Source organism: Streptomyces sp. NC-S4, from assembly GCF_054353315.1.
Window position 1 is genome coordinate 4,234,138 of the sequence record NZ_CM135937.1, and the last position, 54,287, is coordinate 4,288,424.

Annotated in this window: 67 protein-coding genes and 3 tRNA genes (2 of these 70 only partly in view); 51 read left to right on the forward strand and 19 right to left on the reverse strand. The window is 72.0% G+C overall.

Going from position 1 to position 54,287, the window contains the following annotated elements; genetic code table 11:
* A protein-coding gene (locus ACXNSR_RS18730) for a LytR C-terminal domain-containing protein (RefSeq protein ID WP_458643109.1) crosses the window boundary here: on the forward strand, window positions 1–584 show its 3' portion. The gene continues 88 nt to the left of window position 1, outside the view; only the last 584 of its 672 coding nucleotides appear in the window; the start codon falls outside the window, past its left edge; it ends in the stop codon at window positions 582–584.
* A 57-nt stretch (window positions 585–641) separates the two neighbouring features.
* Here the strand turns inward: ACXNSR_RS18730 and upp are convergent, their stop codons facing one another.
* A complete protein-coding gene (gene upp / locus ACXNSR_RS18735) occupies window positions 642–1,277 on the reverse strand; it encodes a uracil phosphoribosyltransferase (protein WP_266594857.1) in 636 nt (211 codons plus the stop codon).
* A 164-nt stretch (window positions 1,278–1,441) separates the two neighbouring features.
* Here upp and ACXNSR_RS18740 point away from each other — a divergent pair, with 164 nt between their 5' ends.
* From ACXNSR_RS18740 to ACXNSR_RS18785, 10 genes are all read left to right on the forward strand, one after another.
* Complete coding sequence (locus ACXNSR_RS18740; RefSeq protein WP_458643110.1) at window positions 1,442–2,416, forward strand: universal stress protein; 975 nt, start codon at window positions 1,442–1,444, stop codon at window positions 2,414–2,416.
* An 81-nt stretch (window positions 2,417–2,497) separates the two neighbouring features.
* Complete coding sequence (locus tag ACXNSR_RS18745; protein ID WP_030010606.1) at window positions 2,498–2,677, forward strand: hypothetical protein; 180 nt, start codon at window positions 2,498–2,500, stop codon at window positions 2,675–2,677.
* Between the two features lie 274 nt (window positions 2,678–2,951).
* Window positions 2,952–3,500: a tRNA adenosine deaminase-associated protein gene (locus ACXNSR_RS18750; RefSeq protein WP_458643111.1), complete on the forward strand. Its 549-nt coding sequence runs from the start codon at window positions 2,952–2,954 to the stop codon at window positions 3,498–3,500.
* 56 nt (window positions 3,501–3,556) lie between these two features.
* Window positions 3,557–3,985, forward strand: a complete 429-nt coding sequence (gene tadA, locus ACXNSR_RS18755; protein WP_458643340.1) for a tRNA adenosine(34) deaminase TadA — start codon at window positions 3,557–3,559, stop codon at window positions 3,983–3,985.
* 96 nt (window positions 3,986–4,081) lie between these two features.
* Window positions 4,082–4,166 (forward strand) — tRNA-Ser (locus tag ACXNSR_RS18760).
* Between the two features lie 153 nt (window positions 4,167–4,319).
* Window positions 4,320–4,610 (forward strand): hypothetical protein, encoded by a 291-nt coding sequence (locus tag ACXNSR_RS18765; RefSeq protein WP_458643112.1) that lies wholly within the window; start codon window positions 4,320–4,322, stop codon window positions 4,608–4,610.
* 467 nt (window positions 4,611–5,077) lie between these two features.
* On the forward strand, window positions 5,078–5,239 hold the full coding sequence (locus tag ACXNSR_RS18770) for a hypothetical protein (RefSeq protein WP_167745563.1): 162 nt from the start codon (window positions 5,078–5,080) through the stop codon (window positions 5,237–5,239).
* Window positions 5,240–5,467: 228 nt separating this feature from the next.
* Window positions 5,468–6,358 (forward strand): RNA polymerase sigma factor SigF, encoded by an 891-nt coding sequence (locus ACXNSR_RS18775; protein WP_458643113.1) that lies wholly within the window; start codon window positions 5,468–5,470, stop codon window positions 6,356–6,358.
* A 230-nt stretch (window positions 6,359–6,588) separates the two neighbouring features.
* Window positions 6,589–7,440 carry an RNA polymerase sigma factor SigF gene (locus ACXNSR_RS18780; protein WP_458643114.1) on the forward strand — a complete coding sequence of 284 codons (852 nt, stop codon included), beginning with the start codon at window positions 6,589–6,591 and terminating at the stop codon, window positions 7,438–7,440.
* Window positions 7,441–7,490: 50 nt separating this feature from the next.
* The gene (locus ACXNSR_RS18785) at window positions 7,491–8,297 is read left to right on the forward strand and encodes a hypothetical protein (protein ID WP_458643115.1); all 807 of its coding nucleotides are present in this window, start codon (window positions 7,491–7,493) and stop codon (window positions 8,295–8,297) included.
* Between the two features lie 39 nt (window positions 8,298–8,336).
* Here the strand turns inward: ACXNSR_RS18785 and ACXNSR_RS18790 are convergent, their stop codons facing one another.
* Window positions 8,337–8,573 (reverse strand): hypothetical protein, encoded by a 237-nt coding sequence (locus ACXNSR_RS18790; RefSeq protein WP_458643116.1) that lies wholly within the window; start codon window positions 8,571–8,573, stop codon window positions 8,337–8,339.
* Between the two features lie 218 nt (window positions 8,574–8,791).
* Here ACXNSR_RS18790 and ACXNSR_RS18795 point away from each other — a divergent pair, with 218 nt between their 5' ends.
* Together ACXNSR_RS18795 and ACXNSR_RS18800 are read left to right on the forward strand one after the other, a co-directional pair.
* Window positions 8,792–9,184: a MarR family winged helix-turn-helix transcriptional regulator gene (locus tag ACXNSR_RS18795; protein ID WP_458643341.1), complete on the forward strand. Its 393-nt coding sequence runs from the start codon at window positions 8,792–8,794 to the stop codon at window positions 9,182–9,184.
* Window positions 9,185–9,258: 74 nt separating this feature from the next.
* Entirely contained in the window at window positions 9,259–10,824 is a 1,566-nt protein-coding gene (locus tag ACXNSR_RS18800) for an MDR family MFS transporter (RefSeq protein WP_458643342.1), read from the forward strand.
* Here the strand turns inward: ACXNSR_RS18800 and ACXNSR_RS18805 are convergent.
* From ACXNSR_RS18805 to ACXNSR_RS18845, 9 genes are all read right to left on the reverse strand, one after another.
* On the reverse strand, window positions 10,814–11,494 hold the full coding sequence (locus tag ACXNSR_RS18805) for a TetR/AcrR family transcriptional regulator (protein ID WP_458643117.1): 681 nt from the start codon (window positions 11,492–11,494) through the stop codon (window positions 10,814–10,816). The genes ACXNSR_RS18800 and ACXNSR_RS18805 overlap by 11 nt on opposite strands.
* 89 nt (window positions 11,495–11,583) lie before the next feature.
* The gene (locus tag ACXNSR_RS18810; RefSeq protein ID WP_458643118.1) at window positions 11,584–13,776 is read right to left on the reverse strand and encodes an ArnT family glycosyltransferase; all 2,193 of its coding nucleotides are present in this window, start codon (window positions 13,774–13,776) and stop codon (window positions 11,584–11,586) included.
* Window positions 13,773–15,041: a glycosyltransferase gene (locus tag ACXNSR_RS18815; protein ID WP_458643119.1), complete on the reverse strand. Its 1,269-nt coding sequence runs from the start codon at window positions 15,039–15,041 to the stop codon at window positions 13,773–13,775. The genes ACXNSR_RS18810 and ACXNSR_RS18815 overlap by 4 nt, the downstream gene beginning before the upstream one ends.
* Window positions 15,042–15,066: 25 nt before the next feature.
* Window positions 15,067–16,605: a sensor histidine kinase gene (locus tag ACXNSR_RS18820; protein ID WP_458643120.1), complete on the reverse strand. Its 1,539-nt coding sequence runs from the start codon at window positions 16,603–16,605 to the stop codon at window positions 15,067–15,069.
* Window positions 16,605–17,372, reverse strand: a complete 768-nt coding sequence (locus tag ACXNSR_RS18825) for a response regulator transcription factor (protein ID WP_458643121.1) — start codon at window positions 17,370–17,372, stop codon at window positions 16,605–16,607. Before ACXNSR_RS18825 ends, ACXNSR_RS18820 begins: the two co-directional genes overlap by 1 nt.
* 148 nt (window positions 17,373–17,520) lie before the next feature.
* The gene (locus tag ACXNSR_RS18830; protein ID WP_458643122.1) at window positions 17,521–18,402 is read right to left on the reverse strand and encodes an amidohydrolase family protein; all 882 of its coding nucleotides are present in this window, start codon (window positions 18,400–18,402) and stop codon (window positions 17,521–17,523) included.
* Entirely contained in the window at window positions 18,386–18,724 is a 339-nt protein-coding gene (locus ACXNSR_RS18835) for an antibiotic biosynthesis monooxygenase family protein (protein ID WP_458643123.1), read from the reverse strand. The genes ACXNSR_RS18830 and ACXNSR_RS18835 overlap by 17 nt, the downstream gene beginning before the upstream one ends.
* A 138-nt stretch (window positions 18,725–18,862) precedes the next feature.
* Entirely contained in the window at window positions 18,863–19,756 is an 894-nt protein-coding gene (locus ACXNSR_RS18840) for a DUF2797 domain-containing protein (protein WP_458643124.1), read from the reverse strand.
* Window positions 19,753–20,187 carry an Lrp/AsnC family transcriptional regulator gene (locus ACXNSR_RS18845; protein WP_458643125.1) on the reverse strand — a complete coding sequence of 145 codons (435 nt, stop codon included), beginning with the start codon at window positions 20,185–20,187 and terminating at the stop codon, window positions 19,753–19,755. The genes ACXNSR_RS18840 and ACXNSR_RS18845 overlap by 4 nt, the downstream gene beginning before the upstream one ends.
* A gap of 107 nt (window positions 20,188–20,294) precedes the next feature.
* On the opposite strand from ACXNSR_RS18845, the gene ACXNSR_RS18850 reads away from it, so the two are divergent.
* Window positions 20,295–21,206, forward strand: a complete 912-nt coding sequence (locus ACXNSR_RS18850) for an SMP-30/gluconolactonase/LRE family protein (protein WP_458643126.1) — start codon at window positions 20,295–20,297, stop codon at window positions 21,204–21,206.
* A gap of 12 nt (window positions 21,207–21,218) precedes the next feature.
* Here ACXNSR_RS18850 and ACXNSR_RS18855 read toward each other — a convergent pair whose 3' ends face one another.
* From ACXNSR_RS18855 to ACXNSR_RS18865, 3 genes are all read right to left on the reverse strand, one after another.
* The gene (locus tag ACXNSR_RS18855) at window positions 21,219–21,584 is read right to left on the reverse strand and encodes a PH domain-containing protein (protein WP_458643127.1); all 366 of its coding nucleotides are present in this window, start codon (window positions 21,582–21,584) and stop codon (window positions 21,219–21,221) included.
* Between the two features lie 212 nt (window positions 21,585–21,796).
* A tRNA-Arg gene (locus ACXNSR_RS18860) sits at window positions 21,797–21,869 on the reverse strand.
* Between the two features lie 230 nt (window positions 21,870–22,099).
* Window positions 22,100–22,190 (reverse strand) — tRNA-Ser (locus tag ACXNSR_RS18865).
* Window positions 22,191–22,378: 188 nt separating this feature from the next.
* Here ACXNSR_RS18865 and ACXNSR_RS18870 point away from each other — a divergent pair.
* The 3 genes from ACXNSR_RS18870 (at window position 22,379) to ACXNSR_RS18880 (ending at window position 26,855) form a co-directional block, all read left to right on the forward strand.
* Window positions 22,379–22,804, forward strand: coding sequence for an SSI family serine proteinase inhibitor (locus ACXNSR_RS18870; protein WP_458643128.1), 426 nt, complete (start codon window positions 22,379–22,381; stop codon window positions 22,802–22,804).
* Between the two features lie 120 nt (window positions 22,805–22,924).
* Entirely contained in the window at window positions 22,925–26,266 is a 3,342-nt protein-coding gene (locus ACXNSR_RS18875) for a response regulator (RefSeq protein WP_458643129.1), read from the forward strand.
* A gap of 13 nt (window positions 26,267–26,279) precedes the next feature.
* Window positions 26,280–26,855, forward strand: a complete 576-nt coding sequence (locus tag ACXNSR_RS18880; protein ID WP_458643130.1) for an antibiotic biosynthesis monooxygenase — start codon at window positions 26,280–26,282, stop codon at window positions 26,853–26,855.
* Window positions 26,856–26,865: 10 nt separating this feature from the next.
* Here ACXNSR_RS18880 and ACXNSR_RS18885 read toward each other — a convergent pair whose 3' ends face one another.
* From ACXNSR_RS18885 to ACXNSR_RS18900, 4 genes are all read right to left on the reverse strand, one after another.
* A complete protein-coding gene (locus ACXNSR_RS18885) occupies window positions 26,866–28,515 on the reverse strand; it encodes a long-chain fatty acid--CoA ligase (protein WP_458643131.1) in 1,650 nt (549 codons plus the stop codon).
* Window positions 28,516–28,592: 77 nt separating this feature from the next.
* The gene (locus ACXNSR_RS18890; protein WP_458643132.1) at window positions 28,593–30,218 is read right to left on the reverse strand and encodes a recombinase family protein; all 1,626 of its coding nucleotides are present in this window, start codon (window positions 30,216–30,218) and stop codon (window positions 28,593–28,595) included.
* A complete protein-coding gene (locus tag ACXNSR_RS18895) occupies window positions 30,215–30,595 on the reverse strand; it encodes a hypothetical protein (protein WP_458643133.1) in 381 nt (126 codons plus the stop codon). Before ACXNSR_RS18895 ends, ACXNSR_RS18890 begins: the two co-directional genes overlap by 4 nt.
* A gap of 24 nt (window positions 30,596–30,619) precedes the next feature.
* Window positions 30,620–31,066, reverse strand: a complete 447-nt coding sequence (locus ACXNSR_RS18900) for a helix-turn-helix domain-containing protein (protein WP_458643134.1) — start codon at window positions 31,064–31,066, stop codon at window positions 30,620–30,622.
* Between the two features lie 342 nt (window positions 31,067–31,408).
* Here ACXNSR_RS18900 and ACXNSR_RS18905 point away from each other — a divergent pair, with 342 nt between their 5' ends.
* From ACXNSR_RS18905 to ACXNSR_RS19020, 24 genes are all read left to right on the forward strand, one after another.
* Entirely contained in the window at window positions 31,409–31,621 is a 213-nt protein-coding gene (locus ACXNSR_RS18905; RefSeq protein WP_458643135.1) for a hypothetical protein, read from the forward strand.
* On the forward strand, window positions 31,618–31,833 hold the full coding sequence (locus tag ACXNSR_RS18910; protein ID WP_385572710.1) for a hypothetical protein: 216 nt from the start codon (window positions 31,618–31,620) through the stop codon (window positions 31,831–31,833). Before ACXNSR_RS18905 ends, ACXNSR_RS18910 begins: the two co-directional genes overlap by 4 nt.
* A 67-nt stretch (window positions 31,834–31,900) precedes the next feature.
* Window positions 31,901–32,302 (forward strand): hypothetical protein, encoded by a 402-nt coding sequence (locus ACXNSR_RS18915; RefSeq protein ID WP_458643136.1) that lies wholly within the window; start codon window positions 31,901–31,903, stop codon window positions 32,300–32,302.
* Entirely contained in the window at window positions 32,299–33,495 is a 1,197-nt protein-coding gene (locus ACXNSR_RS18920; protein WP_458643137.1) for a recombinase RecT, read from the forward strand. Before ACXNSR_RS18915 ends, ACXNSR_RS18920 begins: the two co-directional genes overlap by 4 nt.
* On the forward strand, window positions 33,495–34,082 hold the full coding sequence (locus ACXNSR_RS18925; protein WP_458643138.1) for a hypothetical protein: 588 nt from the start codon (window positions 33,495–33,497) through the stop codon (window positions 34,080–34,082). The genes ACXNSR_RS18920 and ACXNSR_RS18925 overlap by 1 nt, the downstream gene beginning before the upstream one ends.
* Window positions 34,079–34,615, forward strand: coding sequence for a hypothetical protein (locus ACXNSR_RS18930; protein ID WP_458643139.1), 537 nt, complete (start codon window positions 34,079–34,081; stop codon window positions 34,613–34,615). Before ACXNSR_RS18925 ends, ACXNSR_RS18930 begins: the two co-directional genes overlap by 4 nt.
* Before the next feature lie 76 nt (window positions 34,616–34,691).
* On the forward strand, window positions 34,692–35,579 hold the full coding sequence (locus ACXNSR_RS18935) for a hypothetical protein (protein ID WP_458643140.1): 888 nt from the start codon (window positions 34,692–34,694) through the stop codon (window positions 35,577–35,579).
* Window positions 35,576–36,277 (forward strand): zinc finger domain-containing protein, encoded by a 702-nt coding sequence (locus tag ACXNSR_RS18940; RefSeq protein ID WP_385572716.1) that lies wholly within the window; start codon window positions 35,576–35,578, stop codon window positions 36,275–36,277. The genes ACXNSR_RS18935 and ACXNSR_RS18940 overlap by 4 nt, the downstream gene beginning before the upstream one ends.
* Window positions 36,278–36,534: 257 nt before the next feature.
* Window positions 36,535–37,008, forward strand: a complete 474-nt coding sequence (locus tag ACXNSR_RS18945) for a single-stranded DNA-binding protein (protein WP_458643141.1) — start codon at window positions 36,535–36,537, stop codon at window positions 37,006–37,008.
* Between the two features lie 89 nt (window positions 37,009–37,097).
* On the forward strand, window positions 37,098–37,565 hold the full coding sequence (locus ACXNSR_RS18950) for a hypothetical protein (RefSeq protein ID WP_458643142.1): 468 nt from the start codon (window positions 37,098–37,100) through the stop codon (window positions 37,563–37,565).
* A complete protein-coding gene (locus ACXNSR_RS18955; protein ID WP_458643143.1) occupies window positions 37,562–37,795 on the forward strand; it encodes a hypothetical protein in 234 nt (77 codons plus the stop codon). Before ACXNSR_RS18950 ends, ACXNSR_RS18955 begins: the two co-directional genes overlap by 4 nt.
* Window positions 37,792–38,115, forward strand: coding sequence for a hypothetical protein (locus ACXNSR_RS18960; RefSeq protein ID WP_458643144.1), 324 nt, complete (start codon window positions 37,792–37,794; stop codon window positions 38,113–38,115). The genes ACXNSR_RS18955 and ACXNSR_RS18960 overlap by 4 nt, the downstream gene beginning before the upstream one ends.
* A complete protein-coding gene (locus ACXNSR_RS18965; protein ID WP_458643145.1) occupies window positions 38,112–38,345 on the forward strand; it encodes a hypothetical protein in 234 nt (77 codons plus the stop codon). Before ACXNSR_RS18960 ends, ACXNSR_RS18965 begins: the two co-directional genes overlap by 4 nt.
* 15 nt (window positions 38,346–38,360) lie before the next feature.
* A complete protein-coding gene (locus ACXNSR_RS18970; RefSeq protein WP_458643146.1) occupies window positions 38,361–39,230 on the forward strand; it encodes a hypothetical protein in 870 nt (289 codons plus the stop codon).
* A 132-nt stretch (window positions 39,231–39,362) separates the two neighbouring features.
* A complete protein-coding gene (locus ACXNSR_RS18975) occupies window positions 39,363–40,817 on the forward strand; it encodes a hypothetical protein (protein ID WP_458643147.1) in 1,455 nt (484 codons plus the stop codon).
* A gap of 68 nt (window positions 40,818–40,885) precedes the next feature.
* The gene (locus tag ACXNSR_RS18980; protein ID WP_458643148.1) at window positions 40,886–41,779 is read left to right on the forward strand and encodes a hypothetical protein; all 894 of its coding nucleotides are present in this window, start codon (window positions 40,886–40,888) and stop codon (window positions 41,777–41,779) included.
* A gap of 56 nt (window positions 41,780–41,835) precedes the next feature.
* Window positions 41,836–42,015, forward strand: coding sequence for a hypothetical protein (locus ACXNSR_RS18985; protein ID WP_458643149.1), 180 nt, complete (start codon window positions 41,836–41,838; stop codon window positions 42,013–42,015).
* A gap of 66 nt (window positions 42,016–42,081) precedes the next feature.
* A complete protein-coding gene (locus tag ACXNSR_RS18990) occupies window positions 42,082–42,435 on the forward strand; it encodes a hypothetical protein (protein ID WP_458643150.1) in 354 nt (117 codons plus the stop codon).
* A gap of 232 nt (window positions 42,436–42,667) precedes the next feature.
* Window positions 42,668–43,192 carry a helix-turn-helix domain-containing protein gene (locus ACXNSR_RS18995; RefSeq protein WP_458643151.1) on the forward strand — a complete coding sequence of 175 codons (525 nt, stop codon included), beginning with the start codon at window positions 42,668–42,670 and terminating at the stop codon, window positions 43,190–43,192.
* A complete protein-coding gene (locus ACXNSR_RS19000; RefSeq protein WP_458643152.1) occupies window positions 43,182–44,414 on the forward strand; it encodes a PBSX family phage terminase large subunit in 1,233 nt (410 codons plus the stop codon). Before ACXNSR_RS18995 ends, ACXNSR_RS19000 begins: the two co-directional genes overlap by 11 nt.
* A 12-nt stretch (window positions 44,415–44,426) precedes the next feature.
* Complete coding sequence (locus tag ACXNSR_RS19005; protein ID WP_458643153.1) at window positions 44,427–44,669, forward strand: hypothetical protein; 243 nt, start codon at window positions 44,427–44,429, stop codon at window positions 44,667–44,669.
* Window positions 44,656–46,137 (forward strand): phage capsid protein, encoded by a 1,482-nt coding sequence (locus ACXNSR_RS19010; protein ID WP_458643154.1) that lies wholly within the window; start codon window positions 44,656–44,658, stop codon window positions 46,135–46,137. Before ACXNSR_RS19005 ends, ACXNSR_RS19010 begins: the two co-directional genes overlap by 14 nt.
* An 18-nt stretch (window positions 46,138–46,155) precedes the next feature.
* Window positions 46,156–48,378: a phage minor capsid protein gene (locus ACXNSR_RS19015; protein WP_458643155.1), complete on the forward strand. Its 2,223-nt coding sequence runs from the start codon at window positions 46,156–46,158 to the stop codon at window positions 48,376–48,378.
* 3 nt (window positions 48,379–48,381) lie between these two features.
* Window positions 48,382–48,552 (forward strand): Rmf/CrpP fold protein, encoded by a 171-nt coding sequence (locus tag ACXNSR_RS19020; protein ID WP_458643156.1) that lies wholly within the window; start codon window positions 48,382–48,384, stop codon window positions 48,550–48,552.
* Here ACXNSR_RS19020 and ACXNSR_RS19025 read toward each other — a convergent pair.
* Window positions 48,500–48,898 (reverse strand): STAS domain-containing protein, encoded by a 399-nt coding sequence (locus ACXNSR_RS19025; RefSeq protein ID WP_458643157.1) that lies wholly within the window; start codon window positions 48,896–48,898, stop codon window positions 48,500–48,502. The genes ACXNSR_RS19020 and ACXNSR_RS19025 overlap by 53 nt on opposite strands.
* A 128-nt stretch (window positions 48,899–49,026) precedes the next feature.
* On the opposite strand from ACXNSR_RS19025, the gene ACXNSR_RS19030 reads away from it, so the two are divergent.
* The 10 genes from ACXNSR_RS19030 to ACXNSR_RS19075 form a co-directional block, all read left to right on the forward strand.
* Window positions 49,027–49,701, forward strand: a complete 675-nt coding sequence (locus ACXNSR_RS19030; RefSeq protein WP_458643158.1) for a hypothetical protein — start codon at window positions 49,027–49,029, stop codon at window positions 49,699–49,701.
* A gap of 64 nt (window positions 49,702–49,765) precedes the next feature.
* A complete protein-coding gene (locus ACXNSR_RS19035; RefSeq protein ID WP_458643159.1) occupies window positions 49,766–50,623 on the forward strand; it encodes a phage major capsid protein in 858 nt (285 codons plus the stop codon).
* A gap of 152 nt (window positions 50,624–50,775) precedes the next feature.
* Entirely contained in the window at window positions 50,776–51,156 is a 381-nt protein-coding gene (locus ACXNSR_RS19040) for a hypothetical protein (RefSeq protein ID WP_458643160.1), read from the forward strand.
* Window positions 51,157–51,167: 11 nt separating this feature from the next.
* Entirely contained in the window at window positions 51,168–51,473 is a 306-nt protein-coding gene (locus ACXNSR_RS19045) for a hypothetical protein (protein ID WP_458643161.1), read from the forward strand.
* On the forward strand, window positions 51,470–51,826 hold the full coding sequence (locus ACXNSR_RS19050; protein WP_458643162.1) for a hypothetical protein: 357 nt from the start codon (window positions 51,470–51,472) through the stop codon (window positions 51,824–51,826). Before ACXNSR_RS19045 ends, ACXNSR_RS19050 begins: the two co-directional genes overlap by 4 nt.
* Complete coding sequence (locus ACXNSR_RS19055) at window positions 51,819–52,232, forward strand: minor capsid protein (RefSeq protein WP_458643163.1); 414 nt, start codon at window positions 51,819–51,821, stop codon at window positions 52,230–52,232. Before ACXNSR_RS19050 ends, ACXNSR_RS19055 begins: the two co-directional genes overlap by 8 nt.
* A 12-nt stretch (window positions 52,233–52,244) precedes the next feature.
* The gene (locus ACXNSR_RS19060; protein WP_458643164.1) at window positions 52,245–52,712 is read left to right on the forward strand and encodes a phage tail tube protein; all 468 of its coding nucleotides are present in this window, start codon (window positions 52,245–52,247) and stop codon (window positions 52,710–52,712) included.
* The gene (locus tag ACXNSR_RS19065; protein WP_458643165.1) at window positions 52,709–53,176 is read left to right on the forward strand and encodes a hypothetical protein; all 468 of its coding nucleotides are present in this window, start codon (window positions 52,709–52,711) and stop codon (window positions 53,174–53,176) included. Before ACXNSR_RS19060 ends, ACXNSR_RS19065 begins: the two co-directional genes overlap by 4 nt.
* A gap of 68 nt (window positions 53,177–53,244) precedes the next feature.
* Complete coding sequence (locus ACXNSR_RS19070; protein ID WP_385572740.1) at window positions 53,245–53,379, forward strand: hypothetical protein; 135 nt, start codon at window positions 53,245–53,247, stop codon at window positions 53,377–53,379.
* 47 nt (window positions 53,380–53,426) lie between these two features.
* Window positions 53,427–54,287 carry the 5' portion of a phage tail protein gene (locus ACXNSR_RS19075; protein WP_458643166.1) on the forward strand. It continues 1,380 nt past the right edge of the window, so 861 of the gene's 2,241 nt are visible here — the first part of the coding sequence; it begins with the start codon at window positions 53,427–53,429; the stop codon falls past the right edge of the window.

Genomic DNA, 54,287 nt, shown 5'->3' on the forward strand with positions numbered 1-54,287 from the left:
CCCGGATCGTCCTCGCCGTGCTCGGCTCGATCCTTGCGCTGGCCCTGGTCGGCTACGGGGCCCTGCAGCTCATCGACGTGTTCCGGGGCGACAGCCCCAAGCGGAACACGGCTGCGGGTGCCAAGGACTGCCCGACGACGCCTCCCGGCGCCGCCGCCAAGGGCGGCCCCGGCGCCGCCTCCACCGCCCCGGCCGCCGCGAAACCGGCGGTCGTGCTCCCCCCGCCCGGGGAGATCACGGTCAACGTCTACAACGCGACCCCGCGCGCGGGCCTGGCCAAGGCCGTCGGTGACGAGCTGGCCAAACGCGGCTTCGTCATCGGCAAGGTGGGCAACGCCCCCGCCGACTTCGACAAGAAGGTCCCCGGCACGGGGATACTGCTGGGCTCCCCCACGACCGACAAGGCGGTCTTCGCCGTACTCGGCACACAGCTCGCCGGCACCACCCAGCAGAACGACACCCGCGAGACCGCGGACGTCGACCTGATCCTGGGCGACGCCTTCAAGGAGCTGAGCACGAAGGAGGACGCGGACAAGGCGCTGGCCCTGCTGGCCAACCCCGCGCCCGCGCCCAAGAACTGCTGACGCGCCGGCGGTCCGGTGCGCCGGACCGCTTCCGGCGCACCGGACCGCCGCGCGGTCCTACTCCGCCGAGCCGTACATCCGGTCGCCGGCGTCACCCAGGCCCGGCACGATGTAGCCGTGCTCGTTGAGCCGCTCGTCCACCGCGGCCGTCACCACGGTCACCGGCGTGCCCGCCAGCTCGCGCTCCATGATCTCGACGCCCTCGGGCGCGGCCAGCAGCACCACGGCCGTGACATCGTCGGCGCCGCGCTTGATCAGCTCCTGGATCGCCGCGACCAGCGTGCCGCCGGTGGCGAGCATCGGGTCGACGACGTAGACCTGGCGTCCCGAGAGGTCCTCCGGCATGCGCGTCGCGTACGTGGAGGCCTCCAGGGTCTCCTCGTTGCGGACCATGCCCATGAAGCCCACCTCGGCGGTCGGCAGCAGACGCACCATGCCGTCCAGCATGCCGAGGCCCGCCCGCAGGATCGGGACGATCAGCGGCCGGGGGGCCGAGAGCTTCACGCCCGTGGTCGGGGCGACCGGGGTCTCGATGTCGGCCTGCTCCGTGCGCACGTCCCGGGTGGCCTCGTAGGCGAGCAGGGTCACCAGCTCGTCGGCGAGCCGCCGGAAAGTGGCGGAGTCGGTGCGCTTGTCGCGCAGGGTGGTGAGTTTGTGCGCCACCAAGGGGTGATCGACGACCTGCAAACGCACAACATCCTCCAAAACTCAGCCTGCGACCTGCAAAAACGGCCGCCCGACGCGACCTGCACCCAAAAGGCTACGCGCTGACGCGGCCCCTTCGCGTCCGAAGCGGCGGCCGGGCCCGCCGCTTCCCTGCGGATGCGACCCGCGCGGGCGCCCAGCAGGCTGGACGGATGAGCAACGCACCGGTGATCGCGGCCGTCGACGGGTCGGAACACAGCCTGCGGGCCCTGGAGTGGGCACGGAAGGAAGCCGTCCGGCACGACTGCGGGCTGCTGGTCGCCCATGTACTGCCCGACCATGCCCAGTTGTACGCCGGGCGCCGGGCCTCGCTGCACGACGCCTCCGGGCCGAAGGAGATCCCCGACCCCGTACGCGACTGGGTCCGGTCCCTGCTGGGCGCCGACGGCCCCGGGCTGCCCGAGGGGGTCGCGTACGAGGCCCTGGAGGGCTCCGTGCCCGAGGCGCTGCGGGTGATCGGCTCGCGGGCCCGGATGCTGGTGATGGGCTCCCGGGGCCGCGGCGGCTTCGCCAGCCTGCTGCTCGGCTCCATCAGCCGGGCGGTGGCGAGCAGCGCCGCCTGCCCGGTGGTCGTGGTCCCGCACGCGGAACGCGGCGCCGCCGCCGACTCCGCCGACTCCGCCGACGACTCCGATACCGGCGCCGAGCAGTCGGCCGGGCGGGTGGTGGTCGGGCTGCACGCCGCCGAGACGCCCGACGACGTACTGACCTTCGCGTTCACCGAGGCCGCCGTGCGGGGGACCACCGTCCAGGTGGTCTCCGCGTACGCCATCCCGCCCACACCGAACCTGGTGATCGACACCCCCTTCGCGGTGATCCCGCCGGAGGGACTGGCCGACGAGGGGGACGGCGTACCGGCCGAACGGGAGATGCTGCGGTCCCAGACGGAGCGGCTGGCGCCGCTGCGCGAACGGTTCGCGGACGTCCCGGTCGAGCAGGCCGCGGTGCCCGGGGACCCGGCGGGCCGGCTGGTCATCGCCTCCCGGGCGGCGGCGCTGGTCGTGGTGGGCCGCCACCACCCGCGGCGCACCGCCATGTCACTGGCGATCGGCTCGGTGGCCCACGCGGTGCTCCACCACGCGCACGGACCGGTGGCGGTGGTCCCGACCCTCAAGGACAACGTCTGACCTGCGGCGGGGTGGCATCAAACGCGCCGTCCGGGGGAAGGTGGGTGCAGGGGGGACGACCGACCAGCCAGGTGGTGGCCGATGCCCGACAGGCAGCCGAAGGACGACGTGCCGGAGACCGCGGCACAGCGCCGAGCACGCCGCGCGCAGTTCCTGCGCGACCTGATGGAAGCGCGCGAGCTGCGCGATCGCGTCCAGCCCCGCCGCGCCCGGGCGGCCCGTATGCGCCAGCAGATGCGCATGCGCACCTTCCGCTGGTGATCCGGGCCCCGGCACGCCGCGACACGTCCGGGCCGCACCACCGGCCCCACACCCCTCCCCGCGACCCCGCCGCCCCCGCGCCGCAGCCCCGTACAGCCCCTGCCGGTGCACGGCGCGGCACGACGCAAGCGCGGAAGACCTCTCGCAAAGCCGCCGTTTCTGCCACGATGCCGATTGGGCGGGGTACGGACGGCGAGCAGCACGGCCGCTGTGCCCCAACCTCCGGCCGGGGGGACCTCCAACCGGCACGCCTAAGACCAGTGGGAGAGTCACGGTGTATTTCGCCGCACTGCTCGCGCGCACCGAAGACGGGTGGGAAGCGAGCGACATGGAACTCGACGACGTCGAGTCCCTCAGTGATCTGATCGATCTCGCCCGGTCCGCCGCTGTCGACGACGACACGGTGGTCGCCCTCATCGAGCAGGAGGACGCCTGGTTCGGCGTCGTCCGCGTGGACGGCGAGGAGGACCCGCGGTACTTCGTGTCGAACGCCTCCGCGGCCGCCCGCAGCTCCTACGGCTCGATGCTGACCAAAGAGCTGCTGGGCAGCGACGAGGAGGACGACGAACTCGACGACCTGGACCTGGACGGCACCGAGGACGGCGAGGAGGATGCCGTCACCGCGTTCGCGGACGATGACGCCGACGAGGACGAGGCGGGCGGGACCGGTGCGGAGCCGGTACCGGCCGGTCCGCTCGGCGACCCCCGGCTGCTGGACGACCTCGGGGTGACCAACAAACAACTGATGACCCTGGACGGGGACGCCCTCTCGGAGATCGCCGACTCCCTCGGCGCCACCGAGGTCCTGGAGGCCGTCCGCTAGTGCTCCCTGCGAACGACGACGGTCCCGATCCCGTACGGGACCCGTGGCGGGACTCCATGCGCCTGGCGCTCCAGGAGGCCGCCCGGGCGGTGCCGGCCGGCGATGTGCCGGTCGGCGCCGTCGTGCTGGGCCCGGACGGGCGGATCCTCGCCACCGGGTACAACGAGCGCGAGGCGACCGGCGACCCCACCGCGCACGCCGAGGTCGTGGCACTGCGCCGGGCGGCCGCCGAGCTCGGGGAATGGCGCCTTCCGGGGTGCACCCTCGTGGTGACCCTGGAGCCGTGCGTCATGTGCGCGGGCGCGCTCGTCCAGTCGCGCGTCGCCCGGGTCGTCTACGGCGCGGACGACGAGAAGGCGGGCGCCGCCGGGTCCCTGTGGGACCTCGTGCGCGACCGCAGGCTCAACCACCGTCCCGAGGTGGTCCGCGGGGTCCTGGGCGACGAGTGCGCGCGGCAGCTGACGGACTTCTTCCGCGACCTCTGAGCCGACGGGTCCGCAAAAGGCCTGCGTACGGCCGTCGCGACGCCCCCGGACATACCGATTTCAGTGGATGGGGTTCCTTAGGCTAGGATCCATCTCGGTAGTGTGTCCGAGTGGCCGAAGGAGCTCGCCTCGAAAGCGAGTATGGGGCAACCCATCGGGGGTTCAAATCCCTCCACTACCGCTTCGATCGAGAGCCCCGCCCCGCAAGGGTCGGGGCTCTCGGCGTTTTCCGATCGCTCCTCGATCGCTCCTCGATCGCGCCCCCATCGCCCCTCCGGTCGCCTCTCCGGAGGACACCCGCGTGACCGCCCGCCCCTTCGGCCGTTGTCACGGCATGACCAAGACCCAGCGCATGCTCGCCGCCCTCGCCCTCGCGGGGGCCGCCGCGGGCCTCGCCGCACCCGCCGCCTCGGCCGCCCCGGTCTCGCCCCTCACCCTCCCGGACCTGCCCGCGGCCGCCCCGGGAATGCCGGCCGGGGCCCAGCCCACGTCGGTCCAGGAGATCGGGTCGCAGCTCAGCGCCGGGGCGAACCAGCTGAACGCGCTGATGGAACTGCCCGACCACCTCGCCCCCGTCATCGCGCCCGTACAGCCCCTCACGGACCTGGCCGGCGGCCTGGAGTAGCCACGGGGGCCGGTCCCGCCTCCCCGCGCCTCCCGCGCGCCCCCTGTGCGCCCCCGGGCGCGCCAGAGCCCCCGTACGCCCCGCGGCGACCTCGCAGGCCCGTGCGGGCGCCACGGGGGCAACGCGAAGAAGGCCCCGACCGGAGTCGGGACCTTCGACGCGGGGCGCGGAGGAAGCGGCGTCGGGGGACAAGCCGCTTCCCCCGACGAGGACGGACCTGCCGGTCCGGGCCGCACTCAGGGGGAAGCCCGCGGCCCTGACCCCGCAGTGAGGCCCTGTCCCTCACCCACCGGTTTCCTGCCAGAACCGGTGGGCTCACCCCCATCCTGCGCCCGCCGCGACCGCACGCTCCACGGCAAAGGACCCGGAGTACCGGGCCATTGGTCCTTAAAGGACAGGTGAGTGTCCAATCTTGACCGGTTAGACTCACCCGACTTGCTCGGACCGGTTGGGGAGGCCGCCCGCACGTGGACACCAAGAAGCTCATCACGGGTGCCCTCACCGTGTTCGCCCTCTTCGTGATCATCACCCAGCCGAAGCGAGCGGCCGAGATCGTGGAAATAGGCTTCCAGGGGATATCGGATGCCGCCTCCGGCATCGGCGAGTTCATGACCGAACTGGTGCGCTGACCCGTACGCTGAAGCGGTTCCCGGACTTCCGGCCCCCCACTCCGACGGGTGGGGGGCTTTTGTATACCCACCACTGGGCGTATTGCCCTGATATGCCCAACTTGCCGTCAACACGGCGATATACGGTGCTTGCACACAGTGCACATCTCTTGTGATGCTATGACCGCTTTTAATGGATGAGATGACTGAAGGGGTGGCGTGACCGTGCCGGCCAGTACTGCGCCTCAAGTGCCGCCCCAGCAGGACCCCCAGGTACCGCCCCAGCCGGAGCCCCCGCGGGAGCAGCGCCGGGAACACCGCCAGGAGCCCCACCAGGAGCCCCCCGAAGAGCCCCCGGTCGCGCCGAGACCGCCCAGCAGGGGCGCGGACACCCGGGCGCTCACCCAGGTCCTCTTCGGCCAGCTGAAGGGCCTGCAGCCGGGCACCAGCGAGCACAGCCGGGTGCGCGGGGCCCTCATCGAGGCCAACCTCCCGCTCGTCCGGTACGCGGCCGCCCGCTTCCGCAGCCGCAACGAGCCGATGGAGGACGTGGTCCAGGTCGGCACCATCGGCCTGATCAACGCCATCGACCGGTTCGATCCGGACCGGGGCGTGCAGTTCCCGACCTTCGCGATGCCGACCGTCGTGGGCGAGATCAAACGGTACTTCCGCGACAACGTCCGCACCGTCCACGTGCCGCGCCGCCTCCACGAGCTCTGGGTCCAGGTCAACGCCGCCACCGAGGACCTCACGACCCTCCACGGCCGCACCCCGACCACCGCCGAGATCGCCGAGCGGCTGCGCATCACCGAGGACGAGGTGCTGTCCTGCATCGAGGCCGGGCGCAGCTACCACGCGACCTCCCTGGAGGCCGCCCAGGAGGGCGACGGCATGCCCGGGCTGCTCGACCGCCTCGGCTACGAGGACCCCGAGCTGGCCGGGGTCGAGCACCGCGACCTCGTCCGCCACCTCCTCGTGCAGCTGCCCGAACGCGAGCAACGGATCCTGCTCCTGCGGTACTACAACAATCTGACGCAGTCACAGATCAGCATGGAGCTCGGCGTCTCCCAGATGCACGTCTCCCGACTCCTCGCCCGGAGCTTCGCCCGATTGAGATCCGCAAACAGGATCGAGGCGTAACCGGAACGAGTGTAGATCATTCACATGTTTCCCGACAGATAGGGCTAATCGCCCTCCGACCTCCTCTGTCGCTGGAGATATATGTCGACATGGCGCTACAGCGCGTTGCCGACATGTGACATTCTGCGTGAACCGCGTTTGCCGCAGCCCCGCCTCCGGTATTCAGGTGGAGGCTGCGTTCCTCCGACGGGCGCGCAGTACGCGTCCGACCGCGACCTCAAGGGGGTGGCATGTCCGTAGACCAGGGCAGCTCCAAGGTGCTCACGCTCGTCAAGAGCGCGCCGGCGCCCGCAGCACCTGCAGCGTCCGACCGCTCGGAAGCCATCGACACCCGGACCCTCTCCCGCTCCCTCTTCCTGCGGCTCGCCGCCCTGGATGCGGACAGTCCCGAACGGGTGTACGTCCGCGACACCCTGATCGAGCTGAACCTGCCGCTCGTGCGCTACGCGGCCGCCCGGTTCCGCAGCCGCAACGAGCCGATGGAAGACATCGTCCAGGTCGGAACGATCGGTCTGATCAAGGCGATCGACCGCTTCGACTGCGAACGCGGCGTCGAATTCCCGACGTTCGCGATGCCGACCGTCGTGGGCGAGATCAAGCGGTTCTTCCGGGACACCTCCTGGTCCGTCCGCGTCCCGCGCCGGCTCCAGGAACTGCGCCTGGCGCTGACCAAGGCCAGCGACGAGCTCGCCCAGAAGCTGGACCGCTCGCCGACCGTTCCGGAACTCGCCGCCGTGCTCGGGGTCTCGGAGGAGGACGTCGTCGACGGCCTCGCCGTCGGCAACGCCTACACCGCCTCCTCGCTCGACTCGCCCTCCCCCGAGGACGAGGGCGGCGAGGGCTCCCTCGCGGACCGCCTCGGCTACGAGGACACCGCGCTGGAGGGCGTCGAGTACCGCGAGTCCCTGAAGCCGCTGCTGGCCAAACTCCCGCCCCGGGAACGGCAGATCATCATGCTGCGCTTCTTCGCGAACATGACGCAGTCGCAGATCGGCGAGGAGGTCGGCATCTCCCAGATGCACGTCTCCCGACTGCTGACCCGCACGCTCGCGCAACTGCGCGTAGGCCTCATCGGGGAGTGACCCGGCGCCTCGCGCTTCCCAATTGACGATCCGTCAGGAAAACTGGCGCGATGCGAAAGGGATCGCGAGCGACCTCCGCCACCGCCCTGCTCGCCCTGTGCTGCACGGCCGCCGCCGGCCTCACCGGCTGCGGCGGCCCGGCACGGGACGGCTACGCCGCCGTGGGCGCCGCGGCCCCGGGCCCCGAACGGGGTGCGGGGGAGAACGTGGCACCGCGGGGCCAGGTGGAGTTCCAGCAGCTCGCCGGCCCGGACGCGGCGGGCGGAGCGGGGCAGTCCGCCACGGCCCCCGGTACGTCGACCGGCGCCGCGGGATCCGGGACCTCTGGCGGCTCCGCCCCGGGCGGAGCCACGACCACCGGACCCGGCGGCTCCGCAGGCGTCCCCGGCACCTCCGCGGGGCCGGGCAGGACCCCACCGCCGCCCGGCACACCCGGCACGCCGACGACACCCACGGCGCCCACCGCGCCGACCTCACCGACCTCGCCGGGCACCCCGCCGAGCCCGCCCGGCCGGCCCGGGACGACATCGCCGGCCCCGCCCGCGTCCACGCCGGCCCGGCTGACGCTGTCCGCACCGGTCAGGGCGGCCGCGGCCGACCGCTGGTGCGAGCGGGTCACCGTGACCTTCACCAACACCGGGACCACCCCGGCCCGCTCGGGCACGGTCGGCTTCGCGACGCACATCGTCGGCGCCCTCGGCATCGACTGGGCCACGATCACCACGAGCCAGGCCCTGCCGGTACCGCTGGCGGGCGGAGCCTCGAAGACGCAGACCTACACGGTGTGCGTGGAGGCCTGGCGGGTGCCGCTGGGCATGCACGTGGACACCCGCGAGGTCACCGCGACCTGGAGCTGATGACGGAACCCCGGCCCGCGACGGCCCCGCCGGGCACCGTCAGTGCAGGACCACCCAGGCGGCCGCGCCGATCACGAGGACGAGAGCGATGATCAGTGCGATCTTCGCGGTCGGGTTCGAGGACCCGGCCTGCTGCTCGGCGCGCCGCTGCTGACGGGCGCCCGGACCCGGCTGGCGGGCGGGTGCGGCCTCCTCCACGAAGGCCTTGAACATCTGCGTGCTGCCCGCGGGGTCGTAGTTGCCCTCGGGGACCTGTGAGTTGCGGTTGTCAGCCATGGAGCAGGACCCTAGCCGGTTTTCCGATTCCTTTACCGCCCCACCCCCCGGATTCATTTGCCTGTAGCAACCATGCGCTTCTATGGTTGCCTGAAGCAACAAGATGGGGGACCCCGGTGACCGTGCAGACCGCTCCGACCCAGCAGAACACCCCGACCGCTCCACCCGCCCCGCCCGCCCCACTTGCTCCGCCCGCTCCGCCCGCTCCCTACGCGGAGCTGGCCCGTCAGCTGACCGGAATCGGCGCGGTCAAGCGCGAGCTCGCCCGCAGCCTGCCCCCGGACTGCCCGCCCGGCGCCGCCGCCGTCCTGACCCTGCTCGACCGGCACGGGGAGATGCGGCTGAGCCGGCTGACGGAGTTCATGGGGGTCGACATCTCGGTGACCAGCCGGCACGTCACGCACATCGCCGAGCGCGGCTGGATCGAGCGCGAGACCGACCCGGGCGACGCGCGCTGCCGGATCCTGCGGCTCACCCCGGCCGGCCGGACGCTGCTCGCCGAGCTCGGCGCCCGCTGCACGGCCTCACTGGAAAGAGCCCTCCACGACTGGTCCCCCCAGGACATCGACGTACTCAACACCCTGCTGGCCCGACTCCGATCGAGCTTCTAGAGGTAAGGAAAGACATGGCCCAGTCGGAGACGACAACAGGCACCCCACCCGCGGCCACGGACACCTCCGTGACCATGACCCACCCGCAGATCATGAAGGCGCTGTCCGGGCTGATGCTCGGCATGTTCGTGGCGATCCTGTCGTCCACGATCGTCTCCAACGCCCTCCCCCAGATCATCAGCGACCTCGGCGGCACCCAGTCCTCGTACACCTGGGTGGTCACCGCCGCCCTGCTGTCGATGACGGCGGCCACCCCGCTGTGGGGCAAGCTGTCCGACCTGTTCAGCAAGAAGCTGCTGGTCCAGATATCCCTCGTGATCTACGTCCTCGGATCCGTGGTCGCGGGCCTGTCCCAGAACACCGGCACCCTGATCGCCTGCCGCGTGGTCCAGGGCATCGGCGTCGGCGGCCTCTCCGCCCTGGCGCAGATCGTGATGGCCGCGATGATCTCCCCGCGCGAGCGCGGCCGGTACAGCGGCTACCTGGGCGCGGTCTTCGCCGTCGCCACCGTCGGCGGCCCGCTGCTGGGCGGTGTCATCACCGACACCGAGTGGCTGGGCTGGCGCTGGTGCTTCTACGTCGGCGTGCCGTTCGCGGTCATCGCCCTGATCGTGCTCCAGCGCACCCTGCACCTCCCGGTCGTGCGCCGCGACGTCAAGGTCGACTGGCTGGGTGCCTTCCTGATCAGCGGCGCCGTCTCGCTGTTGCTGATCTGGGTCACGCAGGCCGGTGACTCCTACGAGTGGATCTCCTGGCAGACCTGGGCGATGACGGGCGGCGCGGTCGCGCTCGGCCTGCTGTTCGTCCTGGTCGAGTCCCGCGCGAGCGACCCGATCATCCCGCTGCGGCTGTTCCGCAACAAGACCATCAGCCTGGCCTCGGCGGCCTCCCTGTTCGTGGGCATCGCGATGTTCTCGGGGACCGTGTTTTTCAGCCAGTTCTTCCAGTTGGCCCGCGGTGAGTCGCCGACGATGTCCGGAATCCTCACGATTCCGATGATCGGCGGCCTCTTCGTCTCCTCCACCCTTTCCGGTCAGGTGATCACCAAGACTGGTCGGTGGAAGGCCTGGCTCGTCTCCGGCGGCGTCCTGCTGACGGCCGGCCTCGGGCTGCTGGGCACCCTGCGGTACGACACCCCGTACTGGCACATCGCGATCTACATGGCGGTGACCGGCCTCGGTCTCGGCATGATGATGCAGAACCTGGTCCTCGCCACCCAGAACCAGGTGGCCCCCGAGGACCTGGGCGCGGCCAGCTCGGTCGTCACCTTCTTCCGCTCCCTCGGCGGCGCCGTGGGCGTCTCCGCGCTGGGTGCGGTCATGGCCAACCGGGTCACCCACTACGTCCAGGACGGCCTCGCCGCCCTCGGACCGAAGGCCGCGGCCCTGGGCCACGGCGGCACCGCCGGGGGCGGGATCCCCGACCTGGACAAGCTGCCCGCGCCGTTCCGCGAGGTCATCGAGTCCGCGTACGGGCACGGCGTCGGCGACGTCTTCCTCTACGCCGCCCCGTTCGCGCTGCTCGGCCTGGTCCTGGTGGTGTTCATCAAGGAGGTCGCCCTGAAGTCGAAGCCGGCGGCCCACGCCCCGGCCGCGGCGTCGAACGAGCCGGCCCCCGCCGAGACCGCCGTCAAGGCCTAGCCGGCACCCGCCGGGCCCCCGCCTTGACCTCGATGCCCGCGATCAGGACGTCGAGCGCGAGGCAGAAATCGCCCTCCGGCGCCCGCCGGACCGTCCCGCCGCAGCCGTGCAGGAACTGCGAGACGGCCAGGTGGGCGCCGGTCCGTGCGGCGTCCACCAGGCCGGTGGCGTCCAACAGCCGCTGGAGGGCGGCGTCGAAGGCCCGCGCGTGCGGGCCGATGTTCGGGAACGCGGCGGCGAGCGGAGCCACCCACGGGTGGTCCGCCACCACCCGCCGGTAGCCACGGGCCAGCGTCTGCAGCTGGCCCGGCCAGCCCGCCCCGCCGCCGCCCTCCGCCGTTCCTTCCCCCGTTCCTTCCGCCGTCCCCTCCGCAACCGCGGCCGGCGGCCTCAGCTCGCCGAGCGCGCGGTCGAGGGCGAGTTCGAGCAGATCCTGCTTGGTGTCCACGTACCAGTACAGGGACATCGCGGTGACCCCGAGCCCGGCGGCGAGCCGCCGCATCGAGAACCGGGCCAGACCGCCCGCATCGAGCAGCCGCACGCTGGCGGCGGTGATCCGGTCCCGGTCCAGCCCGGAGGGTGCCTCGCTGCGGCGTCTGGCGGGTGCGGCGGGCCCGGCGGCCAGCCACACACTGGTCCGGATCTCGCCGGGATCGGCCGCGGTCACCATGCAGGCACCCTCCTCACGACAGGTGGATCAGTCCGGAATGACCGGTCTGCCCTCTTGATGCTAGGGGGTGTCCTGCCGATCGCGCCGGATCAGGTCGTCGGGGCCGTCAGGTCGTAGAAGGTGGCCCCGCCGACCGTGGACTCCTTGAAGTTGGCCTTGATCCAGGTCTCGATCTCCGTGCTGGTGCCGCCCCCCGGACCGCCGGGGCCGCCCCGGCCGCCGCCGGGCATGCCGCCCTCGGCATCGCCGGCGCCGGTGCTCTGGCCGATGAACCAGTGGATCTTCCCGTCCCGCACGTACTTCTGGAACTGCTCCAGGGTCGGCGAGGGGTCGCTGCCGTTGAAGCCGCCGATCGGCATGACGGGCACCCCGGAGGCCAGCTGGTAGCTCGCCGCGTTCTGGGAGCCGATCGCGGCCGCCGCCCACGTGTAGGCGTCCGCACCGGTGGTGAGGGCCTTCTTGGCCTCCGCGCTCACCCGGGCGCCGTTCAGCAGGCCGCCCGGACCACCCTGGCCGCCGCCGCCGAACCGCTCGCCGCCGCGTCCGCCCTGACCCTGCGGCATCCCGCCCGGGGCCATCCCGCCCTGCGGCATCGCGCCCTGCGGAATCGCGCCCTGCGGGGGCATACCGCCCTGCTGTCGGCCGCCCTGTCGGCCGCCGTTCGGCATCCCGCCGTTCGGCATCCCGCCCTGGGGCATCTCGCCGAACCGGCCCGTGCCGCCCGGTCCACCAGGACCGCCCATCATCCCCCCGGGTCCGCCCCGGCCGCCCGCCACCGCCGGTCCGGCGGTCACGATGGAGCCGGTGTGCGCGGTGCTCACCGTGGTCAGGCAGTAGGCGAACGGCCCGGCCAGCACCGCCGCCACACCCAGCGCCGCCGTGGCCTGCAGCGCCCGGCGCCCGGCCCGCGCGGCGAACGGCAGCGCGGCCGCGGCGAGCAGCCCGCCCACCAGGACCGCCCAGCGCAGCCACGGCAGGTAGCCGGTGGCACGGCCGAGCAGCACGAACGACCAGACCGCCGTCAGCGCGATCGTGCCGGACAGGGTGATCGCGGCGGCCTTGCCGCCCCGCTCCTCCCACAGCACGGCGGCCCCCATGCCGATCAGCGCCGCCACGAACGGCGCCAGCGCCACGGTGTAGTACTCGTGGAAGATGCCCTGCATGTAGCTGAAGACGACCGCGGTGATCAGCATCGAGCCGCCCCAGGCCAGGAACGCCGCCCGGGCCATGCCCTCCAGGGAGTCGGTGGCCCGGCGGGCCCGCCAGGTGACCACCAGACCGGCCACCAGCAGGACCAGGGCCGCCGGCAGCAGCCAGGAGATCTGCCCGCCGATGTTCCCCGCGAAGAGCCGGTCGATGCCGGTCTCGCCCCAGCCACCGCCACCGCCGCCGGCGCCGCCCCGGCCGCCGCCGCCGACGCTGCCGGTCTCGTTGCCGTTGATCCGGCCGAGGCCGTTGTAGCCGAGGGTCAGCTCCAGGAAGGAGTTGTTCTGCGAGCCGCCGATGTACGGGCGGGAGGAGGCGGGCCACAGCTCGACGATCGCGACCCACCAGCCGCCGGCCACCACCATCGCGAGCCCCGCCAGCAGCAGCTGGCCGAGCCGCTTGCGCAGCCGGGTGGGTGCGCAGACGGCGTACAGGAGGGCCAGCGGCGGCAGGATCACGAAGGCCTGCAGGGTCTTGGTGAGGAAGGCGAAACCGACCGCCACCCCGGCCCAGACCAGCCACCGGGTGCGGGCCCCGTCGAGGGCGCGCAGCACGCAGTACACGGTGACGGTCAGCAGCAGGGTCAGCAGCGCGTCGGGGTTGTTGAAGCGGAACATCAGCGCGGCGACGGGCGTCAGCGCGAAGGCGGCACCGCTCAGCAGCCCGGCCCCGGGACCGAACTGGCGCCGCACGGCGGCGTACAGCACACCGGTGGTCGCGACGCCCATCAGGGCCTGCGGTACGAGGATCTGCCAGGAGCCGAGCCCGAAGAGCCGGACGGACAGCATCATCGGCCACAGGGCCGCCGGGGGCTTGTCGACGGTGATGGAGTTACCGGCGTCGGAGGAGCCGAAGAAGAAGGCCTTCCAGCTCTCGCTGCCCGCCTGCACGGCGGCCGAGTAGAAGGAGTTGGCGTAGCCGGAGGAGCCGAGGTCCCACAGGAGCAGGACGGCGGTGGCGATCAGCAGCCCGGCCAGGGAGGGAAGCTCCCAGCGGGGGCGGTCGGTGGCCGCGCGGCTGCCGGTGCCGGCGCGGGCCTCGGGGACCGGGAAGAGCGAGGGTGCTGCCGTGGTCATCGGATGTCGTCCTTCACGGGAGTGTCGCGCCGCTCGGGGAAGACCCAGGCGCGGAAGAGCAGGAAGCGCAGCACGGTGGCCGCGAGGTTGGCGGTGATCAGCACGGCCAGTTCGGTGCTGTGCGCGGGATCGGCGGTGGCCGCCCCGAGCGCGGCGAGGGAGCCGCTGGTGAGGGCCAGCCCGATGCCGAACACCACGAGGCCCTGGGCCTGGTGGCGCACGGCCCGTTCCGGGCCGCGCACCCCGAAGGTGAGCCGGCGGTTGGCGGCGGTGTTGGCCAGCGCGGAGAGCAGCAGCGCGGCGCCGTTGGCGAACTGCGGGCCGGTCCCGGCGCGGAAGGCGGAGTACAGGAACAGGTAGAGCACGGTGGACAGCGCTCCGACGGCGCAGAAGCCGAGCAGCTGGCGGGCGAGCCCGCCCTCCACTCCGGGCAGCGCGGCGCGGTCGCGCGGATCGTCGCCGAAGGGGCGGGCGAGCCGGTCCAGCGGGAGGGCGCCGACCGCCAGTGCCCGGCCCACGCGCCAGACGCCCTTGAGGTCCTCGGTGGCGGTCCGGACGATGTGGACGGTGGAATCGGGGTCGTCGACCCAGTCCACCGGCACCTCGTGGATCCGCAGCCCGGCCCGTTCGGCGAGTACGAGCAGTTCGGTGTCGAAGAACCAGCCGGTGTCCTCCACCAGCGGCAGCAGCCGCTCGGCGACCTCGCGCCGGATCGCCTTGAATCCGCACTGCGCGTCGCTGAACCGGGCGGCGAGGGAGGACCGAAGGAGGAGGTTGTAGGCGCGCGAGATGAACTCCCGCTTCGCGCCCCGCACCACCCGTGAGGACCGGGCCAGGCGGGTGCCGATGGCGAGGTCGGAGTGGCCGGAGATCAGCGGTGCGACCAGCGGCAGCAGGGCGTTGAGGTCGGTGGAGAGGTCCACGTCCATGTAGGCGAGGACGGGGGCTTCGGAACCGGACCACACCTCGCGCAGGGCCCTGCCCCGGCCCTTCTCCTCCAGGCGGGTGCTGCGTACGCCGTCCAGCGTGGCGACGAGCCCTCGTGCGACCTCAGGGGTGCGGTCGGTGCTCGCGTTATCGGCGACCGTGATCCGGAAGGGATAGGGGAAGGTCCGGCTGAGGTGCTCGTGCAATCTGCGGACGCACGGGCCGAGGTCCTTCTCCTCGTTGAAGACAGGGATCACCACGTCGAGGACGGGCTCGCCGGGCACGGGCGCGAGGGGCGCCCGTGCCGGAAGGGCCCCGGGAGAGGTGTCGGTTCGCATGTTCCGAGATTCGCCGGGCGCCCTGTCACCGCTGTGTGCTGAGCCTGTGCCCTGCCTGTGAGTCTCCGCGGTCCGCCTGCGCGTGCGGCAGCAGGACCTCGAAGCAGGTCCGTCCGGGCTCGCTCCGTACGCCGACCCGCCCGCCGTGCGCGGTGACCACGGCCTGGACGATGGCCAGCCCGAGCCCGGTGGAGCCCGCCGCGCGGGAGCGGGAGGCGTCGCCGCGGGCGAAGCGCTCGAAGACGCGGGGGAGCAGGTCGGGTGCGATGCCGGGCCCGTCGTCCTCGATCCGCAGCCGGACGGCGGATGTTTCACGTGAAACGTGCGCGGTGACGGTGGTCCCCGGAGGAGTGTGCGTACGGGCGTTGGCGAGCAGGTTCACCAGGACCTGCTGCATCCGGGCCGGGTCGGCCCGGATCGGTGCCGGCTCGTCGGGCAGGTTCAGGCGCCAGTGGTGCTCGGGGCCCGCGGCCCGGGCGTCGCTGACGGCGTCGATCACGAGCGGGGCCAGGTCGGTGTCGGCGTCGCCGGTGGGCAGCGGGCGGCCCGCGTCGAGCCGGGCCAGCAGCAGCAGGTCCTCGACGAGGCCGGTCATCCGGGTGGCCTCGGATTCGATCCGGCCCAGGGCGTGCCGGGTGTCGGGGCCGGGTTCCTCCCGTCCCCGGCGGGTCAGTTCGGCGTAGCCGCGGATGGAGGCCAGCGGCGTGCGCAGCTCGTGGCTGGCGTCGGCGACGAACTGCCGGACCTGCATCTCGCTCTGCTGGCGGGCGGTGAGGGCCGAGGAGACATGGCCCAGCATCCGGTTGAGGGCCGCGCCGACCTGGCCCACTTCGGTGCGGGGGTCGGCCTCGGCGTCCGGGACCCGCTCGTGGAGGGCGGGCTCGCCCTTGTGCAGGGGAAGTTCGGAGACCCGGGTGGCGGTGGCGGCCACCCGGCGCAGCGGGCGCAGGGCGACGCCGACCAGGGCCTGACCGGCGAGGGAGGCCGCGACCAGACCGGCGAGCGTGACGCAGAGCTCCACGCCGATCAGGGTGCGCACGGTGGAGTCGACGTCGCTCAGCGGGAAGCCGAGCGCGAGGCTCCCCTCGTGGGAGGTCAGCACCCGGTAGCTGCCGAGCCCCGGGAGCTCCGCGTCCACCGGCCCCGGCCTGCCCTGCGCGGACTTCCGCGCGGCCTCGGCGAGGGCTTCGCCCTGGGCCTCGGTCAGCGGCGGCGGCTGGCTCACCGACCATCCCTCGGCACGGACGTTGCGGGCCGTCCCGAGGACGGTCCCGGCGGGATCGAGCCGGATTCCGGCGGCGTCCAGCGGGCTGCCGGGAGCCATGACGAAGCCGGCGCCGTTCTCCCGGGCCGGCTTCCCGCCGGGCGCCCGGACGGCCATCCTCACGGAAGCCTCCAGCTGGTCGTCGAGCTCGGTGACCAGGTACGAGCGCAGGGCGAAGGTGGTGACGGTCCCGATGGCCGCACCCACCACGGCGATCAGCGCCACGGCGGAGACGACGAGCCGGGTGCACAGCGACCAGGGCCGGCGGCCGCGTGGTCGCCGGTTCCTGCGGAGCGCCACTACTCGCCCGGCTTGATCAGGTAACCGGCGCCGCGGCGCGTGTGGATCATCCGGGGCAGCCCGGGGCCGCTCTCCAGCTTCCTGCGCAGGTAGGAGATGTAGAGCTCGACGACGTTGGCCTGGCCGCCGAAGTCGTAGGACCACACCCGGTCCAGGATCTGCGCCTTGCTGAGCACGCGCCGGGGATTGCGCATCAGGTAGCGCAGCAGCTCGAACTCGGTGGCGGTCAGGTGGATCTCCTGGTCGCCCCGCACCACCTCGTGGCTGTCCTCGTCCAGCCGCAGATCGCCGACGGACAGCACCGAACCGCCGCGTGCGGCCTGCGCGGCGCCGGAGCGGCGGACCAGGCCGCGCAGCCGCGCGACGACCTCCTCCAGGCTGAAGGGCTTGGTGACGTAGTCGTCGCCGCCCGCCGTGAGGCCCGCGATCCGGTCCTCCAGCGAGTCCTTGGCGGTCAGGAACAGCACGGGGACCTGAGGGATCTCCCGGCGCAGGCGCCCGAGGACGGCCAGGCCGTCCATGTCGGGAAGCATGATGTCGAGGATGACCACGTCGGGCCGGAACTCCCGGGCCGCCCGTACCGCCCCCGCCCCGTCGCCGGCGCTGCGGACCTCGCAGCCTTCGTAGCGCAGGGCCATGGACAGCAGCTCGGAGAGCGAGGCCTCGTCGTCGACGACGAGTACCCGGCAGGGACCGCCGTCGGGCCCTACCAGGGCCGTGGGGTGGTTGGTGGACGTGGACGCATGGGAGGTGGTCGTCGCAGTCATACCGAACACGCTGTCCCGCGCCTCTGAGAGCGTTCTTGTGCCTTCCTGTGAATTTCCTGAGAAAGGACATCCGCGAGGAGGGGCGGGGCGCCGGTGCGGGTGCAGGTGCGGGTGCCGGTGCCGGTGCCGGACGGACGCGACTGCGGCGTCAGTGGTCCAGGCGGAACAGCCGGGCGCCGTTGTCGTGGCAGACCGCCCGCAGCCAGTCGTCGCCGAGGCCGAGCCGTTCGAGCGCGACGAGCTGGTGCTCGTAGGGGTAGGGGATGTTCGGGAAGTCGGTACCGAGGAGGATCCGGTCGCCGAGGTCCGCGAGGCGTCCGAGATCCCCGGGCGGGAAGCCGTGCATCCGCTCGGAGAAGTCGGTGAAGGCCATGGTGGTGTCCAGGCGCACCTCGTCGTACCGGTCGGCGAGATCGAGGAAGTCGGTGTACTCGGGCATGCCCATGTGGGCGATGACCAGCGGCAGCCTCGGGTGACGGGCCAGCAGCCGGGCGATCGGCTCGGGTCCGGTGTGCTTGCCCGGGACGGGGCCGGAGGCGCAGTGGATCACGATCGGGAGGCCGGCCTCGGCGAGCAGCCCCCAGACGGGGTCGAGCCGGTCGTCGTTCGGGTCGTAGCCGCCGACCTGGAGGTGGGACTTGAAGATCCGGGCTCCTGACTCGACGGCCCGGCGGACGTACGCGCTCACCCCCTCCTCCGGGAAGAACGTCGCGGTGTGCAGGCAGTCGGGGGTGCGGGCGGCGAAATCGGCGGACCAGGCGTTGAGCCAGGCGGCCATCGCCAGTTTGTGCGGGTAGAGCATGGCGGTGAAGGCCCGCACCCCGAACTCCCGCAGGAGCGCGACGCGCTGCTCCTCCTCGTGCCGGTAGGTGATGGGCCACTCGACGCCGGTCAGCGGGCCGACCGCGTCGAAGTAGTCCCACACCTTGTCGAGCACCCGCTCGGGCATGAAGTGGGTGTGGACGTCCACCAGTCCGGGCAGCCCGAGCCGCTCCCGGAAGGCGCGGACGGCCTCAGCCGTTGCGGACAAAGCCGTGGCTCCGCTCGACGGTCCCGACGTGCAGGGTGTAGCTCTCGTACCAGTCTGCGCGGCCCTGCTTCATGGCCGCCTGGTGCTCCAGGTCCTTCCGCCACGCGGTGAGGGAATCGTGGTCGCGGAAGTAGGCGACGGTGATACCGAGGCCTCCGGGGGTCCGGGCGGACTCGTAGCCGAGGTATCCCGGGTTGGTCCCGACGATCTCCTTCATCCGCGCGAGGGTCTCGGGATACCCGCTGTCATCGTCGGTGCGGATGTTGCTGAAAACGGCCATGACATAAGGCGGTTCGAACGCCTGTACCGGCTGAATGCTCATGTCGAACACCCTCGGCGGAGAGCCCCCGGCATGTCCACCGGAATCGGCCCCGGACGGCCAAAGGGATCCAAGTTTTGACCTTGCCCACCATGATCCGAGCCGTGCTCCGCGCCTGGTCCGAGCCTCGGTCCACCGGTGTCAGAACAGGCCGTCCTGCTCGGCGGGAGCCACGGCGGCGGACGGGACCGGCGCCGTCGGGACCGAGGTCTCGGCCTCGTCCCCGGGAGCCGTGAGCTCCCAGCCCGCCAGCAGCCGGGTGTCCACCACGAGTCCGTCCGCGAGGTGCAGATCGGGACCGGCCGCGCCCGCCAGCCGGCCCACGACGGCCCCGCCGGACACCATCTCGGTGAGCACCCGCGCCGGCCCGGGCAGGCCCGGCAGGGCGTCCAGCCCGAACGCCACGGCATGGTCGGCCACTTCGCACTCCAGCCGTTCCAGCGACTCCGGCCACCCGGCCAGCGCTGCCGCCCGTGCGTGCAGTTCGGCGACCTCCCGGGCCCAATCCGGCGCGGCCGGCAGGTGGGCCCGTACGCCGCGCTTGCGGGCGTACGCGATCCGGTCGGGCACCCCGAGCGCCGCCCGTAGCAGCTCCTCGGTGCGCCGGGTGGCCATGAGCGGACCGCGCCCCAGCCAGGCCCATGCCACCGCACCCTGCTCCAGCAGCCGGGCCGAACCGCGCTCCTCGGCGGTGATCCCGACCTTGACCATGCCGGGACCGAACCAGGCCAGATAGACCCGATAGGTGCGCGGGTCGGCGGCGTTGGTGTCGGCCGCCACGGAGAACGACCGGTCGAGGCGGGCGCACGCGGGGCACTGCGCGTTCCCGGCGCGGCCCGGCACGCTGTCCGCCGTGGGGCAGGGCGTCCGCTTCCCGGCCCGCCGCACACCGAGGCAGTGGCGCTCCCCGCGCGCGGCGAAGGCGATCCGCTGCCCGTACGCGAGCTCGCTCACCCGCTCGCCGCGCCCGTCCCCGTACCACCCGATGGCGGGGCGGCCGTCCTTCCACCGGATGCCGGTGCACCACCAGGTCACAGCGGGAGCGGCCGCTCGAAGAAGGTGTCCAGCACGACGGTGGCGTGCGTACCGCTGACGCCTTCGATGGCATAGAGCCGACGCAGCACGTCCTGCAGCTGTCCGGTCGACGCCGTACGCACCTTCACCAGCACGGACGCGCTGCCCGCGATGATGTGCGCCTCCTGGATCTCGGGGATCGCGGCGAAGTCGGCACCGGACTCTCCCATCCAGGCGTTGGAGTCGACCATCACGTAGGCCAGGACTCCGCTGCCGACGGCCGCCGGGTCGACGTCGACGGTGGTCCGCCGGATCACCCCGCGCTCGCGCAGTTTCCGTACCCGCTCGTGAGTGGCCCCCGCCGAGAGCCCGACGGCCGTGCCGAGAGCGGCGTACGACTGGCCGGCGTCCTGCTGCAGGCGCAGGACGAGCGCACGGTCGATGTCGTCCACGCAATCTTCCTCTCATGGGCCTGTCGACCCTTGCGAAGACAGTACCTGATCCTGCAATCTCACCATCAGACCGAACAGAGTTCAGAAAATCCTTTCCCGGGGGAATCATGTCTGCCATAGCCGACCTCACCTTGTACGAGATTCTGGACGAACGCTTCCGGACCGGCCACTGCGCCAACGGCGACGCCCGGCTCGATCGGCTCTACGGCGACTGCCGCTGGGCGGAGGGCCCGCTCTACCTGCCCGCCTGGCGGCAGCTGGTGTGGAGCGACATCCCCAACGACCGGATGCTGCGCTGGGACGAGGCGACCGGCGCCGTCTCCGTCTTCCGCTCCCCGGCCAGCCACTCCAACGGCAACACCCTGGACCGCGAAGGCCGCCTGATCACCTGTGAGCAGGGCAACCGGCGCGTCACCCGCACCGAACCGGACGGCAGCCTCACCGTCATCGCCGACCGCGTCGACGGCAAGCGGCTCAACAGCCCGAACGACGCCGTCGTCCGCTCGGACGGCTCCGTCTGGTTCTCCGACCCGGACTTCGGCATCACCAGCGACTACGAGGGCCACCGCGCACCCAGCGAGATCGGCGCCTGCAACCTCTACCGGGCCGACCCCTCGACGGGCGAGGTCCGGACGGTCGCCGACGGCTTCCTCGGCCCCAACGGCCTGGTCTTCTCGCCCGACGAGAGCGAGCTGTACGCCGCGGACACCCGGGCCGGCCACATCCGCGCCTTCAAGGTCACCGCCGACGGCACCCTCACCGGCGACCGTGTCTTCACCACCTGCCCCGGGGTGGACAACATCCGCTTCGACGACGAGGGGCGCCTGTGGGCGGCCGCGATGGAGAACGGCGTCCACTGCTACGCCGCGGACGGCACCCTGATCGGCCGGCTCCGCATCCCCGAACCCGTCTCGAACATCGCCTTCGGCGGCGCCAAGAACAACCGCCTCTTCATCACCGCCACCACCTCCCTCTACTCCCTGGTGATGTCGGTGACCGGCCTGCCCCGGGTCCTGTGAGGACCGGGCCGCCTACCGCGCGACGAACTGGGTCAGGATCGCCTGCACCTCGTAGATGTCGACACCCTTGGTGAAGGTCTTCTCGATCGGCGCCGAGCCGCCGGATATCCATATCTTGAGCTCGGCGTCGAGATCGAAGTGCCCGGCGGTCTCGACGGAGAAGTGCGTGATGCTCCGGTACGGGATGGAGTGGTACTCCACCTTCTTCCCCGTGATCCCCTGCTTGTCGACGAGCACCAGCCGCCGGTCGGTGAACAGGATCGTGTCCCGGATCAGCAGGTACGCGGCGTGCACCTGCTCCCCCTGCCCCAGCAGCCGCGCGTAGTCCCGCTGCGCCGACACGGGGTCGACCGTGTGCGCGTTCCCGAACAGTCCCATGAGTGCCCCCCGTTTTCCGGCTCCGGATTCCCGGCTTCGAACCATCTCCGAAAACCGTACCGAGGACGCCCCCTCGTCCACGTCCCCCGCCGGAGCCATCCCACCCCTGACATCTTCCGGGGGACCCCGTCCCCATCAAGGAGGAGACGCCGCACCGTCAGGACATACGACAGAGGCCCTCAGGATTTCTCCTGAGGGCCTCTGTCCTGCTGTGCACTCGGCAGGATTCGAACCTGCAACCTTCTGATCCGTAGTCAGATGCTCTATCCGTTAAGCTACGAGTGCTTGGGCTTCCCGGGGTTTTTCGCCCCGTTGGCCTTGCGAGAACAACAATACATGGACCTCGCCGGGACGCGAAATCCATTACCCAAACCACTCCTGACCTGCGAAAACGTCCTGGATGGAGATCATCCGGATGGGGTTCGCACAGGACAGGAGGCGGAGCGGACCGGAACGCATCGAAGCCCAAACGCATCGAAGCCCCGGTCCGTCAGGACCGGGGCTTCGATGAGGTGCGGAGGCGGAGGGATTTGAACCCTCGATGGGCGGTAAGACCCAAACCGCATTAGCAGTGCGGCGCCATAGACCGGACTAGGCGACGCCTCCAGCACACCCCCGCGTACGAAGGTGCGTGCAGATGATGACACAGGCGCAGGGCCCCTCACCAATCCGCTCCCACGGTACTAGGCGGGACGGCCGGAGGGCAAAGCCTTAAAGCGGCCGCGGCACGCAACGTCGGCGGGCCCGCGTCGTTGGTCAGGCGTACGACGTGTACGGACGACCTGGAGTGCCCCATGCTGAGTCTCGCCGCCTTCGCCGTCACCTCCGCCCTGGCCGCCACGGTGGCCGGGCCGCTGCCCCCGCTCCCGCTGGGCCGGCTGCTGGCGACGCCCGACCGCCTCACCATCGCCATGGCCGACACCGGAAACCGCCGGCTGGAGCGGGAGTACCGGCTCGAATGCGGCCCCGTCGGCGGCGACCACCCGGAGGCGGAAGGAGCCTGCGCCCGGCTGGACCAGTTCGCCCGCGAGGGGAAGGACCCCTTCGCCCCCGTCTCCCAGCGGCAGATCTGCTCCATGCAGTACGGAGGCCCCGCCACCGCCCGGATCACCGGAACGTGGAACGGCTACAAGGTGGACGCCACGTTCCGGCGGACCAACGGATGCGAAATCCGCCGTTGGGACGAGTTGGAACCTCTGCTTCCGAGTGGGCGTTCCTGACCTGGGAGGATGCGCGGGATGGGCGGTATCCACCCCACATCGGCCACCTCACCGCGGGCCTGTGGCCTTAGACTCCTCCCGTGACTTGCCGGTAGTTGTTGGTCAGGGAGGAAGCTCGTCGTGAGCAGCAGGCCATCCCGAGGCGCTGCTCGCCTCGCAGCAATACTCGATGCCCTTCCGGACGCGCTGTTGCTCGTCAACGCCAACGGCACGGTCGTCAACGCCAATTCGATCGCGCTCGAGATCATGGAGAGCCCCGGCACCGGGCTCGTCGGCCGGGGCGTGCTCGACCTCCTGCCCGAGTTCGACTCCAAGCTGATCCCCGGCTCCATGCGGCGGCCCGGCGAGGACGACGGCGGCCGCACCAAACCCAAGCGGATGATCGCGCGCCGCACCGACGGCTCCGAGTTCCCCGTCGAGCTCACCAGCGCCCATCTCGACGGACGCGACGCCTACCGCGAGCCGCAACCCGCCTACACGGGCGACGAGCTGCTGATGCTCGTGGTCCGCGACCTCTCGCAGACCGTGGACACCGAGGCCGAGCTGGCCCGCTCGCAGCGGCAGACCGAGATGATCCTGCGCGCCGCCGCCGAGGGCGTCGTGGGCACCGACACCGACGGACGGGTGGTCCTGGTCAACCCGGCCGCCGCCCAGATCCTCGGCTACCGCGCCACCGACCTCGGCAACCGCGAACTGCACGGCCTCATCCAGCACTCCCGTGCCGACGGCTCTCCCTTCCCCTTCGAGGAGTCCCCGCTCGCCGACACCCTGCGCAGCGGGCGCAAGCACCGCGTCCGCGGGCAGGTGCTGTGGAACAAGGCCGGACAGCCGGTGGCCGTCGACCTGACCACCTCGCCCGTACGGGACGGGGAGCAGCTCGTCGGCGCCGTGATGACCTTCACCGACCGGCGGCCCTACGACGCCCTCGCCGCGCGGCACGCACAGCTGATGGCCGTCCTCGGCGAATCCCTGCGGGGGCCGCTGGACGAGCTGCGCGGCGAGCTGGCGACGCTGGCCGCCGACGACGCCGGACAGCTGTGGCCCGAGGCCAACCAGCTGCTGCACCACCTGGCCGCCGGCTATTCGCGGATGACCGCGCTGGTGGACAACGTGCTCGGCTACCAGCGCCTGGACACCGGCCGGGACCGGCTCGCGAAGAAGAAGGTCCTGATCAACACCGTCGTCACGGCGGGCGTCGACGGGGCCGTCGAGCTGATCGGTCCGGGGCGCGTGCAGTTCGCCGTCCACGCGCCGACCATCGAGGCCGAGGTGGACGCGGATCGGATCTCGACCGCACTCGCCCACCTGGTCGCGGACGTGGCCGGGGTGGACGCGACCGGCAAGACCCGCCAGGGCAGCGGCTACAGCGACTCGACGATCGTGGTGGCCGCCGCGCAGCGCGGCGATGTCGTACGGATCGAGGTGCGCGGGCCGTACGAGGGCGGTAGCCCGGTCCACGAGCCGATCGTGCGCGGGATCGTGGCCGCGCACGGCGGCGTGCTGCAGACGGTGGAGGTTCCGGGCGCGCCCGGCGGGGCCTACGTGCTGGAGCTCCCGCTCGGCTCGGGTGCCGGGACGGTGACCCTGCCCGAGCCTGCGGAGGAGCCCCAGGCCGGTCCGGCCACGGACGGTGCGGGGACGGCCGGGGGCGCGGCCCCCGGCAAGGTCTCCGGCGGCCGGCGCGGCCGGCGTGGGGTGGACGCCTTCCTGGACGACGGACCCACCGGCCCCGAGGCGGCGCAGGCCGCACAGGCCGGTGGCGCGCTGGCGCTGCCTTCCGGACGGCGTCGCGCGGGCGAGGTCGGCGACGCGCCCGAGACGGGCCCCGAACTCGCGCAGTCCCCGGTGAACCCTGCGGGACTCGGCACCGGTCGCAGGCGCGGCCGGGCCGGTGACGGCAGCGGCGAGGCCGAGGGCGCCGACGGGCACGAAGGGCCCGGGCGGCCCGTGCCCCCGCAGGGCACCGCCATGCCCGCGCTCCCGCCCGTACCCACGGTGCCCCCGGTTCCGGTGACCGAGCATCCCGCCGGGCGACGCCGGGCCCTGGGTCCGGCCGGTCCGGCGCAGCCCGGCGGACCCGTCCCCGTGACGGGGCTCGGGCCGGCGCCCGTTCCCGCGCGGCCCATCGCCCCCGAGGGCGGCTTCGCACTGCCCGCCGGCCCGACGCCCGCCGGCCCGACACCGGCTCCCGCCGCGCCCGACTCCGATGCCGACGCACCGGCCGGGCGGCGTGGACGCCGGGTGCTGGGCGCCCCGGGCGCCGAGCCCGAGGCCGCCGGCACCGCCGCTGCCACCCCTGCGGCGCAGCCCGACGCCACCGCCGAGAACCCGACCGGACGCCGCCGCGCGCTGGCCGGTGCCCCGGCGTGGCCGGTTCCCGCGGCCCGTACCGCTCCCGAGGCCGACGCCTCCGGCCAGGTCGCGCTCCCCGGTGCGCGTCGGCCGCAGGACACCTCTGCGGAGGGCCAGGCCGCGCAGCCGATCAGCGTGCGCGCCCTCGGCACCCTCGGTCAGGGCATCTCCGTCGACCCGGGCGGCTCCGGCCCGGCCTCCGGGTCCGGTGCGGCTTCCGGGTCCGGCCGTCGTCGACGGCTCGCCGAGCCCGCCCCGCAGGGCCGCGCCTTCGCGATAGGAGCGCCCGAGGCGGGCGCCGACGAGGGCCCCGAGCCGCTGGACGGCCCGGGAGGCGCCGTCGAGGTGGTCAACCGGCCCGTACCGCAGCCCGTGGACGACGAGATGCCGCCGGAGCCCCTGGACAACCCGCGCCGGCTCCTGGTGTGGCCCGCGCCCGACGTGCAGACCCAGCAGGCGCTGAGCGACCGCGGCTACCGGCCGGTGATCGTGAACTCCCGCGAGGAGGTGGACGCGCAGATCGCCGCGTTCCCCGCCGCGCTGTTCGTCGACCCGTTGACCGGGCCGATCACCCGGACGGCCCTGCAGTCCCTGCGCCAGGCGGCGGTGGCCGCGGAGGTCCCCGTACTGGTCACGGCCGGGCTGGGGCATGCCACGCGCGAGGCGGCGTACGGCGCCGATCCGGCCGTGCTGCTGAAGGCGCTGGCGCCGCGTGACAGCGAGCAGCACCCCTCCCGGGTGCTGCTGATCGAGGAGCGCGACGAGATCGCGACCGCGCTGACCGCCGCCCTGGAGCGGCGCGGCATGCAGGTCGCACGGGCGGGTGCCGACACCGACGCCGTGGAACTGGCGACGCGGATGCGGCCCAACCTGGTGGTCATGGACCTGATGCAGGTGCGCCGCCGGCGGGCCGGGATCGTGGACTGGCTGCGCGCCAACGGGCAGCTGAACCGCACCCCTCTGGTCGTCTACACCGCGACCGGCATCGACCCGGCCGAACTGCCGCGGCTCGCCTCCGGGGAGAGCGTCCTGTTCCTCGCGGAACGGTCCACGACGGCGGACGTCCAGGGCCGCATCGTGGACCTGCTGGCCAAGATCGGCACCAACTAGTGATCCTGGGCCGATGGCCATCATCAACACGAGCGAGCACACCGTCCCCGCCGACAACGGCGAGGTGAACCTGCTCATCGCACGGCAGGTGGAGCCCGGCCACGAGGAGACCTTCGAGGCCTGGGCCCACGGCATCCTGGAGACGGCCGCGGGCTTCCCGGACCACCTCGGGTACGGGCTCTTCAGGCCGGCGGCGGAGGGCGGGCCGTGGTTCCTCGTCCACCGCTTCCGCAATCAGGCCGCGTTCCAGCGCTGGCAGGACTCCCCGGAGCGGGCCCAGTGGTTCGCCAACTGCCTCGGCCACCACCACACGGAGATAGCCCGCCGGGAACTGCACGGCATGGAGACCTGGTTCGCCAAGCCGGGTACGACCCGGCCCGCGCCGCCGCGGTGGAAGATGGCGATCAGCTCGGGGCTGGCCATCTTCCCGATCTCGCTGATCGGCAACGCGGTGCTCGGGCCGTACCTGGTGGATCTGCACTTCGTACTGCGGACGGCCGTCTTCGCCATCGTGTTCAGCACCCTGATGACCTACGTGGCCATGCCTGCGGTCAGCAGGCTGCTGCGGCCGTGGCTGACCCGGGGATAGGCCGTGATCGTCAGTCCAGCTTGGTGACGTCCAGCGCGCCGTCCGCGTACTGCTTGCGGATCACCTTCTTGTCGAACTTGCCGACGCTGGTCTTCGGCACCGCCTCGATGAACGTCCAGCGCTCCGGCAGCTGCCACTTGGCGACGGTCTGGGAGAGGAACTCGCGCAGACCGGTGTAGTTCACGCTCGCGCCCTCCTTGAGGACGACCGTGGCCAGCGGGCGCTCTCCCCACTTCTCGTCGGGGACGGCGACGACGGCGGCCTCGGCGACCTCGGGGTGCGCCATCAGCGCGTTCTCCAGGTCCACGCTGGAGATCCACTCGCCGCCGGACTTGATGACGTCCTTGGCACGGTCGGTGAGGGTGAGGAAGCCGTCGGCGCTGATCACGCCGACATCGCCGGTCTTCAGCCAGCCGTCGGCGCTGAACTTGTCCTCGGGCCGGAAGGGTTCGCCGGACGCGCCGCCGTAGTAGGCGCTCGCGATCCAGTTGCCGCGCACCTCCAGCTCACCCGCCGACTCCCCGTCCCAGGGCAGGAGGTCGCCGTTCGGGCCGATCAGCCGGGCCTCGACACCCGCCGGGAAGCGGCCCTGGGTGATCCGGTAGGGCCACTCCTCCTCTGCGCTCAGGCCGGCCGGCGGGTGGGCCATCGTGCCCAGCGGCGAGGTCTCGGTCATGCCCCAGGCGTGGCAGACGCGGACGCCGAGCTTGTCGTACGCCTCCATGAGGGCGGGCGGACAGGCCGAGCCGCCGATGGTGACCTGCTTCATCGAGCTCAGGTCGCGCGGGTTGGCGGTGACCTCGGCCAGCAGTCCCTGCCAGATGGTGGGGACGGCCGCGGCGTGCGTGGGCTTCTCCTTCTCGATCATCTCGGCGAGCGGGGCGGGCTGCAGGAAGCGGTCCGGCATCAGCATGTTGATACCGGTCATGAAGGTGGCGTGCGGCAGTCCCCAGGCGTTCACGTGGAACTGCGGGACCACGACGAGAGTGGTGTCCCGGTCCGTCAGGCCCATCGACTCGGCCATGTTGACCTGCATGGAGTGCAGGTAGACCGAGCGGTGGGAGAAGAGGACTCCCTTGGGCTCCCCGGTGGTACCGGAGGTGTAGCACATGGCGGCCGCCTGGCGCTCGTCCAGCTCGGGCCAGTCGAAGCTGTCGGAGCCGGCCGCGAGGAGCTCCTCGTACTCGTGCACGCGCACGTTCAGGCCGTCGAGCGCGGACCGGTCGCCGATGCCGCTGACCACCACGTGCTCGATGGTCGGCAGGTGCGGCAGCAGCGGCGCGAGCAGGGGCAGCAGCGTGCCGTTGACCAGCACCACCCGGTCGGCGGCGTGGTTGACGATGAAGACCAGCTGCTCAGGGGGGAGCCGCAGGTTGAGGGTGTGCAGGACCGCGCCCATGGAGGGGATCGCGAAGTACGCCTCGACGTGCTCGGCGTTGTTCCACATCAGTGTCGCCAAAACACTCCCGGGCTCGACGCCCAGCTCATCGCGTAGCGCGTTGGCGAGCTGTGCGGCGCGGTCGCCGATCTCGGCGAATGTCCGGCGGTGGGGCTCTGCCTCACCGGTCCACGTGGTCACGGTCGACTTGCCGTGGATCCTCCGGCCATGCTCCAGAATCCGGCTGATGTTGAGCGGTACCTCTTGCATGGTGCTGTACACGCGGCGTCCTCCCGGTGGGCGCTGTCGCTCCTTCGCGACGGTGGGACGATTCTGCGCACGTACCACGCGGTATGTCACTACCTGGCGGTAGCTCTCTTGTCGGGGGCCGGCCACGGGTCGGGGTCCCACCAGGGGTGTATCTCGATCTCGTGGTTTTCCGGACCGGGGCCGTTGCGCTTGATGGCTACGCGGCGAATCACCTGGCGATACACCATGTTGATGTCGACCGGGTCGAAAGAGTCCCACTCACTGAGTAGACCCCGGGCGATCGTTATGAGCTTCGCCCGATCCGGGAGGGGCTCCGCTTTCGGGGTGCTGTCTAGTAGTGCCTGCGCCTCGGCTCGCTTCTTCCGAATCAGGTCGGCGGTCTCCTCGTACTCTCCGGGGCCAAAGTCGTCGGGATTCGCGGCGCGGTCCGCTCGGAGTCTCGCGAGGGCCTGGCGCTGCTTGTCGACTTCGGCCTGTGCGCGGGCTCGCGCGGCCACGTTCTTCGCGGCCTCCCTCCCTGGGTCACGTTGCTGTGCGGGGGTGTGAGTCGGCGGCGCGGTGTCGATGCCGGGCGAGACTTCTCGGGTGAGCCAGTTCTTAACCTCCTCCTCGACTATCTTCCGCTCAATGAGGATGCCCTCGCAGGCCGTCGCACCCGACTTGGCGCGAATGCTGCATCGGAACGAGAACCCTGGGACGTTCTTTCCTTCTCGGCGGCCGGTGTTCATGCTGGTGCCGAGCTTGCAGCCGCAGCACTTCACAAGGCTGGTGAGTTGATAGATGCCGACCCGGGATCGCGGCGTGGTCGCCTTCACGTGCTTGCGACGCTGTCGGTATGCCTCCCACAGGTCGAACTCGATCAGCTCCTCGTGGGCGCCCTGGATGAAGATGTGGTTCTTGCACGTCCCGTCGGTCTTGCGGCACCTGCACTCGGGGTCGTGGACGGTTAGGAGTCCGGCGGCGAAACCGCTGTCCATGTAGCGTTTGAGGCTGTCCGCCTGCCACATGGCGCCCAGTGTGGTCCGGTGGCCGTCGCGGTTGAGTTGGCCGCACAGCTTGCTGAATCCGTCGCCATTGACATAGGCGCGGTACAGCTCGGCGACGACGGGCCCGACGGTCTCGTCAGGCTCGTACTTCTCCTCTTGCAGGGTGCCGGTGACGGGGTCATAACGGCGGTGCCAGACGTACCCGAACCGCTTGCGGCCCTGGGCCGGCAACCGCAGCTTGTAGCGGCGGTGGTCGTGGGTCTCGCGCCACTGCTCCCCGGCGCGGTCGCTCTCGAACGCCGAAAATTCGAGGATCATGCCCCGCTGAAAACGACCGATCGCCGTCGTGGCGTCGATGGGTTCCGTTGCGGATTCGAGTTCCCCGCCGGCCTGCTGGAGCCTCGCCAAGTTGACCGCGTTGCCGGTGCGGTCGCGGCCGAATCGGCTGTACCGCCAGACGGCTACGCCGCGTGCTTCGCCGTGCTCGACGCGCTCGATGCACGCCATGATCTTGCGTTTGAAGTGGCGCCCCGAGACATCGAGGTCTTCCACCCATCCGATGATGCGCCGGCCTGTGCGCCGCGCCCATTGGCTGATTGCGTCCCGCTGGAGTTCGGGACTGATCTTCTCCTCTTTCCACGTGCTGACGCGGATGTACGCGAGCCAGGGCTCGCCGTCCTCGTCGTCTGGGGCACCGCGGAATGTTGCGGGTATAGGGGTCTGGGTCACTGTGGCTTCCCGTTGGTGGGTCCCTCTGCGCTCTTCTGCGGGGGGACTGCGGACAGGGTGGCTGTGGCGTCCTGTGCGGGGGCGCCCTGGCCGTCGCTGTCGTCGCGGGGGATAAGCACAAGCCCGTTCGTGGCGTGGATGAGTCCAAGCGAGTAGCCCTCTCGTAGGGCGCTGTTGGCGGTGTCGTCGGCCTGCTTGCGTGCTCGGAAGTTGCGGGCGATGGTCACGAGCGCCAGAGCACCGAAGGCCACCCGGATAGCCATGCATGCGCGCCCGGTGCGCGGATTGCTGGTGGCTCCCTGAACGACCAGTGCGGTGCTGCTCAGGAGTACGGCGCCGGCCGTGGCGTTGGTCATCTGTTCGCGAGTGATCATCATGGCGGTGATGGTCCTTCCTGAGTGCTAGCCGCTGGCGCGGTCGCTCGTGGTGCTGTTGGCAGGTGTGGGCGGTTCGGTGGCGAGCAGGCCGCGCACCGTGCGGTCGAACATGGCGACGCCCTCGGGGCTCTTGATGCCGAGTTCGGCCGCCGCCCGTTCCGTGGTGATGGGCATGGGCTCTAGTCGGGCGTTCGTGAGGGCGGCGACGTCGTCCTCGCTCAGGACTGACGCGCGTACGAGAACTTCGATAAGCGGGACGTCGAGGGCAAGGGCGATGGGCGTGAGGGTCGTACGGATGTCTGGCAACCCGGGCTGTCCGCGAAGGACCCGGGACAGGTTGCCTTCGGGCATCCCTGCGTCGCGGGCAAATCTCCCCTGGCTACCTCGCTCGACGTAACCCCGTCGGGCCATCATCTCGCGCAGCCATGCGGCGAACGTCTGCGGCGTGTGGGCGTGGCGATCTTCTGTCATACGTGAAATGTATCGCGCGTGACAGAAAGAAGTGTCCTGAACTCGGCAAGAGCATAGCCCGCCCCCCTCCCCGGTCCTGGACGCGTGCGCGGTTCGCTGCGACTCCTGTTCGAACGGGCTTTCGAGTCGAGTGTACGGCCGCACCCACCCCCTGTCACCTGCGTAATCGTCAGTTCACGGTGCGCAGCAGTTCGGGGCCGTACTGACCAGTTACGTCCGGATCTAACGCGTTGTTCGAAACCGAACTGTTGCACTCTCAACTCATGTCACGAGTGACAGAAACATGCTAGGTTCCTGTCAACGAACACAGAACGCCAGTTCGTGTCACGGGAGGAATTTGCCATGTCTTTTGCATCTGAGGCTCTGATAGCCGCTGCGGAGGCCCGGGGGCACCACGGCCCGGCCGAGATCGCCCGGCACCTGGAGGTGCCGTACCTGAACGTCTACCGGTGGGTGACCGGCCGGAACATCCCCAGCCCCGCCGGGCTCGCCGCGATCGAGCGCGCCTACGGCCTCACCTCCGACGCCCTGATCGCCCAGGAGATCGCCGCATGAACGGCCAGGTGATCCCGCGCGAGCAGTGCTACATCAACGCCCGCCGCGCCCTCGACGCCGCCCGCGAGCGGCGCGACCGCGCCCGCGCCGCCGGTCTGCTCGACCCCGCCAAGGAACTGGTACTGCGCCGCATCGAGCGCGAGATAGCCGCCGAGCAGGCCGCCGCCCGCGCCGCCGAGCAGGCCAACGCCCCGCACCGCGCCGCCGCCTGAACCGCAAGAGGGCCGCCCCGGACTCGACCCGGAACGGCCCCACACACGCCCACCACAGGAGAAAGACGTGTCCCCAGACGCTATCCCGAGCCTGCCGATGATCGCCCCGCAGCTCACCGCAGACGGCACCGCCGTTCGCTGGCCGATCGCCGACCGCCTCGCCCCGCTGCTCGACGACCTCGCCCTCGCCTACGCCGTGGACCCCATCGGTATTGGCTACCTGCTCGCCGCACACGCCGCCCACGTGGCGCGCCACGACTTCGCCGAGTGCAGCAATGCCATGTCGGAGCACGAACGCGAGAGCCGGGCCGCCCAGGCCGACGCGACCCGCGAGGCCCTGCTCGACGAGTTGCCCAGCGCCCCGCAGGTCGACGTACGGCTCACCCCGGATGACGCGATCACGTACGCCACCCGCGTCACCAAGCTCGCCGCTTTCTCCCGCCTCACCAAGGACAGGTACAGCGCATGACCGTGACCACTCTCCCCGCCGCCCACGCCCCCAACCCGGGTGCGCTCGTCCCGTTCCAGCGCGGCGGGGCCCTCTCCCTCTCGCACATGAGCCCGTACGAGGCGTGGCAGTTCTGCGAGTCCCTGGCGGCTACCCCGCTCCTCCCGGACGCCTACCGCAAGCAGCCGGCATCCGTCCTGTGGGCGATGGAGTACGGCCGGGCACTCGGCCTCGACGTCGTCACCACCATCACCACCATTCACGTGATCAAGGGCAAGCCGACCCAGTCCGCCGATCTGATGCTCGGCCGTGCCCGCACCGCCGGTCACCGCGTCCGCATCAAGTCGGAGCGCGACCGGTGCGAGGTCCGCATCATGCGGCACGACGACCCCGACGACGAGACCGTCATCGAGTGGACCCTCGACGACGCCGTCACCGCCGGACTGTGCGAACTCCGCAACGGCCGCCCGTACTCCCGCGACCAGAAGAACCAACCTCAGCCGTGGGAGAAGTACCCCCGCGCCATGCTCCGCAGCCGCGCCATAGCCGAGGCCGTGCGCTCCGCGTGCCCCGAGGTCTTGCACGGCGCCATCTACACCCCGGAGGAACTGGGCGAGGTCGTCGACCAGGAAGGCAACCCCGTCATCGTCGAGCGGGTCACCACGCCCGTACGGCAGCAGGCCACGGTGCTCCAGCAGAACGCCCAGGAGACGCCCGCCGGCCCCGCCCGCGACTACCTCGCCGAGGCCGCCGCCACCGCCGACGAGGCCGCCCTCGCCGCGATCGTCGCCGCCGCCCGCCAGCAGGGCGCGCCCGGCCCGTACCTCTCCCAGCTCGACGACATCCTCGAAGCCCACGGGGCGGACGACGTCGCCGCCGTCCGCAAGCTGTACGACGCCGCGCAGATCGCCGGGGCCGACCGCGAGCACCTGGCCCGCCTCGCCACCATCGGAGGCACCAAGCCGGGCGCGAAGAAGCCCGACGAGCCTCGCCCGGCCGCGCCCACCCTCACCGCGGATTCCGACGAGGACCAGGAGCGCGCCGCCGCGCTCGGCGAGATGTACGACGCCGCCCGTGACGCCGGACTCGTCGACCATGCCGAGACCGACCAGGCGTTCGCGTCCGTCCACCAGTGCGCACCGCAGACCGCGACCATCGACCAGCTGCGCGCCATGCGCGACGACCTGCTCGACCTCGCCCGGCAGGCCGCGTGATGACCGACACCGCCACCGAGACGCCCGCCCCGTCCCTGCGCGAACTCGCCATCGAAGAGGCCGCCCTCGACCTGCTCGCCGGACGCGTCGCGGATGCCAAGAAGGACGTCCGCAAGCGCATGCAGGGAGCCTTGGACGCCGCCGCCCAGCGCGACGGAGTCGACCGGGTCGCCGCCACCCTGCCCAACGGCGAGACCGTCGCCACGATCTCACTGCGGGTAGGGGCAACCGGCCCGGTCGTCACCGACGAGGACGCCCTCGCCCGATGGCTGCACAAGACCTACCCCGACGAGCAGTGGACGACCGTCCGGGTAATCCGCGAGGTCAAGCCGTGGAAGCTCGCCGAGCTGGTCGCCCAGATGGACGCCGCCCAGGCCGCGCAGATCCACGACACGGACACGGGCGAGGTGCACGACGTACCGGGCGTACTCATCAAGCCCACCCGTGCCCGGACTCACACCCTTCTGTGGAAGAAGACCGGCAAGGCCGACACCGGTAAGGCCGCCGTCGGAGAAGCGTGGCGCTCCGGCGCCCTCACCCGATACATGACCGCGCTCACCGCACCCGAGACGGAGTCGACCCCGTGACCACCGCCGCCGCCCTGCTCGACTCCCTGCCGGCCGCCCCCGCAGGTCTGGCCGAAGCCTTCGCCGCCCGCACCCGCACCACGGCGGACGGACACCGGTTGTGGACCGCCGGAGTCAACGGCCACGGGATCGGCCGCTTCCAGTACGCGGCCGTCCAGTACACCGCCCGGCAGGCCGCGTTCATCCTGCGCACCGGCCGCGCCCCCGTCGGGCAGGTCAAGGCATCGTGCGACGTCCCGGAGTGCTGCGAGCCCGGACACGTCGACGACCGGACGACCCGCCAGCGCGACCGCGCCGCCCTCGCCAGCATCACCGGCATGCAGCACCGCGCCCCGTCATGCGACCACGACCAGGCCGTACACGGCCGCCACCGGGCCGACGGCCGCCGGTACTGCTCCGCCTGCAACAACCGGGCCAAGAAGCCGACCCCGTGCGAACACGGGAACCCCAAGTGCGGCGCAGAAACGGTTCGCCCGTACCCGTGCGGTTGGCGCTGCGACGAGCACCAGCCCGCACGCACCCGCCCCTACTAGGTCCCGCGCCGCCCCGGGGCGAGGCCGGCCCGCGCCCCTCGCCCCGGGCGCACCACCCGAAGGAGAACGACACCCCGTGACCCTCGACGCTCAGGCATGGGTGTGGGACCACAGCCGCTCACGCGGAAACGTCCGAGTCGTCATGCTCGCCCTGGCCGACGCCACGACCGACGCCACGGCCACCGTGCGCATGGGCACGACCGAGATGGTCAGGCGCGTGAACGCCCACAAGACGACCGTTCTGGCCGCTGTCGACGCCGCCCTCGACTCGGGCGAGCTGAAGATCGAGAAGCCCGCCGCAGGCAGCCGTGCGACCACCTACCGGATCCCCGGGGCCGTCGGATACCGCCGCCCTACTGGTCGCGAATCCCGACCGCAAGAGGTCCCCGCGCAGCGGTCGGAAACTCCGACCACTAACGGCTACCGGTCGGAGAACGCGACCACTACGGCCCCCGCTACTGGTCGGGAATCGCTACCGGTGGCCGAGGACCCCGAACAGGGCTTGTGGTCGGAGAACGCGACCGCTAGTGGTCGGAAATCGCTACCCCATCACTCACCCATGGATGGAGTGAATGAAGGAGTGAGGGAGGGAGCGCCCACGGCGACGCCGCCCGCATTCGCCCGGGACCTGGTCGACAAGATCACCGCCGCCGAGGTCTACCCCGCGTGGAACCTCACCCAGGGCGAGTGGTTCCAGGTCGACGCCCTGCTCAAGCGGTCCGGGGTCGACATGCTCGCCGCCGTCGCCGTCAAGGCCGCCAACAAGCGCGACGTGTCCCACGCCCGCTACTTCCTGCGGGCATGGCTCAACCTCCCGCCCGCGCCGTCAGCCGGCACCGTCCCGCCGCCCCGCACCGGGGCCGACGTGATCCCCCTCGCCGGTCCCCGCAGGGGCAAGGCCGCCAACGCAGCCGCCATGTTCGCCACCGCCGCCGGAATCACCCCCCAGGAGCACCACCGATGAACCGCACCGAAGTTGGCGCGCTGCTTGCCTACGCCGTCCGCCTCGACCCCCGCCTCGCCCCCGAGGACCAGGCCGCCGCCGATGAACGGCTCGACCAGTGGGCCGAACTGCTCGCCGACGTCCCGCCGACCGCCCCGCACCCCGACGGCCGCCACTGGCACGCCGGACACGTCGTCAAGCAGTACATAGCCACCAACCCGTACCGCATCCAGCCGAGCGACATCGGGAGCAAGTGGGCCGCGTTCCGGAAGGACACCCTGGGACGGCACACCGACCCCGTCCCGGCGGTCGACCCCGACGACGCCGAGGCATACCGGGCCGCCCTGGCCGGCACGCGCCGAGCGGTCGCCATCGGGCAGGCCGCGCCCACCGTGTACCGCGAGCTGACCGGGGGCAGCACCCGCGAGGAGCGGGACGAGTTCGCCGCCGCGCGCCTCGCCGCACTCGGCGAGTACATGCCCCGCACGGTCAAAGCGCAGCTTGCCCCGCTCCGCCGCCGCCGCGCCGAGCGGGAACGCCTCGCCACGGACGGGCTCCCCGACCCGCTCACCGTCCCGTGCCCGTACGAGACCTGCCGAGCCCGCGCCGGACACCCCTGCCGAGGGGGCGGGAAGAAGCGGCACGAGCGGGAAACCCCCCACCCGTCCCGAGTGGACGTCGCGACCGCGCAGCAGAACGCCCAGCAGGCCGCAGCGTGAACCGGGCCCAGCGCGCCCAGCCGCCGCCCGCCGAGGACCCCGACGAGGACGAGCCGAGCCCGTACGCACGACTCATGACGCAAGCGCCCACCGCATCGGACCACCGCGGCCGTCTCCGAGGCCGGCACGTGGTCAACGGACGCGGGATCCGCTAGCCCCCCGTTCAGCCCGGACGAGAACGCACACCCATACCCACCACGGATCACGTACGATCCGAAAACCGCTCGTTTCAATCACGACCGAAAGAGAGCCATTTCGTGTCAGGCGAGACCCTTGTGACCGTCGTCGGCAACCTTGTCGACGAGCCCGAGTTGAAGTTCACCCCCTCCGGCGCGGCGGTCGCCAAGTTCCGCGTAGCCAGCACCCCCAGAACCTTCGACAAGCAGACCAACGCGTGGAAGGACGGCGAAAGCCTGTTCCTGACCTGCTCGGTCTGGCGCCAGGCCGCCGAGAACGTCGCCGAATCCCTCCAGCGAGGAACCCGCGTCCTCGTCTACGGCCGATTGAAGTCGCGCACGTACGAGGACCGCGAAGGCGTCAAGCGGACCGTGTTCGAGCTGGACGTCGAGGAGGTCGGCCCCAGCCTCAAGACCGCCACCGCCACGGTCACCAAGACCGGCGCCACCGGCAGCAGCCCCCAGGCCCGCCAACAGCCCCAGTACGGCGGATACGGGCAGCAGAGCACCCCGAACCCATGGGCCACACAGGGAACCCCAGAGCCCCCGTTCTAGGCCCTCGCCGCGACCGGTCCGCGCGACCGGTCGCGGCCCTTCCCGTGCGCGCAGGAACAGCACCTCGAACCGACCAGGAGCCCGACCCCGTGACCCACATACCCGACGCCGTCGCCGTCGCATCGCTCGACACCCACCGCCTGATCCTGACCCTTCCCAACACCGGCCCGGCCGACGTCCGCTCGAACCTCCCGCGCCCCACCGTCGCCGCCATCCTCCGCCAGCTCGCCGACGAACTGGCCGACGAACAGCCCCTCGCCGCGCACCCCGGCGAAGCCCTCGCGATCCTCACCCAGCGACTCACCACCCCCCACCACCCAACCGACGCCGCCCGGCACGCCGCCGACGTCCTCGCCCACCACACCCGCGAGCTGTCCAACATGCTCGCCGCCGCCCTCGACCAGGGCGCGCCCGTCGTCGAACCCTCCGTCGGCCGGCACCTCGTGTCGATGCTCCGCAGCCACGCCGTCCGCCTCGACAGCGTCCCGCGTACGGGCGTCGACGACCTGCTCGACCGCGTCGAGGGACGCCTCACCCGCCGCCGGGCGAAGCGATGAGCAACGACGCCGCCCTCGCCCTCGCCGCCGCCGTCGCCGCGACCCCGCTGGTCGTCTGGGCCGCACGCCTCGCCCCCCGCCGCCGTGCCCGCCTCGCCCGCCAGGAGCGCGCCGCCCGCGCCCGCGCCGACCGCGAACTGTGGCGACTCATCCGCACCAAGTGCACCAACCCCGGGCAGTGCCCCACCTGCACCGCCCACGCCCACCGCGCCGAAGGGACCGCCCAGTGAGCCGCCGCACCATGGCCGACCGCCGCCGAGCCGCCGCCCACCGCGACGCCCGCCGCGAGTCCCTGCTCGTACTGCTCGACCGGGCGCAGCGAGGGGCCCCCCTGACCCCCGACGAGGCCGCCCTACTGCGCGCCCACGTCACCGCGGAATGCTCCGAGGCCGACGAGCTACGCCGCACCGTCGCAGGCGCGCAGAACGCCGTACAGCGCGCCCAGGAGCGGACCCGCGCCGCCGAGGCCGCCATCGTCGAGGCCGAACAGGAAGTCGCGCGTCTCACCGCTGATCGGGTTCATGAACCCGGTGAAGTGCAGGTTCCGTGACCGAGCAGCCGACCCCCGTCGACCCCGACCGCGCACGCGCCGCCATCGCGGAACTGCGCGCCGCCTTCGACGCATGGGCCGCAGCCGTCGCCCCCCTCGCACGGGACGCCGCGCAGCACCTCGCCACCGCCCTCGATCACGTCCACCAGGCCCCGGCCGCCCCGTCCGCCGGCCAAGCCCGCCCCGCGTGGCGCTCCACGTACGGGCCCGCCCGCACCCGCCGCAAGTAGGAGAGCACCGCCACCGTGACCACGCCCGCTTACGCCCCGCTCGCCGAGCGCGCCCCGTCCCACACCGCCCACCGCGCCGCCGCCGACCTGCTCGCCATCCGAGAGCAGTGGGGCGACCTGCTCGCCGCCATCGCCCGCCGCCCGGCCGCCGAGTGGCCGCCCCGCGACTCCCGCGCGCACATCGACGGACACCTCGCCGACCAGGCCGACGAGGACGAGCACCAGGACGACGAGCCCGCCATCGGGCGCACGCCCCTGACCCTGCGCCAGCACCCCGCGCCCGTGAACCTCGACGCCCTCGACGCCGCCCTCGACGTGGAACGCGAGCTGTTCGACCTCGCCGACCAGCTCGCCGCCCAGGCGCAGCGCCCCGTGCGCACCGGCCGCGACCGGCACGGCAGGTTCGTCCGCGACGAGGCCGACGCCGCCGACCCCGCCCGCTGGACGTGCACGTACCACCGTGACGCCGGACCGGCCGCCGCCGTCGCCCCCGGCAGCCGCGCCCACGGGTTGCACTGGGCCGCCGTGTGGGTCGAGGGCCGGCTACTCGGCGAGGACGTCGACACCGGGCTGTTCCGGGCCGTACCGGCGCGCGTCATCGACGAGGCCGCCGCCGTCGTCTCCCATGCCCGCCGGAAGGTCGAGCGGGCACTCGGCAGGGACGGGCGAACCACGGATCTACCCGAGCCGTGCCCGTGGTGCGGGGGCGACCTCGCGGCCCGTACGCGGGCGGGGGGCGAGCCGTCGGTGGCCTGCTCGACTGGCGACGAGGGGTGCCCGGCGCCCGCCGCCCTCGACCGGGGCCGGCGGGTATGGCGGGGGGCCGAGTTGGCCGGGTTGGCCGTCGCGCTGCACGAGGCGCGGCGCAGACCGGTGACTACCTGACCCACCCATTGAAGCCACTTCACAGCGTCTTGTGAAGTGGCTTCACTACTGTTACGGTCGATCTTGTTGGGCTTCCACCCCGACACCCCCGGGCCTTCCACCCCGGACCACCACCACCACGGGAGACACCCCATGGACACCACCGCCGAAATCTGGGCCACCACGCAGAGCCTCGCCATGTGGCACGCGTTCCCCGAGGACAGCGACAGCGCTCGGTGCCGCAGCAACATCCGCGCACGCTCCGCCGCCCGCTTCACCTGGGCCGAGACCAATAGGCCCTTCCAGGCCCCGCGCCCGCACTGCGAGGGATGCCGCAAGAAGCTCGCCGCCGAGGCCGCCGAGCAGGCCGCCCACGTCAAGGCCGCGCCGGCCCCCGCCGACCGCCGCCCCGACGTCGTCATCCCGGGCGCCCTGGCCGACATCCTCAGCGGGTCCAACCTCGCCACCGGCGATGACGACCACGACCCCGCCAGCAAAGCCACTCGCGAAGCCCTCGCCGCCGCCCGCCGGGGACGCGGTCGCACGCTGGTGATCCGGCCTGGCAACGTTGCCGTGCTCGACGTCATCAGCAGGTACGCCGACACCATCCTGGAGCACGCCAGGGATTACACGCGGGCAGAGATCACGGCCGCCCGAACATGGGTCGACCGCGCCGGACACGCCCGTACGTACTACGCCAAGGCCACCCAGAAACAGCAGATCGAGGCCGCCGGCCCGCTGACCGTCCAGGAAGCGCGCGCACGCGTGAACGCAGCCGGCGCGCGGGTACGTACGAACCCCGACGCCACCGACCCGGATTGGCGGGCCGCGCTCAATGAACTCGACGCCGCCCTCGAAGCCGCTCGACAGACCGACCCCATTGCCCGCGAGGCCCTGGCCTCCGCCGCAGACGCCGAGGCGCAGCAGGCCGCCGCGCTGATCACCGAAGCCGCGGCCGACGCGGGCACGTGGCGGGGCGAGTGGATCGGCGAGCAGCAGCCGGCCGACGTCCTGTTCGCCATCGAGGGGCCCGTCGAGCAGGGCGCACTCTTCGGCGACGCCGCGCCCGCCGAGCAGCCCGAGAAGCTGGTCGTCCGCGCACGGTTCGCACCCGCCGACGTCGAGCGCGTCAAGGCCAAGGCCGCCGCCGACCGCGCCGCGTGGCGCAGCGAGATGGACGCCCGCCGCGCAGCCGAGGCCGCCCGCTACGGGACTCCCGAGCAGGCCCCCGCCCGCCGCGTCGTCGAGGGCGTGATCGTCGAGCACAGCGGCACCAGCGCGGGCAGCACCCCCAGCCACGCCCCGCACCCGAACGTGCGCGCCGCCTGCGAGGCCCTGTCCGGTCTGGCCGTCGCCACGCTCACCGACCGGCACGACGTGAGCGCGCCGGCCGAGGAGGAGCAGGCCGTACGCGGGTACATGGTCGAGCCGCGCGAGGGCCGGCGCGTGGCCGTGTACTGGCTCGAAGGCGGCCGGACGATCCGGCACGACGACCGGTGGCACGGGGCCGCGCTGGACTGCCTCTCGTACCGCCTGACCACACGGGGGTGGACCGTCGAGGGCTTGTATCCGTCCTCGCAGTGCGTGTTCGCCGTCCGACCCGAGTAGACCCCCGTCGACCGCCCGCCCCGCGCCCGTGGGGCGGGCCCCGACCACCACCAGGAGCAGCACACACCATGAGCGAAGAACAGCAGGGCCGCGACCTCACCGAGTGGGCCAAATCCCTCGACGCCCGGTTCGCCGAGCTGCGCGGCGAAGAGGCGGAGTTCGACCAAGCCGTACGCCTCCGCGACCGCCTCAAGGAGGACGCCTACCGGTGGGCGCACCCGGAGCTGAACCCCACGACCCAGGCCGACCAACGCGCAGCCGCCGAAGGCTTGGCCACCGCCCGGAGTTGGACCGGGCCGGATGTCGCTAAGGCCGTGCGCGACCACAACGGGCGCATGCTCGCACGCGCCGGGTTGGAGATCGACCCGCCCAGCGCCGCAGTGCTGCGCGGGAAGATGCTCGCCCTGCTCGCCGAGTACGAGGAGGCCGCCGAGGTAAGCCGCGCCGGACGGGAAGCCGCTCACGGTCTGCGGGGAGTCGCCGATCGGTACGAGCGGGCCCAGACGTTCGAGGAGTGCGACGACATCGCCGAGCAGGCCGGCGCATCGCTCAGCCTCCCCGAGGCCGGACTCATCCGCCGACTGTCCAAAGCCCTTGAAGCGTCGTTGCCGGGGGTGATCGTTGACGCCCACGTGGACGGTATGAGCGCACGGCAGATCGCTCGGCAACTCGCATGCAGCGACCGCCACGCCTATCAGGTGATCAAGGACTACCCCTGGGAAGCGTCCTGGGCTCTGCACCGCGCCACGGACGACGGGGAGTGGGAGGAGGTCACGGCAGGTTTGATCGAGACCACCGAGACCGCCGAGGACCTCGCCAATCAGCTCATGGGGCAGCACCTCACTGACGCTCTCGCGCGTCGTGGCGCGCGCGTGCTTGTGTGGCGCGCCGGGGACGGGAACGACCCCGACGACACCCGGGGCGAGTGCGAGATCGAGGCCAGCGCGAAGGGCAAGCGTTGACGTCAGCATCACCTACCGAGGAGTTGCAGGTGAAGGGCCGTACGTACCACTACGTCTTGACCGTCCAGGCCCTCGAAACTGGTCGCCTTGCCACCGTTGAGGGCGTTGCGTTCGTTCGGCCGGAGGCCACCCGGCAAGACATATACCGGAACCTGATGGACAACGTCAGGCGTGAGCAGGCCCTCGAAGGCAACGTGATCACGCTGGCATTCATCTGCGAGCCCAACGACCTGTAAGGACAGCGCGGGCCCGGGGGATCTTCCACAACCGTCCCGGGCCCGACTCACCAAGGGAGACACCCCATGGCTACGCCCAACCCTACCGGCGCCCCCCGCACGGCCGCGCCGGCCGTCGGTACCCGCACGTCCGTGCGCGTCGATCAAGCCCTGTCCGACGACCTCGCCATACTGATGCGCCCCGGCGTCAACGCGTCCGACGCGATCCGGGCCGCCGTCGGACAGCTCGCCAACATCTACCGGACCGCGTGGCATCACGGTGTTTGCCCGTCGGACACGGCACCGCGGATCCTCGCCTACCAGCTGTACGGGCAGGCCACGACACCGCCCGCGACCAGTGCGTATGACGTCCGACAGCCCGCCCCGGGCGTCAGCCCGCACCTGCCCGAACCGCCGTACGGCGCGCACGTCGCCGCGTGACCCGCGCGCCCCGTCGTCCGACCGGCGGGGCGCGCCCGTCCGACCGGTCGCGGCCCTGTATGCGCGCCTGTCCGACAGGGACTTGCGCCGTTACCTTTCCGTGACCTAGAGTTCGAGGCGACCCCGGCATGCCCGGAAACAGTCGCTCCACACCAGCGCCCCGCCACCCTCCCCGGCGGGGCGCTTTTGTATGCCCCCCTGCGGGCCCCTGGCCGGGCAGGAGGTGAGCCCCATGGCGCGCCCCATCACCGACCAGGACCGCGCAGCGGTTCGCCGCCTGCACGCCCAGGGCAAGGCCCGTAACGAGATCGCCCGCAACATCGGGCGCAGCGCCTCGACCGTGTCGAAGATCGCCGCCGCGTTCGACCCCCCGCTCAGCTTCGACCGCGCCGCCGAGGTCGAGACCGCCACCCGCGTCCGCCGCGCCGACCTCGCCTCACGCCGTGCCGAACTCGCCATCACGCTGCAAGACGCAGCCGAACGCGAGGTCGGCCGGATGACACAGCCGCAGCTGTACTTCGAGTGGGGCGGCAAGGACCACGAGTACGACGAGAAGTGGCAGCCCGAGCCGACCCCCGCCGACCGCCGCACGATGATGGCGACCGCCGGGGCCGCCCTCGACCGCTCCCTCAAGTTGGCGCCGCCGCGCGACGAGGCCGGCGAGCAGTCCCGATCGGTGATCGGCCAGCTCATGGCAGGACTCGCCCGCAACTACGCCGAGCGCCACACCACCGAGGCCGCCGACGATGGCGACTGACCTTGCCCTGTCGACCAAGCAGATAGACAGCATCGTCGAGGCCACGGCCTTCCTGAACGTGTGGGAAGGCAGCGTTCGTTCCGGGAAGACCATCGCCAGTCTCCTCCGGTGGCTGGGGTACCTCGCCGACCCGCCCACGGGCGGGGAACTGGTCATGGTCGGCAGAACCCGCGACAGCCTCGCACGCAACGTGTTCGGGCCCCTGATGAACCCGGACGTGTTCGGCGAGATCGCCCAGGACATCCACTACACCAGCGGCGCCCCCACAGCGACCGTCATGGGGCGCACCGTGCACGCCCTGGGCGCCAACGACGCCCAGGCCGAACCCAAGGTCAGAGGCTTGACGTGCGCGGGCGCGTACGCCGACGAGCTGACTACGCTCCCCAAGACGTTCGTAGACCAGCTCACCGCCCGGTGCAGCGTCCCCGGATCCAAGATCTTCGGGACGACCAACCCGGACAACCCCGCTCACTGGCTGAGGAAGGAGTACCTACTCCGGCCCCGCGAGGCCCGCCTCAGGTCGTGGCACTTCCAGCTCGACGACAACCCGGGATTGGACGACGAGTACAAAGCCCGCATCAAGTCGACCCACCGCGGCTTGTTCTACAAGCGGAACGTCCTGGGCTTGTGGGTCCAGGCCGAGGGCGCCATCTACGACATGTGGGATGAAGACGAGCACGTTGTCGACACCCTGCCGGAGATGCGCCGTCACTGGATTGGCATCGACTACGGCACGGTGAACGCCACCAGCGCGATCCTGCTTGGCGAGGGCGTCGACGGGGTCCTGTACGTGTGCGCCGAGTGGCGCTACGACTCCCGCACGGCGCGCCGCCAGATGACCGACGCCCAGTACAGCGCCGCCCTGCGCAAGTGGGTCACGGAGCTGGGCGTACGGCCCGAGTGGACGTTCTGCGACCCCAGCGCAGCGAGCTTCATCACGCAGCTGTGGGCCGACTCGTACGAGGGCGTCGCCCGTGCCTCGAACGAAGTCGTGGACGGGATCCGGTCCGTGGCATCCCTGCTCGGCGCCGGCCTACTGCGCGTGCACCGCTCGTGCGCCGGCCTGCTCGACGAGCTGCCTGGTTACGTGTGGGACGAGGCCGCCGCCGCCCGGGGCGAGGACAAGCCCGTGAAGAAGGCCGACCACTCCTGTGACGCCCTCCGCTACGTCGTCCACTCGACCGCCCACGAGTGGCGGCACCTACTCACCGCACCGCCCTAGGAATCCCCCCACATGAGCGCCCCCACCGCCATCCCGACCGCGATCACCCTCGACCAGCGCCGCGCCGCCTGCCGCGCTCTGGGCCTGCCCCCGGCCCTGGTCTACGACGTCCGCATGCACGCCCGCGACGGGGTCGACGCCTGCCTGTACGTCCTCGACCGCGAGGGCCGGCGGATCCACCACGGCGAGCAGCCGCTCACCGCCACCGTGCACATACCCCTGTTCCAGGAGGTGACCACCCGTGGCACTCCCTGAGACCGGCGCCGCATGGCCGCCCCCGCAGTGGGCCCCGATCTACGACCGGATCCGCATCGATGACGCGTGGTACTCCGGCGACTCAAAGCGTCTGGCACGTCTGCACGGCGACGTCCAGGAGCAGCCCGGACGCCGCCGGTTGTGGGGCCGCCGCTCCCAACCGGCGGCGGGCCGTGACAACCGGCTGCACATCCCGCTGCCGGGCGACATCGCGACGGTGTCCGCTGACTTGTTGTTCGCGGACATGCCCGCCGTCCGGACCCCGGACAAGCTGACACAGGCCCGTATCGAGCAGCTGCTCGACGAGGGCCGCGTGCAGCAGATCGTGTCGGGCGCGGCCGAGCAGGCCGCCGCCCTGTCCGGGGTGTTCCTGCGGGTGACGTGGGACAAGACCCTTGCGGCCCGGCCGCTTCTCACCGTGGTGCAGCCCGACGCCGCGATCCCCGAGCACCGGTTCGGCATGCTGCGCGCGTGCACGTTCTGGGAGGAGCTTCCCAGCGGCGACACCGTCACCGTGTGGCGGCACTTCGAGCGGCACGAGCCCGGCCGCGTCATCCACGCGCTGTACCGGGGGACGTCCAACAACGTGGGTCGTCCGGTCCCGCTCGCCGAGCATCCCGCGACTGCCGACCTGGTCGGCTCTCTCGACCCCGGCGGGGACGGGCAGACGATCAGTACCGGTATCCCCCTGCTCACCTGTACCTACGTGCCGAACATCGGGCCCAACAGAAGCCACCGCGGATCCCCGATCGGCCGCTCGGACTACGCCGCGCCGTTGTACGACCTGTTCGAAAACCTCGACGAGGTGTGGACGTCGTGGATGCGGGACATCCGCCTCGCCCGCGCGCGCCTGATCGTCCCGACCGGGTATCTGCGCAGCGAGGGACCGGGCAAGGGCGCAGCCTTCGACGCGGACCGCGAGGTGTACGAGCAGCTGAACATGCCGCCCAATGAGGGCACGGGCATCACGCTGAACCAGTTCGATATCCGCGTCGCAGAGCACCAGCAGACCGCCGAGGCCATCATGAGGCAGGCCGCCCAGTCGGCCGGCTACTCCGCCCAGTCGTTCGGCCTGCACGGCCAGGGCGAGGCGATCACTGCAACCGAGTCCGACAGCCGCGACCGCCGCAGCAACGTGACCCGGCGGAAGAAGGCCGGGTTCTGGAGACACGGCCTCGCCGACATGCTGCACGTCATGCTGTGGCTCGACGCCGTTCAGTTCGGCACGCGGATCACCCCCGAGCGCCCGAACGTCGAGTTCGGCGACGGGGTCGCGGAGTCGGAGCAGCAGACCGCTACAACGCTCGACCTGCTCGCCCGCGCCGGGGCCGTCTCCACCGGCACCAAGGTTCGCATCCTGCACCCCGAGTGGGACGACACTGCCGTACGGGCCGAGGTCACGGCGATCCTCACCGAGACCGGAGCTGTGGCCCCGGACCCCGTAGGGAACTTCCCGCTCGCAGCGTGACCGGCAGGGGGTGAGAGCGTGCCGATTCACCCGGGCATGGTCGAACCCCTCGCCGAGCGCACCCGCGACCTGTACGCCGCCGCTGAGGACCGGCTACTTGGCATCATCGCCCGCCAGCTCGCCGCGGGTCTGGACGCGCCCAGCTGGGCCGAGCAGAAGCTCGGCGCCGTCCAGGCCATGCGCCGCGCCGCCGGGGCCGTCGTCGACGAGCTGCACCAGGCCGTCACCCTCGACGTGTTCGACGCGGTCGCCGAGTCCTACAACCGGGGCCACCGCGCCGCCGTCGCCGAGCTGGGCGCCCTGCCCGACGACGCGCGCCGGCTGATCGACGACCGGCTACCGCAGGCGCAGGCCGTCGACCGCCTCGCACAGGAAACCGTCGACGTGGTCACCTCGACCCACCGCGGAATCCTGCGCGCCATAGTCGACCGCTTCCGCGCCGTCGTCTCGGAGGTCACGGCCACCGTGGCACTCGGCACCGGCACCCGCCGCCAGGCCACACAGGACGCCATGCGCCGATGGGCCGACGAGGGAGTGACGTCCTTCCGCGACAAGTCCGGCCGCCGCTGGCAGCTCACGAGTTACGCGGAGATGGCGGTACGGACCGCGACCGGGCGCGCCGCGACCGAAGCCCACATGCGCACGCTCGCCGAGCACGGGGTCGACCTGGTCGTGGTCTCCGACTCCCCGCGCGAGTGCCCACTCTGCCGCCCGTGGGAGGGCAAGGTGCTGTCGATCAGCGGCCCGGCCGGCGCCCGTACGGTCGAGGTCGAGCACGCCACCGAGGACGACGTCATGACCCCCGTCCGCGTGGCCGGATCGCTGGACGAGGCCCGCCTCGCAGGGCTGCAACACCCGAACTGTCGTCACTCCGTATCCACGTACACCCCGGGTCTCACGGTTGTTGAGAAGGCCACCAGCGACCCCGACGGGTACGAGGCCGGGCAGAGACAGCGCGCCATCGAGCGGAAGATCCGCCAGTACAAGCGGAGGCAGGCCGCCGCCGTCGCCCCCGAGGCGAAGCGCGCCGCCGGGATCCGGCTCCGGCAGTGGCAGGGCGCCATGCGCACCCACCTCGCCGCGCACCCCGACCTACGCCGGTTGCGCCAGCGAGAGCAGCCCGGAGCGTCGAACCTGCCCGAGCCGCGCACCGCGCCGACGCCCGAGCAGGTCGAGGCCGCCCGGCTGTTCTCCGGAGACGAGAGCACCCCGCGCGAGATGAACGACGACCAGCTCGCCGCCGCCATGCGCTCGAACGTGCTGGACGCCCGCGCCCGCGCGCGGGTCGAGGCCGAGGCCGACCGCCGCGACCTTGCCGCCCTGCTCGACCGGGCGCGCCCCGGGGGCCGGCTGGTCGACGACCTGCTCGCGCTGTCCGATGACGAGCTTGCGCGGATCCTGCCGCACCTCGACGACGCCGACACCGTGCGCGTCATGGCCGAGGTCCACCGCCGCAACCGCGCCGGGGACCTGCCGGGCGTGCGCGCGGACCTGGTGCACCTCTCCGATGACCAGCTCGCCGCCCGCTACCGCGACGCACCCCACGACCAGGAGGCCACCGCCGCTGAGGCAGCCCGCCGCGACCTGCTCGCCCGCACCTTCCCCGCCGGAACGCTCCGCGCCGACCTCGACCAGGTCGACGACGACACCCTCGCGTGGGCCATGGCGTACGCGGACCCCGCCGAGTTGCTGCGGATCGCCGAGGAGATGGACGCCCGCGACGGGGTCGACATGCCGGAGCCGGCCACCACCGGCGACGCCGTCGACGACCTGCTCGCCGACCGCCAGGCCCTCGCCCAGGCCCTCGCGCCCGCGCCCGACCCCGACGGTTGGGGCGCCCTCGCGGACGACGCCGTATGGGCCGCCGTCGCCGCCGGGGACGGAGCCCCCGCACCGGCCGCAGCCGAGGAAGGAGAGCACGAGGTAGGACCGCGGATTACCCGCCGCCAGGCCCGCGAGATGTACGACGAGTACGTCTACCGGCAGTACCTCGCCGCCGAACAGGACTGCAACGGGTACCTGCTCAACAAACGCGCCCAGGCCGCCGGACACGACCCGGGGGCCTTGTTCTCCGGCCCGGCCCGGATCGCCTACAGCCGCGCCAGCGACGAGCTGAAAGAGTGGTGGAAGACGAACGGCCGACTCACGCAGGCCGAGTTCATCACGAAGGCCACCGGGCAGCGCCAGCGTTGGGCCGAGGGCGCCGAGAAGAACGAAGCCGACCAGCAGAACAAGAGGTGACCCGTGGGGACACGCGCGCAGATCGTCGAGGCGCACCAGAAGGGCACCGCCGCCGGGCGCTCCGGCGCCTCGCCGACCGTGTGCCCGTACGGCCGTAACGACATCCTGCGCACCGCGTGGATCAAGGGGTACGCGGCGGGGCGACGACAGGCGGGGAAGCCGAGCCCGGAGTAGCAGGCCGGACCGGCAGCGCCCCGGCCTCGCCCACCATGCGGAACAGGCGCCCCACGATGGACGTCAGCGGCCCCAGAAGCCCGAACGTGCAGCCAACCCGCCGCGCGTCCGTACGGGCCGCCAGAAGGATGCTCAGCCCCGAGCAGTCGCAGAACGTCACACCCCGCATGTCGACGTCGAGGCGGTACGCGCCGCCCGTAAGCGCAGCCTGTAGCGCCGCGCGCAGCAGCGGCCGAGTGTCGTAGTCCAGCTCCCCGGCCACGGTCATCGTGACCCGTCCGCGCGATTCCGCTACGGACACACAGAGCCTTCCATCCCCATGAGTCATGCCCCCAGCTTGCCCCATCCCGGGGCCCGCCAAGGCAGGGCACCGCCCAGTGCCGATCACCCGAAGGGCCCGCCAGGTGGGGGCCCTTTCCCGTATGCCCACGCGCCCGCCAGGAGCGGGCCGACCAGCCCCAGGAGGGCGACACCATGAGCACCCCCACCCCCACCCCCGGCCCGACCGGCGAGCAGGGCACCCCGAGCGCGGCCCCCGGGCAGGACCCGAACACCGCGCCGACGCCCGCCGCGCCCCCGGCCGCGCCGGCCCCCGGCGAGCAGGACCAGGCCGCGACGATCGCCCGTCTGGAATCGGACCTCGCCGCCGCCCGCGCCGAGGCCGGTAAGGGCCGCATCAACGCCAAGCAGGCCGCCGCCGACACCGCGCGCGCCGAGCTGACCGCGCAGCTGCTCGGCATCCTCGACCCGTCCAAGGCGGGTCAGGAGGCGACGCCGGAGGAGCTTGCCCAGCAGCTCACCAGCGCGCAGGACCAGGCCCGGCAGACCGCCGTACAGCTCGCCGTGTACCGCACCGCAACGGCGGCCGGGGCCGACCCTGACGCCCTGCTCGACTCCCGACAGTTCGCCGACGCCCTCGCCGACGTCGACCCGGCCGACACGGCCGCCGTCACCGCCGCGATCAAGGCCGCCGTCCTGGCGAACCCCCGACTCGGCGCCAAGATCACCGGCCCGCCCCTCGCAGGGCGCGAGTTCGGCAGCGCCCCGCCCCAGGGCATCACCGCCGAGCAGTTCGCCGCCATGGGCTATCGCGAGCGCGCCGAGCTGTTCCAGACCGATCCCAGCACCTACCGGCGCCTCGCCGGCTGATACCTCCCGGCACCGCGCCGGGCCCCTGCCCGGCGCCCCCGCGCGCCGGAGAAAGTGAGCAGCAATGCCGCAGACCACCAGCGCGCAGATGATCGTCCCCGAGGTCTGGGGCGACATGGCGCAGGCCGCGTTCCTCGGAAAGGTGCGCGTCGCCGGATCCTCCGCCGTCGTCGAGGACAACACCCTTGAGGGCGCACCGGGCCAGACGATCGAGTTCCCGAAGTGGGGCGCGCTCGGCGAGCTGGACGACCTCGCCGAGGGCACGCCGATGACGCCCACGCCGATGTCGACCAGTTCCGCCGAGGCCACCATCAAGGAGGTCGGCAAGGCCGTTGAGATCACCGACCGGGCGCGTCTTGTGTCGCTCGGCGACCCGGAGGCGGAGGCACGCCGCCAGTTCGGCATCCTCGCCGCCCGGAAGGTCGACGCCGCGCTGATCGCCCAGGCGCAGGCCGACGAGACCGCGCAGGGCGGGGGCAACCCGCTCAAGATCACCACAGCCGCCGGAAAGACCAAGTTCTCGTGGCTCGACGCCATGGTGCCCGCCATCGGCACGTTCGGCGACGAGTGGGAGCCGTCGGACTTCTCCGGGATCTATCTCAACAGCGTGCAGCTGGGCGAGGCCATGGCCGACCCGCAGTTCATCGACGCGTCCAAGCTGGGCAGCGGCGAATCCGCGGCGGCCTCCGGCAGCATCGGCCGAATCGGTGGCGTGTCCGTGTTCGTGACCAACCGAGTCGCGGCCGGAAAGTTCCTGCTCATCAAGACCGGTTCTCTTGGCCTGCTCTACAAGCGGCGCCCGCTGGTCGAATCCGACCGCGACATCCTCGCCCGCTCCACCGTCGTGACCACGACCATGCACTACGCCGTGAAGCGGCTCGCCGACCGGGGCGTGTGCGTCGGCACCCTCGCCGCGGCCTGACCCCGGAGAAACGATCCTGCATGCTGCTACGCCGCCACCACCAGCCACCCAAGCCCCCGGACGACACCGAGCCGGACGACGCACCCCCGGACGCCCCGCCAGCCAAGAAGCCGGCGGGGCGTTCTGCGTCCAAGCGCAAGGAGGAGTAGCCGTTGGCCAGGGTCTACGCGACGCCCGAACAGCTCGCGATGTGGATGCCGGACGACGACGCGGCCCGCCTGCTGGCACGGGCCAGCGCGGACATCGACGACGCGCTACTCACCGCCGTGTACGACGTCGACGAAGACGGAGACCCCACCGATCCGGAGATCGTTACCGCACTGGCAAACGCCTCCTGCGCGCAGGTCGAATACTGGCTCGCGTCCGGCGACGACGGCACCGGCGCCGGTGCCCGGTGGGACTCCGTCAGCATCGGGCCGGTGGCCCTCACCGGGCGCCGGCCCGGCCCGCGGGACGCCTCCGGCGTCGACCTCGCCCCGCGCGCGTACCGGGCGCTGCGCGCGGTTGGCCTGCTGCCGGGGGTGATCGGGTGATCATCCCCGCCGTGTTCCTGACTCAGCGCGTCACCGTCGAGCCGTACCTCGGGGACACCGCCTACGGGCCCGCCTACGGGCCGCCCGTCCCCGGCATCCGGGCCATGGTCGCTCCGACCGTCCGGCAGGTCCGACGGGCCAGCGACGGCCGCGAAACCGTGTCGACCGCCCAGGTCATCACCGCCCCGGGCCTCGACTGCCCGCCCGGGTCCCGCATCACCCTCCCGTCCGGCCGGATCACAACCGCCCTGTCGGTCGCCGACCACAGCGCCCCCGGCCTGCCCGTCCCCGACTGCGTGGAGGTGATGTGCGAATGAGCCCCCAGCGCAGCCGCCTACGGCTCAACGGTGACGCAGTCCTGCGCGGCACCCGCGCGGGGGCCCTCCGGGGCCTGCGCCTGGCCGCCGAGCACGTGCTCGCCGAGTCCCGCAAGCGCGTCCCGATCGAAGAGGCCACCCTCGAACGCTCCGGTACGGCCACCGTGGACGAGTCCTCGCTCACGGCCGCCGTCTCGTACGACACCGTGTACGCGGTCCGCCAGCACGAGGAGCTGTCCTACCAGCACGACGCTGGACGGACCGCGAAGTACCTCGAAGGGCCGATGACGACCGAGGCCGACCAGGCCGCCGCGATCATCGCCGCGCAGCTGCGCCGGTCCCTGCGTGGCTAGCCCGCTCGACTCCCTCGCCCGGTACCTCGCCGCCCGCGCCTTGGTCGTCTACGACCCGGCGGGCGTGTCCGGCGACTGCTTCATCGAGGCCATGCCGCCGGCCCCCGATCTGGCCGTGTCCCTCGCCCTGTACGACGCGGGCGCGCACACCTCCCGCGACGACGACCAGGACCGCCGCCTACAGATCCGGGTGCGCGGCACCGCCGACCCGCGCGTCTCCCGCGACCGGTGCGAGGCCCTGCACGACGCGCTGCACGGCCTCGCCGGGGTCGAACTGCCCGGCGGTATCTGGCTCACCCTCGCGACCGCGCGCGGCCTCCCCGCCCCCATGGGGCCCGACTCATCCGGCAGGCACGAGCACGTCGTGAACCTCGACCTCGCCCTCGCCGCCCCCACCACCTTGTAAGGAGCACCCCCCATGGCGGACACCCGCCCCATCGACGCCCGAGGCTGGCGTTTCGAGGTCGAGGACACCGACTCGGACCCGGACGTCTGGCTTCCGATCGCCGGTATCGACACGTGGAACTACAACCCGTCCGAGAACGAGGAGACGACCGAAACGGTCGCGTTCGACTCCGCCGGGCAGTACGAGCAGGACGTCATGCAGCGCGGCGCGTCCCTGTCCCTTGAGGGGAAGTACCGCATCAGCAAGGCCACCAAGGCCCGTGACCTCGGGCAGGCGTACATCGACAACGATTGGGCCGAACGGCTCGGCTACGAGTCCCGCAACCGCCTGCGGTACCGGCACGAGACACAGACCGTGTGGCGCGTCTGGGAGGCTACGGTTTCCCCCGGCGAGCAGGGCGGCGGCAACAACGACAAGACGTCGTGGTCGGCTACCTTCACCCGGTGCGGCGCGGCCACGACCATGGCGGTCGCCCCGTGATCGAGAACCACGACGACACCGACCAGGCCGCCGAGGTCGCCGAGGTCGCCGACTTCGACGCGTTCTTCGCCGAGCAGACGCGGCCCGCCCCGAAGGGCGTCCCGCTGCGCCTGTACGGGCGTGACTACGTCCTGCCGCCGCAGCTGTCCACGATCTTCGCGCTACAGCTTCACCGCGTCCACAACAGCGCCCACCCCGACGACATCCGCCGGCTGCTCGCCGCGCTGTTCGGGCCGGACGCCGTCGACCACTGGGCCGAGAACGGCATGGACGACCGCTCCTTCGGCATCGTCCTGCTGTGGTCGACGTCGAACATGACCTCGCCCGGCAGCATGACCATGGCCGAGGCCGCCGAGGCGCACGACGCCCGCGAGGCCGCCAAGGGCACGGCGGGAAAAGCCCGGCCGCGCCCCCGCCCGAAGGGCAAGCAGGGCAAGCCGCGGAGTTCTGGCAAGCGGTCCTGACTAACTGGGCGTCCGTCGAGGCGGACCTCGCCCGCGAGTACCACCTCGGCGAGAACCAGGTTGCGCAGATGCCCGTGCGCCGCTTCCTGGTCCTGCTCGGCGGACTGCCGTCCGAGTCCCGTTTCGCGCAGCGCTGGCAGCGCACACCGCGCACCGTGAACGACCCGGCCGAGATCGCAGCTCTCACCGGCATGCCTATGTAAATAGTGAGTTAGCCGCCTAACCGCGCGGCCGAGGGGGTGATCTCCCCTTGGCCCTCACCATCGGTGAGCTGACCGGTTATATCGACCTTGACGACTCCGGCGCACAGGCCGGTGTCGAGCGGACCGAGGCCGCTCTCGAAGGGCTCCAGCGCGATGCTGACGGCCGCCTCAGGGACATGCGTGGGCGGTTCGTCGCCGCTGGCTCGGAGATGGGCGGGGGCCTCGCCGGAGGGTTCGAGGCGGGCGCGGACCGGGCGGGCCGCAGCCTGGCCGGCATCGGCCCGATGCTGGGCGCAGCCGCCACCTCGACCAAGCTTCTCGCCGGAAGCGCCTTGGTCGCTGGCGGCGCGGTCGCCGCCGTCCCGCTCGCCATCATCGGGCTGGGCGCCAAGGTGCTCGCCGAGAACGAGCAGGTAAAGAGCGCGTTCTCGGACATGGCCGAGTCGGCCAAGGCCACCGTTCAGAAGGCCGCTCAGCCGCTCGTCAAACCGTTCGTCGAGGCGGCCGGGCAGATCGGCCAGACCGTCAAGGACATCGCGCCCCGACTGGGCGAGCTGTTCGCCGGGGTCGCCCCGATGGTTCAGCCGCTCGTCGCGGGCATCGGCGATCTGGTCAAGAACGTCATGCCCGGCCTGGTCAACGTCGTCCAGGCGGCACAGCCGGTCGTCGAAACCTTGTCCGAGGGCTTCGGCCTGCTCGGCGACGGCCTCTCTGGCTTCTTCGACGGGGTCAGTTCCGGCGCGGCCGGAGCGGCTGAGGGGCTGTCGGGTTTTTTCGAGGGCCTGTCCATCATCCTGCCCGCACTGGGCGGGTTCATCGGGACGCTGGCCGAGGCCGGCGGACCGGTGCTGTCGGCCCTCATGGGGGCGCTCGCGCCGCTCGTCGAGACCCTGCTCGACGCGCTCGCC

Excerpts from the sequence above, each read along its gene's own strand:
- ACXNSR_RS19070 (WP_385572740.1), top strand. The coding sequence starts at position 53,245 with ATGCCCGTGCGCCGCTTCCTGGTCCTGCTCGGCGGACTGCCGTCCGAG.
- ACXNSR_RS18765 (WP_458643112.1), top strand. The coding sequence starts at position 4,320 with ATGACCAAGACCCAGCGCATGCTCGCCGCCCTCGCCCTCGCGGGGGCC.
- ACXNSR_RS18800 (WP_458643342.1), top strand. The coding sequence starts at position 9,259 with ATGACCCACCCGCAGATCATGAAGGCGCTGTCCGGGCTGATGCTCGGC.
- ACXNSR_RS18815 (WP_458643119.1), bottom strand. The coding sequence starts at position 15,041 with ATGCGAACCGACACCTCTCCCGGGGCCCTTCCGGCACGGGCGCCCCTC.
- ACXNSR_RS18905 (WP_458643135.1), top strand. The coding sequence starts at position 31,409 with ATGTCTTTTGCATCTGAGGCTCTGATAGCCGCTGCGGAGGCCCGGGGG.
- ACXNSR_RS18790 (WP_458643116.1), bottom strand. The coding sequence starts at position 8,573 with ATGGCTGACAACCGCAACTCACAGGTCCCCGAGGGCAACTACGACCCC.
- ACXNSR_RS18825 (WP_458643121.1), bottom strand. The coding sequence starts at position 17,372 with ATGACTGCGACGACCACCTCCCATGCGTCCACGTCCACCAACCACCCC.
- ACXNSR_RS19030 (WP_458643158.1), top strand. The coding sequence starts at position 49,027 with ATGAGCACCCCCACCCCCACCCCCGGCCCGACCGGCGAGCAGGGCACC.
- ACXNSR_RS18920 (WP_458643137.1), top strand. The coding sequence starts at position 32,299 with ATGACCGTGACCACTCTCCCCGCCGCCCACGCCCCCAACCCGGGTGCG.
- ACXNSR_RS18900 (WP_458643134.1), bottom strand. The coding sequence starts at position 31,066 with ATGACAGAAGATCGCCACGCCCACACGCCGCAGACGTTCGCCGCATGG.
- ACXNSR_RS18835 (WP_458643123.1), bottom strand. The coding sequence starts at position 18,724 with ATGAGCATTCAGCCGGTACAGGCGTTCGAACCGCCTTATGTCATGGCC.
- ACXNSR_RS18975 (WP_458643147.1), top strand. The coding sequence starts at position 39,363 with ATGGACACCACCGCCGAAATCTGGGCCACCACGCAGAGCCTCGCCATG.
- ACXNSR_RS18810 (WP_458643118.1), bottom strand. The coding sequence starts at position 13,776 with ATGACCACGGCAGCACCCTCGCTCTTCCCGGTCCCCGAGGCCCGCGCC.
- ACXNSR_RS19050 (WP_458643162.1), top strand. The coding sequence starts at position 51,470 with ATGAGCCCCCAGCGCAGCCGCCTACGGCTCAACGGTGACGCAGTCCTG.
- ACXNSR_RS19000 (WP_458643152.1), top strand. The coding sequence starts at position 43,182 with ATGGCGACTGACCTTGCCCTGTCGACCAAGCAGATAGACAGCATCGTC.
- ACXNSR_RS18980 (WP_458643148.1), top strand. The coding sequence starts at position 40,886 with ATGAGCGAAGAACAGCAGGGCCGCGACCTCACCGAGTGGGCCAAATCC.
- ACXNSR_RS19025 (WP_458643157.1), bottom strand. The coding sequence starts at position 48,898 with ATGGGGCAAGCTGGGGGCATGACTCATGGGGATGGAAGGCTCTGTGTG.
- ACXNSR_RS18910 (WP_385572710.1), top strand. The coding sequence starts at position 31,618 with ATGAACGGCCAGGTGATCCCGCGCGAGCAGTGCTACATCAACGCCCGC.
- ACXNSR_RS18745 (WP_030010606.1), top strand. The coding sequence starts at position 2,498 with ATGCCCGACAGGCAGCCGAAGGACGACGTGCCGGAGACCGCGGCACAG.
- ACXNSR_RS18780 (WP_458643114.1), top strand. The coding sequence starts at position 6,589 with ATGTCCGTAGACCAGGGCAGCTCCAAGGTGCTCACGCTCGTCAAGAGC.
- ACXNSR_RS18925 (WP_458643138.1), top strand. The coding sequence starts at position 33,495 with ATGACCGACACCGCCACCGAGACGCCCGCCCCGTCCCTGCGCGAACTC.
- ACXNSR_RS19035 (WP_458643159.1), top strand. The coding sequence starts at position 49,766 with ATGCCGCAGACCACCAGCGCGCAGATGATCGTCCCCGAGGTCTGGGGC.
- ACXNSR_RS18880 (WP_458643130.1), top strand. The coding sequence starts at position 26,280 with ATGGCCATCATCAACACGAGCGAGCACACCGTCCCCGCCGACAACGGC.
- ACXNSR_RS18940 (WP_385572716.1), top strand. The coding sequence starts at position 35,576 with ATGAACCGCACCGAAGTTGGCGCGCTGCTTGCCTACGCCGTCCGCCTC.
- ACXNSR_RS18895 (WP_458643133.1), bottom strand. The coding sequence starts at position 30,595 with ATGATGATCACTCGCGAACAGATGACCAACGCCACGGCCGGCGCCGTA.
- ACXNSR_RS18955 (WP_458643143.1), top strand. The coding sequence starts at position 37,562 with ATGAGCAACGACGCCGCCCTCGCCCTCGCCGCCGCCGTCGCCGCGACC.
- ACXNSR_RS18740 (WP_458643110.1), top strand. The coding sequence starts at position 1,442 with ATGAGCAACGCACCGGTGATCGCGGCCGTCGACGGGTCGGAACACAGC.
- ACXNSR_RS18990 (WP_458643150.1), top strand. The coding sequence starts at position 42,082 with ATGGCTACGCCCAACCCTACCGGCGCCCCCCGCACGGCCGCGCCGGCC.
- ACXNSR_RS18805 (WP_458643117.1), bottom strand. The coding sequence starts at position 11,494 with ATGGTGACCGCGGCCGATCCCGGCGAGATCCGGACCAGTGTGTGGCTG.
- ACXNSR_RS18995 (WP_458643151.1), top strand. The coding sequence starts at position 42,668 with ATGGCGCGCCCCATCACCGACCAGGACCGCGCAGCGGTTCGCCGCCTG.
- ACXNSR_RS19005 (WP_458643153.1), top strand. The coding sequence starts at position 44,427 with ATGAGCGCCCCCACCGCCATCCCGACCGCGATCACCCTCGACCAGCGC.
- ACXNSR_RS18855 (WP_458643127.1), bottom strand. The coding sequence starts at position 21,584 with ATGGGACTGTTCGGGAACGCGCACACGGTCGACCCCGTGTCGGCGCAG.
- ACXNSR_RS18785 (WP_458643115.1), top strand. The coding sequence starts at position 7,491 with ATGCGAAAGGGATCGCGAGCGACCTCCGCCACCGCCCTGCTCGCCCTG.
- ACXNSR_RS18870 (WP_458643128.1), top strand. The coding sequence starts at position 22,379 with ATGCTGAGTCTCGCCGCCTTCGCCGTCACCTCCGCCCTGGCCGCCACG.
- ACXNSR_RS19060 (WP_458643164.1), top strand. The coding sequence starts at position 52,245 with ATGGCGGACACCCGCCCCATCGACGCCCGAGGCTGGCGTTTCGAGGTC.
- tadA (WP_458643340.1), top strand. The coding sequence starts at position 3,557 with ATGCGCCTGGCGCTCCAGGAGGCCGCCCGGGCGGTGCCGGCCGGCGAT.
- ACXNSR_RS18850 (WP_458643126.1), top strand. The coding sequence starts at position 20,295 with ATGTCTGCCATAGCCGACCTCACCTTGTACGAGATTCTGGACGAACGC.